Source organism: uncultured Veillonella sp., assembly GCF_963524655.1.
Classification (GTDB): Bacteria; Bacillota; Negativicutes; order Veillonellales; family Veillonellaceae; genus Veillonella.
Map to the genome: position 1 here is coordinate 1 of NZ_CAURHA010000003.1, position 57,671 is coordinate 57,671.

General features: G+C 39.3%; 50 protein-coding genes and 1 riboswitch (1 of these 51 running past the window's edge). Of the genes, 49 read left to right on the forward strand and 1 reads right to left on the reverse strand.

The features are described from left to right. Positions 1–172: 172 nt before the first annotated feature. Positions 173–1,516 (reverse strand): threonine/serine exporter family protein, encoded by a 1,344-nt coding sequence (locus RYM16_RS01195; RefSeq protein ID WP_314981847.1) that lies wholly within the window; start codon positions 1,514–1,516, stop codon positions 173–175. A 171-nt stretch (positions 1,517–1,687) separates the two neighbouring features. On the opposite strand from RYM16_RS01195, the gene RYM16_RS01200 reads away from it, so the two are divergent. The 49 genes from RYM16_RS01200 to lepB form a co-directional block, all read left to right on the forward strand. Continuing rightward, complete coding sequence (locus tag RYM16_RS01200) at positions 1,688–2,662, forward strand: biotin--[acetyl-CoA-carboxylase] ligase (protein ID WP_288991699.1); 975 nt, start codon at positions 1,688–1,690, stop codon at positions 2,660–2,662. Positions 2,663–2,671: 9 nt separating this feature from the next. Then, a complete protein-coding gene (locus RYM16_RS01205) occupies positions 2,672–3,439 on the forward strand; it encodes a type III pantothenate kinase (protein WP_009352711.1) in 768 nt (255 codons plus the stop codon). A gap of 94 nt (positions 3,440–3,533) precedes the next feature. Next, complete coding sequence (gene dusB, locus RYM16_RS01210) at positions 3,534–4,520, forward strand: tRNA dihydrouridine synthase DusB (protein ID WP_314981849.1); 987 nt, start codon at positions 3,534–3,536, stop codon at positions 4,518–4,520. Positions 4,521–4,643: 123 nt separating this feature from the next. Further along, on the forward strand, positions 4,644–5,117 hold the full coding sequence (gene greA, locus RYM16_RS01215) for a transcription elongation factor GreA (protein ID WP_054747760.1): 474 nt from the start codon (positions 4,644–4,646) through the stop codon (positions 5,115–5,117). Between the two features lie 29 nt (positions 5,118–5,146). Then, positions 5,147–6,670 carry a lysine--tRNA ligase gene (gene lysS / locus RYM16_RS01220; protein ID WP_314981851.1) on the forward strand — a complete coding sequence of 508 codons (1,524 nt, stop codon included), beginning with the start codon at positions 5,147–5,149 and terminating at the stop codon, positions 6,668–6,670. Between the two features lie 115 nt (positions 6,671–6,785). Beyond that, positions 6,786–8,960, forward strand: a complete 2,175-nt coding sequence (gene speC, locus RYM16_RS01225) for an ornithine decarboxylase (protein WP_314981901.1) — start codon at positions 6,786–6,788, stop codon at positions 8,958–8,960. Between the two features lie 148 nt (positions 8,961–9,108). Beyond that, a riboswitch (purine riboswitch) is annotated at positions 9,109–9,207 on the forward strand. A gap of 61 nt (positions 9,208–9,268) precedes the next feature. Continuing rightward, positions 9,269–10,612 (forward strand): NCS2 family permease, encoded by a 1,344-nt coding sequence (locus RYM16_RS01230; protein ID WP_314981853.1) that lies wholly within the window; start codon positions 9,269–9,271, stop codon positions 10,610–10,612. 105 nt (positions 10,613–10,717) lie between these two features. Beyond that, on the forward strand, positions 10,718–11,998 hold the full coding sequence (gene guaD / locus RYM16_RS01235) for a guanine deaminase (RefSeq protein WP_314981855.1): 1,281 nt from the start codon (positions 10,718–10,720) through the stop codon (positions 11,996–11,998). Between the two features lie 167 nt (positions 11,999–12,165). Next, positions 12,166–13,119 carry a cation diffusion facilitator family transporter gene (locus tag RYM16_RS01240; protein ID WP_009352649.1) on the forward strand — a complete coding sequence of 318 codons (954 nt, stop codon included), beginning with the start codon at positions 12,166–12,168 and terminating at the stop codon, positions 13,117–13,119. A gap of 125 nt (positions 13,120–13,244) precedes the next feature. Further along, positions 13,245–14,525: a serine--tRNA ligase gene (serS, locus tag RYM16_RS01245; protein WP_314981856.1), complete on the forward strand. Its 1,281-nt coding sequence runs from the start codon at positions 13,245–13,247 to the stop codon at positions 14,523–14,525. A gap of 13 nt (positions 14,526–14,538) precedes the next feature. Beyond that, positions 14,539–15,183: a fructose-6-phosphate aldolase gene (gene fsa / locus RYM16_RS01250; RefSeq protein WP_273298783.1), complete on the forward strand. Its 645-nt coding sequence runs from the start codon at positions 14,539–14,541 to the stop codon at positions 15,181–15,183. Positions 15,184–15,246: 63 nt separating this feature from the next. Beyond that, complete coding sequence (glpX, locus tag RYM16_RS01255; RefSeq protein ID WP_314981858.1) at positions 15,247–16,209, forward strand: class II fructose-bisphosphatase; 963 nt, start codon at positions 15,247–15,249, stop codon at positions 16,207–16,209. Between the two features lie 216 nt (positions 16,210–16,425). Continuing rightward, entirely contained in the window at positions 16,426–17,691 is a 1,266-nt protein-coding gene (murA, locus tag RYM16_RS01260) for a UDP-N-acetylglucosamine 1-carboxyvinyltransferase (RefSeq protein ID WP_105081415.1), read from the forward strand. Next, entirely contained in the window at positions 17,672–19,057 is a 1,386-nt protein-coding gene (locus RYM16_RS01265) for a rod shape-determining protein (protein WP_314981860.1), read from the forward strand. Before murA ends, RYM16_RS01265 begins: the two co-directional genes overlap by 20 nt. 213 nt (positions 19,058–19,270) lie before the next feature. Next, on the forward strand, positions 19,271–20,614 hold the full coding sequence (locus RYM16_RS01270) for a phosphodiester glycosidase family protein (RefSeq protein ID WP_314981862.1): 1,344 nt from the start codon (positions 19,271–19,273) through the stop codon (positions 20,612–20,614). An 88-nt stretch (positions 20,615–20,702) separates the two neighbouring features. Further along, positions 20,703–20,987, forward strand: coding sequence for a biotin/lipoyl-containing protein (locus RYM16_RS01275; protein WP_009352733.1), 285 nt, complete (start codon positions 20,703–20,705; stop codon positions 20,985–20,987). 12 nt (positions 20,988–20,999) lie between these two features. Beyond that, complete coding sequence (locus RYM16_RS01280) at positions 21,000–23,006, forward strand: SpoIVB peptidase S55 domain-containing protein (protein ID WP_314981864.1); 2,007 nt, start codon at positions 21,000–21,002, stop codon at positions 23,004–23,006. A gap of 31 nt (positions 23,007–23,037) precedes the next feature. Continuing rightward, a complete protein-coding gene (locus RYM16_RS01285) occupies positions 23,038–23,799 on the forward strand; it encodes an ABC transporter permease (protein ID WP_314981903.1) in 762 nt (253 codons plus the stop codon). Positions 23,800–23,819: 20 nt separating this feature from the next. Further along, positions 23,820–24,578 (forward strand): ABC transporter ATP-binding protein, encoded by a 759-nt coding sequence (locus RYM16_RS01290; protein ID WP_105081419.1) that lies wholly within the window; start codon positions 23,820–23,822, stop codon positions 24,576–24,578. Continuing rightward, positions 24,578–25,837, forward strand: coding sequence for an MlaD family protein (locus RYM16_RS01295; protein WP_314981865.1), 1,260 nt, complete (start codon positions 24,578–24,580; stop codon positions 25,835–25,837). Before RYM16_RS01290 ends, RYM16_RS01295 begins: the two co-directional genes overlap by 1 nt. 42 nt (positions 25,838–25,879) lie before the next feature. Then, positions 25,880–27,340 carry a TolC family protein gene (locus tag RYM16_RS01300; protein ID WP_314981866.1) on the forward strand — a complete coding sequence of 487 codons (1,461 nt, stop codon included), beginning with the start codon at positions 25,880–25,882 and terminating at the stop codon, positions 27,338–27,340. A 330-nt stretch (positions 27,341–27,670) separates the two neighbouring features. Next, positions 27,671–31,957 carry a translocation/assembly module TamB domain-containing protein gene (locus RYM16_RS01305; RefSeq protein WP_314981868.1) on the forward strand — a complete coding sequence of 1,429 codons (4,287 nt, stop codon included), beginning with the start codon at positions 27,671–27,673 and terminating at the stop codon, positions 31,955–31,957. 177 nt (positions 31,958–32,134) lie between these two features. Next, positions 32,135–34,336, forward strand: coding sequence for a BamA/TamA family outer membrane protein (locus RYM16_RS01310; protein ID WP_314981870.1), 2,202 nt, complete (start codon positions 32,135–32,137; stop codon positions 34,334–34,336). 118 nt (positions 34,337–34,454) lie between these two features. Next, positions 34,455–34,943: an OmpH family outer membrane protein gene (locus RYM16_RS01315; protein ID WP_265137606.1), complete on the forward strand. Its 489-nt coding sequence runs from the start codon at positions 34,455–34,457 to the stop codon at positions 34,941–34,943. Positions 34,944–34,972: 29 nt separating this feature from the next. After that, a complete protein-coding gene (locus RYM16_RS01320; protein ID WP_314981872.1) occupies positions 34,973–35,944 on the forward strand; it encodes a hypothetical protein in 972 nt (323 codons plus the stop codon). Positions 35,945–35,955: 11 nt separating this feature from the next. Then, complete coding sequence (locus RYM16_RS01325; protein WP_105097498.1) at positions 35,956–36,483, forward strand: OmpH family outer membrane protein; 528 nt, start codon at positions 35,956–35,958, stop codon at positions 36,481–36,483. A gap of 31 nt (positions 36,484–36,514) precedes the next feature. After that, on the forward strand, positions 36,515–37,546 hold the full coding sequence (gene lpxD / locus RYM16_RS01330; protein WP_314981874.1) for a UDP-3-O-(3-hydroxymyristoyl)glucosamine N-acyltransferase: 1,032 nt from the start codon (positions 36,515–36,517) through the stop codon (positions 37,544–37,546). Between the two features lie 6 nt (positions 37,547–37,552). Beyond that, a complete protein-coding gene (locus RYM16_RS01335; protein WP_009352643.1) occupies positions 37,553–38,455 on the forward strand; it encodes a lysophospholipid acyltransferase family protein in 903 nt (300 codons plus the stop codon). A gap of 263 nt (positions 38,456–38,718) precedes the next feature. After that, complete coding sequence (gene lpxC / locus RYM16_RS01340; RefSeq protein WP_105081424.1) at positions 38,719–39,558, forward strand: UDP-3-O-acyl-N-acetylglucosamine deacetylase; 840 nt, start codon at positions 38,719–38,721, stop codon at positions 39,556–39,558. Next, positions 39,555–39,980 (forward strand): 3-hydroxyacyl-ACP dehydratase FabZ, encoded by a 426-nt coding sequence (gene fabZ, locus RYM16_RS01345; protein WP_009352668.1) that lies wholly within the window; start codon positions 39,555–39,557, stop codon positions 39,978–39,980. The genes lpxC and fabZ overlap by 4 nt, the downstream gene beginning before the upstream one ends. A gap of 20 nt (positions 39,981–40,000) precedes the next feature. Further along, positions 40,001–40,813 carry an acyl-ACP--UDP-N-acetylglucosamine O-acyltransferase gene (lpxA, locus tag RYM16_RS01350; protein WP_105081425.1) on the forward strand — a complete coding sequence of 271 codons (813 nt, stop codon included), beginning with the start codon at positions 40,001–40,003 and terminating at the stop codon, positions 40,811–40,813. A 221-nt stretch (positions 40,814–41,034) separates the two neighbouring features. Then, entirely contained in the window at positions 41,035–41,871 is an 837-nt protein-coding gene (locus RYM16_RS01355) for a UDP-2,3-diacylglucosamine diphosphatase LpxI domain-containing protein (RefSeq protein WP_314981876.1), read from the forward strand. Next, the gene (gene lpxB / locus RYM16_RS01360) at positions 41,871–43,013 is read left to right on the forward strand and encodes a lipid-A-disaccharide synthase (RefSeq protein ID WP_314981877.1); all 1,143 of its coding nucleotides are present in this window, start codon (positions 41,871–41,873) and stop codon (positions 43,011–43,013) included. The genes RYM16_RS01355 and lpxB overlap by 1 nt, the downstream gene beginning before the upstream one ends. Further along, complete coding sequence (gene msbA, locus RYM16_RS01365) at positions 43,006–44,736, forward strand: lipid A export permease/ATP-binding protein MsbA (RefSeq protein WP_288187800.1); 1,731 nt, start codon at positions 43,006–43,008, stop codon at positions 44,734–44,736. Before lpxB ends, msbA begins: the two co-directional genes overlap by 8 nt. A 2-nt stretch (positions 44,737–44,738) precedes the next feature. After that, positions 44,739–46,043, forward strand: a complete 1,305-nt coding sequence (locus tag RYM16_RS01370; RefSeq protein ID WP_265137600.1) for a 3-deoxy-D-manno-octulosonic acid transferase — start codon at positions 44,739–44,741, stop codon at positions 46,041–46,043. 55 nt (positions 46,044–46,098) lie between these two features. After that, entirely contained in the window at positions 46,099–47,211 is a 1,113-nt protein-coding gene (gene lpxK, locus RYM16_RS01375; RefSeq protein ID WP_265137599.1) for a tetraacyldisaccharide 4'-kinase, read from the forward strand. Positions 47,212–47,255: 44 nt separating this feature from the next. Continuing rightward, complete coding sequence (gene kdsB / locus RYM16_RS01380) at positions 47,256–47,987, forward strand: 3-deoxy-manno-octulosonate cytidylyltransferase (protein WP_288187796.1); 732 nt, start codon at positions 47,256–47,258, stop codon at positions 47,985–47,987. After that, positions 47,988–48,806, forward strand: a complete 819-nt coding sequence (kdsA, locus tag RYM16_RS01385) for a 3-deoxy-8-phosphooctulonate synthase (protein ID WP_105081432.1) — start codon at positions 47,988–47,990, stop codon at positions 48,804–48,806. 11 nt (positions 48,807–48,817) lie between these two features. After that, positions 48,818–49,789, forward strand: a complete 972-nt coding sequence (locus RYM16_RS01390; RefSeq protein WP_105097508.1) for an SIS domain-containing protein — start codon at positions 48,818–48,820, stop codon at positions 49,787–49,789. Continuing rightward, on the forward strand, positions 49,789–50,310 hold the full coding sequence (locus RYM16_RS01395; RefSeq protein ID WP_314358143.1) for an HAD-IIIA family hydrolase: 522 nt from the start codon (positions 49,789–49,791) through the stop codon (positions 50,308–50,310). Before RYM16_RS01390 ends, RYM16_RS01395 begins: the two co-directional genes overlap by 1 nt. Positions 50,311–50,324: 14 nt before the next feature. Next, positions 50,325–51,257 carry a lysophospholipid acyltransferase family protein gene (locus RYM16_RS01400; protein ID WP_314981879.1) on the forward strand — a complete coding sequence of 311 codons (933 nt, stop codon included), beginning with the start codon at positions 50,325–50,327 and terminating at the stop codon, positions 51,255–51,257. Then, positions 51,244–51,780 (forward strand): LPS export ABC transporter periplasmic protein LptC, encoded by a 537-nt coding sequence (gene lptC / locus RYM16_RS01405; protein ID WP_287292647.1) that lies wholly within the window; start codon positions 51,244–51,246, stop codon positions 51,778–51,780. Before RYM16_RS01400 ends, lptC begins: the two co-directional genes overlap by 14 nt. A 12-nt stretch (positions 51,781–51,792) precedes the next feature. Then, positions 51,793–52,515 (forward strand): LptA/OstA family protein, encoded by a 723-nt coding sequence (locus tag RYM16_RS01410; RefSeq protein ID WP_287292646.1) that lies wholly within the window; start codon positions 51,793–51,795, stop codon positions 52,513–52,515. A 9-nt stretch (positions 52,516–52,524) separates the two neighbouring features. Next, complete coding sequence (gene lptB / locus RYM16_RS01415) at positions 52,525–53,244, forward strand: LPS export ABC transporter ATP-binding protein (protein ID WP_009352674.1); 720 nt, start codon at positions 52,525–52,527, stop codon at positions 53,242–53,244. An 8-nt stretch (positions 53,245–53,252) separates the two neighbouring features. Next, positions 53,253–54,344 carry an LptF/LptG family permease gene (locus RYM16_RS01420; RefSeq protein WP_105081436.1) on the forward strand — a complete coding sequence of 364 codons (1,092 nt, stop codon included), beginning with the start codon at positions 53,253–53,255 and terminating at the stop codon, positions 54,342–54,344. Between the two features lie 85 nt (positions 54,345–54,429). Further along, positions 54,430–55,644, forward strand: a complete 1,215-nt coding sequence (locus tag RYM16_RS01425; protein ID WP_314981881.1) for a DUF3084 domain-containing protein — start codon at positions 54,430–54,432, stop codon at positions 55,642–55,644. Positions 55,645–55,758: 114 nt separating this feature from the next. Further along, entirely contained in the window at positions 55,759–56,286 is a 528-nt protein-coding gene (locus RYM16_RS01430) for a hypothetical protein (protein ID WP_314981883.1), read from the forward strand. Further along, on the forward strand, positions 56,276–57,145 hold the full coding sequence (locus RYM16_RS01435) for a YitT family protein (protein ID WP_009352688.1): 870 nt from the start codon (positions 56,276–56,278) through the stop codon (positions 57,143–57,145). The genes RYM16_RS01430 and RYM16_RS01435 overlap by 11 nt, the downstream gene beginning before the upstream one ends. Before the next feature lie 9 nt (positions 57,146–57,154). Next, positions 57,155–57,671, forward strand: the 5' portion of a protein-coding gene (gene lepB, locus RYM16_RS01440; RefSeq protein ID WP_314981885.1) for a signal peptidase I. It continues 68 nt past the right edge of the window; 517 of the gene's 585 nt are visible here — the first part of the coding sequence; it begins with the start codon at positions 57,155–57,157; its stop codon lies off the right edge, out of view.

Consider the following 57,671-nt stretch of genomic DNA (forward strand, 5'->3'; position numbering starts at 1 on the left):
AGCAACCAGTTTAGGTTACTCGGAAATAAAAGTCTAACTTTTTGGGGTCACTACAGTTGAGGACCAGCTCTTTTTATATATGCTCTTTTGATTATAATTACCTATTACTAGCTATAGGTAATTAGTACGCTATCTATATTGCGAAGCTAGTAATGTAGTTGGTGAGGCATATCTATTGGCCATCGTTAATATGACGTGTTGCCAAGTGCTGTTGAATTCTACGCTCTTTTCGGGCTTTCAAATATTTTTGAGCCAGTACATTTGGAATTGCTACACCAACCGCAATACTTACAATAGTGAAGATGCCTGTTACACCGCTTTGAACCATATGAAGTAAGCCAGATTCTGATAGTGAATTGATATGAAGCATATCAAAGAGGAATCTGTAATATAAAATACCAGGCATTAAGGCTATGGCAGATGAGACGATGATGATTGTGCTAGATGTTTTAAGCCACGTAGAAACTTTTACATAAATTACGCTCATTACAGCAGCGCCTACAAAGGTAGCACCTGGAATGGAGAAGCCAAATTCAACAGCTAATAAATTGCGGGTAAATACGCATAATACACCGCCAATACCAATGGATACTAGTAATCGGACAGGAGCGTTAAAGAGTACCGCAAAGGAAGCAGCAGCTATAAAAGACCCTATAATTTGCTCAATCGATAATACATGAGGTTTAATATCTACAAAGCTAAAGGCCGGCATAGGGTTAAAGTATAGAGCCATTGCCATGCCTAAGGTCATGCTACCAACGATAAGGATCGTTCTAATAGCTCTTGTAATTCCCGATAAAATATGGTTGTTGATGGTATCGATAACGGAGTTTATAAGCGGTACACCAGGTATCATAAATAAGGTACAACAAACAAGAACGTAAACTAACGAATCTTGTTCAATATGTGAATAGAAACCATAGGCAGAAACCATGGCGGCAAAGCCGCCAATTGCAATGCCTACATATTCATTGCAACCAAAGCGTACCGATAAGGTACGACCAAAATAACCGATTAGAGAACAAATAACAGTTACAATAAAAGCTATCATATCGCCACTATACAAAAAGGCAAGGCCTGCTGAACCGAGGGCGCAAGCAATACCCTTTATCCAATCAGGATATACTGGAATAGTGGAATCTAATTTTGAAATTAACTGTTCATAAGTTGTAAGTGAATAATGTCGTTCAAAGGCTCGCCAAGTTAGTTTAGATACTGCATTAATCATGGCCATATTGGGTACATGGACAGGTGTTTTTCTAAATACGGTAATAGATCGTTCTTTATGCAGTAAATTGAGCATAATCGTAGTATAGGAAATATGTATATTTAAATAATCATGAGGAATACCCATAAATGTGGCGGCTTTAAGCATTTCTTCAATGATTCGATTTGTATCGGCACCACATTCCATGAGTAGTTTGCCTATGTTTAATAGGACATCGAGCTTTCTATGAATATGAATAAACGGGTTCTCAAGAACTTCATTTTTTTCTTCTAATGTAAATTGTTTCATATATCTCCCCAGATAATGATAGATTATACTATTGTTATCTTTTACATACGGTATAACTTAATACTATATGTATTATATCATTAATTACTATAAATAATCCTTGCTTTTTATAGGGGACACTTGTACAATCGAATTGTAAACCTAGGTTGACAAAGAAAGGGGCTCTAAACTATGCGTGATGAAGTGCTAGAATTCTTGAGACAAAACCAAGGTAGTTTCGTATCGGGACAAGATATGTCCGAAGCATGCCATGTTTCGCGCACAGCTATTTGGAAACATATCAAGGCGTTACGTCAAAAAGGCTACAAAATAGAATCTTATACCAAGAGGGGGTATCGATTATTGGAGGAACCTGATTTGTTAAGTCCATTGGCCATGAAGCAAATCTTAAAGACCGATGTGTTTGGCAAACGATATGTTTATATGGATGTTACAGAGTCTACAAACCTAGAGGCTCGTCGATTAGCTCAACAAGGTGCTGAAGAAGGTACCGTTGTCGTTACAGAAGAGCAAGCAGCTGGTCGTGGTCGCTTATCTCGTGGCTGGTATTCTCCATTTGGTAAAGGTCTATGGTTTAGTCTTATCTTGCGCCCTGATTTTGCGCCTGTAGAAGCGCCAAAGTGTACGTTGATGGCCGCAGTGGCATTAACAAAGGCATTCCATAAAATGGGGCTCACTGATGCGGGTATTAAGTGGCCTAATGATATTTTAGTGAATGGCCGTAAATTGGTAGGTATCTTAACAGAAATGTCCGGCTCTATGGAGGAAATCTCTCATATTGTGATGGGCATTGGTGTCAATGTAAAGACTAAACAAGAAGAGCTCCCGGAAGAATTGAAGTTGATCGCTACATCCTTAACTATGGAAGGTATTGATATTGAACGGACGGAAGCATTTAGAATTATATTAGAAGCCTTAGAGCATCAATATTATGATGTGCTTGATAGCGGCTTTGAGGAAACTCTCAATGAATGGCGTCAATTATCGGTGACTCTCGGTGAAGAAATCGAGGTTCGCGCTCCTGGTAATACCTATGAAGGGGTAGCAACCGATATTGATGAAGATGGTAATTTATTAGTAAGAATCCCGGATGGGACTGTTAAACGTGTTATGGCAGGGGACGTATCAATTCGTCCGCGTAAATAGGAGGCATTCATGTTATTAGTAATTGATGTGGGGAACACCAACATTGTTCTCGGTGTATACGACAAGGCAGAGCTTGTAGGTCACTGGCGTATTTCCACGGATCGGGTGCGGACCACTGATGAATATGGCATGTTGATGATGAACTTGTTCTTCCACGATCGCAAGGTTAATGTGAAAGATATTAAAGATATTATCATTTCTTCTGTTGTACCTCCAATGATGCCTACATTAGAACGTGTATGTTTACGTTATTTCAATGTGAATCCTCTTATCGTAGGTCCTGGTACTAAAACAGGTATTGCTATTAAGTATGATAATCCGCGTGAAGTCGGTGCGGACCGCATCGTTAATGCTGTAGCGGCTCATGAAAAATACAAGGGTGACTTGATTATTATCGACTTTGGTACAGCAACTACTTATTGTGCAGTACAAGGTAATGGCGATTATATGGGCGGTGTTATTACCCCAGGTGTAACAATTTCTGCGGAGGCTCTATTCCAACGGGCTGCTAAATTGCCACGTATTGAAGTAAGAGATCCAGGGCAAGTCATTTGCCGGAATACCGTATCTTCTATGCAATCCGGTATGTTCTACGGCTACGTAGGCCAAGTAGAGGGTCTCGTAACGCGTATGAAAGCAGAAATGGGCGACCACGTAACTGTAGTGGCTACAGGTGGTTTGGCACAGCTCATCAGCAGTGCTACAGACTGTATTGACCATGTAGAGCCTATGCTTACACTAGAAGGTTTACGCCTTATTTACGAAAGAAATAAATAATGCTACTATAATATAGTTACGTATATGTAACGAAGTAGTGTACATTCGGGTACAGCTTATGCTGTACCCTTTTTGTTAGGGGATATAGAATTATATGAATCATAAACAGTGGCAAATAGGGTCCGTCAAAATTGATGGTCAAGCCATATTAGCGCCTATGGCAGGGGTAAGCGATATTGCCTATCGCTTACTTGCTAAAGAGCATGGCGCCGCCATGGTTTGCACCGAAATGGTCAGCGCCATGGGCATTAAATATAAAAATGAGCGCACTCATGAATTGTTGCGTCTTGAAGAGGTAGAACGCCCTGTATCTATGCAAATCTTTGGTTCCAATCCAGAAGCAATTGCGTTAGGTGCAAAGGTAGTAGCTGATGCAGGTGCTGATATTGTAGATATTAATATGGGTTGTCCTGTGAAAAAGGTAGTAACCTCTGGTGATGGTTCTGCGCTTATGAAAAATCCAGATTTAGCAGCTCGTGTAGCAGAGGCTGCGGTTAAGGCCGTCGATGTGCCTGTAACCGTAAAAATGCGAATCGGTTGGGATAGTGATTCCATCAATGTTGTGGACTTTGCTAAGCGCATCGAATCTACAGGTGTGGCGGCTATTGCAGTACATGGCCGTACTAAGGAGCAAATGTACAGTGGGCATGCTGATTGGTCTTATATTAAGGCTGTAAAAGAGGCTGTATCTGTACCGGTTATTGGTAATGGCGATATAGTAGAGCCTGAAGATGCAAAGCAAATGCTTGATGAAACGGGTTGTGATGCGGTAATGGTAGGCCGTGGTGCTCAGGGGAATCCTTGGATCTTTGGTCGTATTCACCATTATTTGGCGACTGGTGAAATATTACCGGCACCTACCGATATTGAGCGTCTCGATATGCTATTAAAACATTTTGATTTGTTATGCCAATATAAGGGTGAAAGTATGGCCGTTAAGGAAATACGAACTCATGCAGGGTGGTATATGAAGGGACTTCCTGAATCTGCCTATTGGCGCAATCGTGTGAATACAATTCATACTGTAACAAGCTTTCACGATGAGCTAGAATCATACCGTAAAATACTGGCTGCAATGTAGTGAGATTGACAAATGAATAGTATTTTTATATAATGGTTGAGATAATTTAGAAACAAAAGACAAGGTGTCATCTTACTATGGCACTTTTTCTTATTATTTATATGTAGAAAGAGTGGGGTACCCATGGCAGACGTAAAAGAAACATTACTTACCGCCGACGGTTTAAAGAAATTAGAAGAAGAATTAGCGTACTATAAATCTGTACGTCGTATTGAAGTATCTGAACGTATTAAGACAGCTATTGAATATGGCGATATCAGTGAAAACTCTGAATATGATGATGCAAAAAATGAACAAGCTTTCATCGAAGGTCATATTGTAGAGTTAGAAAATAAAATTAACACGGCGAAAATCATTGACGAGTCCGTAAAGGGCGATGTTGTATCTGTAGGTAGTAAAGTTGTTGTACTTGATACGATGTACAATGATGAATTGGAATATGTTATCGTTGGTTCCTCTGAAGCGGATCCATTTAACAATCGCATCTCTAACGAATCTCCTGTAGGTAAAGCTATTTTGGGCAAACGCAAAGGTGATGAAGTAGAGGTTTCCACACCAGATGGTCCTGTAACATTCAAAGTGTTAGCAATCCAATAATTTACATTTACTGACGAAGAGGCGATAACATGAGTGAAGAAATTAAAAATGTACAAGAAGAGCTGAATGAGCAAATGCAAATTCGCCGCGACAAATTGGCTGAATACGAAGCAGATGGCATCTATCCATTTGGTCAACGTTTTGTTGTAAAAGATAATGCAAAAGAAATTAAAGATGAGTTCTTCTTGAAATATGATGGTCAACCTGTAGTTATTGCAGGGCGCTTGATGACAATCCGTTCCCATGGTAAAACAGCATTTGCCAATGTTCGTGATAAATCTGGGGATATTCAAGTATATTTCCGTAAAGATGTATTGGGCGAAGAGGCTTATAAATACGTAAAAATGCTTGATATCGGTGATATCATCGGTGTAGAAGGTCATGTATTTAAAACTCATACAGGTGAAGTTACAATTAAAGTTAACAAATTAACTTTGTTATCTAAATCTTTACGTCCATTGCCAGAAAAATGGCATGGTTTAAAGGATACAGAACTTCGTTACCGTCAACGTTATGTTGATTTGATCGTAAATCCTGAAGTTCGTGATACATTTGTAAAACGTTCCCAAATCGTTGCTAAAATTCGCGAATACATGATGCGTGATGGTTTCATGGAAGTAGAAACACCAATGATGCATGCTATCCCTGGTGGTGCTGCAGCTCGTCCATTCATCACTCACCACAATGCGCTTGATATCGATATTTACATGCGTATTGCACCAGAATTGTACCTCAAACGCTTGATCGTTGGTGGTATGGACCGCGTATTCGAAATGAACCGTTGTTTCCGTAACGAAGGTATCGATAATCGTCATAATCCAGAATTCACTACTATCGAATCTTACCAAGCTTATGGCGATGTTGAGGATGCTATTCGCTTAACAGAAAACCTTGTGTCCTACTGTGCACAAGAGGTTCTAGGTACACAAGAAATCACATACCAAGGTACTGAAATCAATTTGACTCCACCTTGGAACCGTATCACAATGGCAGAAGGTGTAAAAAAATACACTGGTGAAGACTTTGATGCAGTAACTACTGTTGAAGAAGCTCGAGCTATTGCAGATCGTTTGAATGTAGAATATACAGATAACGATGGTATTGGTAAAATCTTAAATGCTTGCTTCGAAGATTATGTAGAAGAAAACTTGATTCAACCAACTATCGTATATGGTCATCCAAAAGAAATTTCTCCACTTGCAAAAGCAAGTCGTGAAAACCCATTGGCTACAGAACGTTTTGAAGCATTCATTTATGGTCGTGAATTGGCAAACGGCTTCTCCGAGTTAAATGACCCAATCGATCAAAAACAACGTTTCTTGGATCAATTAAAAGAACGTGAAGCTGGCGACGATGAAGCTCACCGTATGGATGAGGACTTTGTTACAGCTCTTGAGTATGGTTTACCTCCAACAGCAGGTTTAGGTGTTGGTATCGACCGTCTTGTTATGTTCTTAACAGACTCTGCATCTATCCGTGATGTATTGTTGTTCCCATTGATGAAACCAGAAGTGCATAAGCACGTTGAAGCTGAAGAAGAAGCAGCTGAATAAGCTAACATATAAAGGCTCCCTATTCTTTGAGTAGGGAGCTTTTTTACATGACCATAATGTACTACGTTAAATACTATAAGCATATAAAGTATTGACATGAAGAGAGGAGGCTATGGTGAAACATTTAAAAATTGCTTTTACCGATAGTGTAAAACCTTGGATTAGTTCTATCGAGGACCGTACATGCATACCTATTAATGAAACGGATTTTACCAACATAGGTGCCGTTGTGGTGAGCGCCTCTGAAATGGATGTACTCGATAATGAGCAAATTCGTTCTTTTGGAATACCTGCTATTGTAATGGTAGTAGATCCATCCCATACTATATCTTATGATATGGAGCAAATTGGGGCGGTAATAGATGTTACATCTACTAGCATAAATGACTATAAAGGGACGATAGAGCAGATTGTAGCAAGCTATGAAGCTTTGATTTTGCCCCCTTTCTTTAAGGCTTTATCTGATTATGTAGGAGATAACAATGCTCAATTTGACTGCCCAGGACATCAAGGGGGACAGTTTTTCGGTAAGCATCCTACGGGACGTGCCTTTTTTGATTTCTTTGGAGATCATATTTTCCGTGCAGACCTTTGTAATGCCGATGTAAAGCTTGGTGATCTTTTAATCCACGAAGGTTATGCTCATGATGCGCAGGCTCATGCAGCTGCAGTGTATAATGCGGATAAAACATATTTTGTATTAAACGGCACATCTTCTGCCAACAAAGTAGTACTCAATGCTCTTTTAACGCCAGGCGATATTATTTTATATGATCGCAATAATCATAAATCTATTTGCCATGGCGGTCTCGTTATGTCCGGTGCCACACCGATATATTTAGAGACCGCACGGAATCCGTTTGGTTCTATTGGCGGTATTCTAGAGCATTGTTTTGATGAAAGCTATATTCGGAATTTAATTCATGAGAAGGACCCTAATAAAGCTAAAGCAGACCGTCCAATTCGGCTAGCCGTTATTCAATTAGGTACCTATGATGGTACGATCTATAATGCGCGCCAAGTAGTGGACAAAATAGGTCACTTGTGCGACTATATTTTCTTTGACTCTGCCTGGGTTGGGTATGAACAGTTTATTCCTATGATGAAAGATTGTAGCCCCCTATTATTGGAATTAGGCCCTAATGATCCTGGAATTTTAGTGACTCAATCTGTGCATAAGCAACAAGCGGGCTTCTCTCAAACGTCTCAAATCCATAAGAAAGATAAACACATCAAAGGGCAAGACCGTTATGTAGATCATAAGCGTTTTAATAACTCCTTTATGATGCATGCTTCCACATCCCCTTTTTATCCACTCTTTGCATCTCTCGATGTAAATGCCAAAATACATGAGGGTGAATTGGGAAAACAATTGTGGCGTGAATGTATTGAACTAGGAATTGATGCCCGTAAGTCGGTATTAAGACGCTGCAAATATCTGAGACCTTTGGTACCACCTATAGTACATGGTAAGAAGTGGGAAGAAGGCAATACACAAGAGATGGCTAATGATGTGAGCTATTTTGCCTTTGAACCAAATGCAAAATGGCACTCCTTTAAAGGCTATGGTGAAGGGCAGTACTTTATCGATCCTTGTAAATTCCAGTTGATTACGCCTGGTATTAATGTTGAAACAGGGGCGTATGAAGACTTTGGTATTCATGCCAATATATTGGCCAATTACTTGCGGGAAAATAGAATTATTCCAGAAAAGTGTGACCTCAATACGATTCTATTCCTTATGACTCCTTCAGAATCTAAAGCGAAAATGGATGCATTAGTCGATCAGCTTGTGCGTTTTGAAGAGCTTATAGACCGCAATGCCCCTATGGAAGAGGTGTTGCCGTCGATTTACTATAGCCATATAGATAAATATAAAGGTTATCATATTCGCCAACTGTGTCAAGAAATGCATGATTTTTATAAAGCTAGAAACGTGAGTACTCTACAACAACGCTTATTCTCCAAGGAATACTTCCCAGAATATGTAATGAATCCACAAGAGGCAAACTTTGAGTTTCAACGCAATAAGGGAGAGCTTGTACCTTTAGATGAGGCGGAAGGTCGCATTGCACTTGAAGGGGCTTTGCCGTACCCACCAGGTGTATTATGCGTACAGCCTGGAGAACGATGGTCTCGGACTGCTTGTGATTACTTCCTTGCTTTAGAAGAAGGAATTAATCAATTGCCTGGATTTGATCCAGAAATACAAGGCGTATACCTTATTGAACAACCTGATGGCTCTAAAAAAGCATATGGTTATGTCTTGAAAAAAGAATATGAAATGTAAATCATAAATAGTTATTGACAATGCATAAAAATAACTTTATACTAGGTGCATAGATTGTGTTATTGGCATAACAGATATGAGAAAAATTCATAAAATAAAAATTTCTTATTTAGCCTTATCAATAGTAAATAGCAGATAAGGATTAACTGTATAGACATATTACTAATCTTGTATAACCTTGACGGGATGGGTCAAGGGTCTCTAGCGTAAACCGAGATTTACGACTACAAGAGCATCTTTATGATGCTCTTGTAGTCGTTTTTTATTTATCCATTTTATTTTTTTCTAAAAGTTTGGAGGAATATGAGATGAGTTCAATGGAGTACGAAAGAACAAATGAAGCAAATGGTTTTCTTGATCGCTTTTTCAAGTTAACCCAACATGGAACATCAGTGAAAACTGAGTTTTTTGCAGGTATTACGATGTTTATTGCGTCAGTATATATTCTGGCAGTAGTACCAAACTTATTATCTGTATCAGGCATGCCGCATGCTAGTGCAGTGGCAGCGGTTGTATTAACAACAGCTTTTGCGACCATGCTTATCGGTTTAGTGGCTAATGTTCCTGTTATCGTAGCACCAGGCCTTGGTCTCAGTGCGTTCTTCTCGTACACTATTTGTGGTGCCATGGGTCTTAGTTGGCAAACTGCATTAGGTGCCGTTTTTATTTCCGGTACAGTATTTGTTATTTTAACGGTTACTAAAGTTCTTAACAAGATTGTAGATGGTATTCCACAAGTACTGAAAACATCGATAGGTGTAGGTATTGGTTTATTCGTTGCTTTCATCGGTTTTAAAAATGCTCATATTATCGTACCTAATAATGCAACCTTTGTAACCCTAGGTAACATGCAAGATCCAGCGGTATTATTGACTTTACTAGGCTTATTTATTACTAGTATTTTGCTGGCAAAACAAGTTAAAGGCGGTTTGCTAATCGGCATGGCGTTCACTACAATTGCAGCAATGGCTTTAGGTTTAACTAAGATACCTGCTACAAGTGCGGATATCTTTAACTTGGTGCCACCAGTTCCAGTTGATACATTCGGTCAACTAGATATAATGGGCGCTATTAAATATGGTATTTTCTCTATTATTTTCTCTATCACTATTGTAGATATGTTTGATAATATCGGCACATTGATTGGTGTTACGAGAAAAGCAAATTTGGTAAATGAAGATGGTAAGTTCGAAGGGTTAGATAAAGCCTTGCTATGTACTTCTATTGGCGCTGCAGCAGGTGCCGTTGTAGGTACTTCTACAGTTACTTCTTACATTGAAAGTGCGGCAGCCGTTGCCGACGGTGGTCGTACAGGTCTTACAGCCGTTGTAACAGGTCTTTTATACTTGGTAGCCTTGTTCTTTGCTCCATTGTTCTTATTGGTACCACCACAAGCGACTGCACCGGTACTTATCACAATTGGCGTATTTATGATGAGTGAGGTAACACATATTGACTTCACTGACTTTACAGAAGCATTGCCAGCATTCTTAACAATTCTTCTTATGCCTTTAACATTCAGTATTGCTCAAGGTTTATCTTTTGGTTTTATCTCTTATACATTGATTAAATTGACTACAGGTCGTCGTCATGAAATTCATCCTATTATGTATGTCATGACATTGGCATTTATTATTCACTTTGCCATCTAAAATGCCTATAATATGAATCATATAGCATTGTATATTGATTGAAAATTAATCTAGCATGTGGTATAGAGCGACTCATCTATAATCATGAACATGCGAGGAGGTTATATGAATTCAACAACCATTTTAAAAGGAAATATTTTATATACACCACGTCCATCAGAATTTGTAGCTATTCAACAAGGTTATGTTATTGCCGTCGATGGTGTAGTTGTTCATTGTGGTGAAAGTATACCACCAGCGTATGGAGAACATCCGATTACGGATTATGGTGATCATCTCATCATCCCCGGTTTTGTGGATACTCATGCTCATGCACCGCAATATTGCAATCGCGGTTTAGGTATGGATAAGGAACTCTTACCTTGGCTTGAAACGTATACCTTCCCAGAGGAAGCAAAGTTTAGTGATCAAGAATATGCTCGTTTAGTATATGGCGCCTTTGTACACGACTTATGGCGAAATGGTACGACGCGAAGCATCTTGTTTGGTACGATTCATAAAGATAGTACATTAGTATTGATGGAGCTTTTACAAAAAGCAGGTTTATCTGCCTATGTGGGAAAGGTCAATATGGACCGCAATAGTCCAGAGTTTTTAATTGAAGACACACATCAATCCTTAGCTGATACTAAAGAGTGGTTAGAAGCATCAGCTCAATTTGGTCCTTTAGTAAAACCAATTATTACGCCTCGTTTTGTTCCATCTTGTACAAGCGAGTTAATGGGTGGTTTAGGTAACTTGGCAGAAGCGTATAATGTGCCGGTTCAATCTCACTTATCAGAAAATCATGGTGAAATTGACTGGGTAGCAGCCCTACATCCTGAGGCAGCTAATTATACAGATGTATACTATGAACATCATCTCATGGGGAAGGTGCCCACAGTGATGGCTCATTGCATTCATTTAAGTGACGTAGAAATGGACCGCATGGCAGAAACACAAAGTATGGTATCTCATTGTCCGTATTCAAATGTAAATTTATCTAGTGGCATTGCACCGATTCGTAAATTGTTTGAACGGAAAATACCTATTGGCTTAGGTTCCGATATTTCTGGTGGACATATTGTATCCATGGCGAAGGTTCTTACCGAAGCCATTGGACTATCCAAGATGAAATGGGTGGAAGTGGATCAAACGTATGCGCCACTTACATTGAGTGAAGCCTTCTATATGGCTACAAAGGGCGGCGGTAAGTTCTTTGGCAAGGTGGGCAGCTTTGAAAAAGGTTGTGAATTTGATGCTCTTGTTATCGACGATACGACGTTGTTTGACCCTAATGAACGCTCCTTAGAAGAGCGATTGGAACGTTGGTTGTACGTAGGCGATGATCGACACATAATAGAGCGCTATGTAGCTGGTAAAGTAGCTCCAGAGCCTACGAACTAAATAAGGATTAAAAATATTCAAAAATTGAAAATTTACTCCTTATAGAAAAGAATATTGATACATTACAAGCAGCTGATTTGAAATGCATTCAAATCAGCTGCTTTTTGCGTATCAATGTACTTGGTGTATAATAAAAGGATGTAAAAATTAAGAAAGTGGGGGACTTAATGGATATATTAGGCGCAAGGCGCTCTATTGAACAAAAGTTATTAATGCAGTCTGTTGCCTTGATGGCACTTGTGGCCGTTAGTGGTACTATAATGGGGATTGTTACAGGGTCTAGTGCCGTCTTATTAGATGGTGTATTTTCCTTCGTGGACGTAGTTATTAAGATTATGATGCTTATGACTGCTAAGCTTGTAGCGAGAGAAACAAGTAAGCGATTCCAGTTTGGCTTCTGGCAATTTGAACCGCTTGTGTTAGCTGTAGAGGGTTTCTTTATTTTACTTATTGTCATTTATGCTTTATCGAGTGGTATTACAGACCTTTTATCTGGTGGTCGTCATGTAGACTTTGGACCAGCTATTTATTATGCTATATTCTTTACTATTGCAGATACTGCGTATTATTTATATGTACGTCGTATTAATAAAAGTTTACAGTCTAACTTGATTAAGTTTGATAATGTAAGTTGGTATGTAGATGCCTTGCTAGAGGCAGCTATTTTGATTAGCTTTGTGGTAGCTACCATGCTAGAAGGAACGGCGTACGCTGAATGGGCAGCCTATATTGACCCTATCGTATTAATTGTATTAGCCGTACAGATGTTACCGTCTGCGATTCATATTATTGTACCATCTATGAAGCAAATCTTGGGGTGGGCACCATCTTCATTACATAATGAAGTACAAGAAATTATGGATCGTTTTATGGAGAAGTATAATTTCAAAGATTATGTAACGAGTGTGCAAGTATATGGCAGTACCCGTATCATCGAGATTGATATTTTAGTTCGTAAGAATTTCCCATATCAGACAATTGCTGAGATTGATGCAATTCGCAACGAAATTGACCAAGAAATCGGCGGTAATCCTACAGAGAAGTGGGTAACCATATCTTTCACAGGCACTCGCAAATGGATGGCGAAAGATTATTTGCTAGACGAAGAAGATGATGAGTAGTATAAAATGTTGATGAAAAGACTAGTATATAACGTATAATTTAATGATAAATACACCAATATATGGTATACTTAAACGTATTGAATATATTGTACGTAGCATAGTTGGAAAATGAGGTTTATAGCATGTTAGATTTAAAATTTGTCCGAGAAAATATTGATTTAGTGCAACAAAACTTAGATAACCGTCACACAACAGGCGATTTGGAAACCTTTGTATCCGCTTATGATGAACGTCGTCAGTTGATTGGTAAGGTAGAAGAGTTAAAAGCGCTTCGCAATTCCGTAACTGAAGAAATTAGCCAATTAAAACGCAATAAAGAAAATGCGGATGATAAAATCGCAGAAATGAAAAAAGTAGGCGACGAAATTGCTGAGCTTGATAACCGTATTCGCGATGTAGAAGCAAAATTACGTGATGCGGCATTGATGTTGCCAAACATGTGTGATCCATCTGTTCCTGTTGGTGCTGATGAAGAGGAGAACGTAGAGCAACGCAAATGGGGCGAACCACGTCAATTTGATTTTGAAGCGCAAGCTCATTGGGATTTAGGTGAAAGTCTTGATATTCTAGATTTTAACCGCGCTGGCAAAATGAGTGGTGCCCGTTTCACTGTATATAAAGGTTTAGGTGCTCGTTTAGAACGTGCCTTGATCAATTTCATGGTTGATCTTCATGTAGACAAACACGGCTATACTGAAATGATGACTCCATACATGGTAACTCGTGAAACCTTGACTGGTACTGGTCAATTACCTAAATTTGCTGAAGATATGTACCATGTAGCGGATACAGAATATTTCTTGATTCCTACTGCTGAGGTTACATTGACTAACTACCATGGTGGTGAAATCTTGAGCGAAGAGGAATTACCTAAATACTACACTGCATTCACTGCATGTTTCCGTGCTGAAGCAGGTTCTGCAGGTCGCGATACTCGTGGTCTTATTCGTCAACATCAATTCAATAAAGTTGAAATGGTAAAATTAGCTAAACCTGAAGACTCTTTCAAAGAATTAGAAACTTTGACAGATAATGCAGAAGAAGTATTACGATTATTAGAATTACCATTCCGTGTTATCACTCTTTGTACAGGTGATATGGGCTTTGGTTCTGCTAAAACATATGACGTAGAGGTATGGATGCCAGCACAAGGCAAGTACAGAGAAATTTCTTCTTGCTCCAATATGACAGACTTCCAAGCTCGTCGTGCTAATATTAAATTCCGTCGTGGTCCTAAAGGCAAACCTGAATTTGTTCATACATTAAATGGTTCTGGTCTTGCGGTGGGCCGTACAGTGGCAGCAATCTTAGAAAATTGCCAACAAGCTGATGGTTCCGTAGTGATTCCAAAGGTTTTGGTACCTTATATGGGTGGCGTTGAAGTCATTACACCTGCGAAATAAGAGGGGGAATTCTATGAAATTCTTTATTGATACAGCAGAATTTGATGAGATTAAAGAGGCCTATGCCTTTGGTTTTATTGATGGTGTTACGACAAATCCATCTCTTATCGTGAAAGCCAAACGGGACTTAAAGCAAGTTATTTCTGAAATTGCAAGTCTTGTAGAAGGTCCTGTTAGTGCAGAGGTTATTTCCACTGATGCTGAAGGAATGGTAAGAGAAGCGCATGATCTTGTAAAATTAGGCTCTAATGTAGTTATTAAAGTACCTATGACTCCTGAAGGTCTTAAAGCCGTTGCAGTTTTAAGCAAAGAAGGCATTAAAACAAATGTAACTTTAATCTTTTCTGCTAACCAAGCGTTGTTGGCGGCTCGCGCAGGTGCTACTTATGTTAGTCCATTTGTTGGTCGCATTGATGACATCAGCATGGATGGCCTTACATTGATTCAAGATATTGCAGACATCTTTGCTATTCATGAAATTGAAACTGAAATCATTGCTGCTAGTGTGAGAACGCCGTTACACATCATTCAATGTGCTAAAGCGGGTGCTCATATTGCAACCGTTCCATTTAAAGTGCTTATGCAAGCTATGAAACATCCGTTGACTGATGCAGGCCTTGCGAAGTTCATGGAAGATTGGAAACAAGCTAATCAATAAGTTAAGTAAAGACTCTGGGTAGGAGTTATATCAAAACATAGAGGACTTATAAGGAGGCCCATTATGGATCGTACATTATCTTTGGAATTTGCTCGTGTCGTTGAAGCAGCCGCTTTGCGCAGTGGTCGTTTGCTTGGTCGCGGTCAAAAAGATGCAGCTGATGGTCTAGCTGTAGATGCTATGCGTCAAGCTTTTGACTCTGTTCGCATTTCTGGTACTGTAGTTATCGGTGAAGGTGAAATTGACGAAGCTCCTATGCTTTACATTGGTGAACATGTAGGTGCAGGTGGTCCAGAAGTAGATATCGCAGTTGACCCTATTGAAGGTACAAACTTAATTGCGAAAGGTCAAAACGGTGCTATTGCAGTTATGGCAATTGCTGAAAAAGGTGGTTTATTACATGCACCAGATATGTACATGGAGAAACTTTGTGTTGGTCCTCGCGGTGCAGGTGCTATCGATATTACAAAATCTTTGACTGAAAACATTAAAAACGTAGCTGCTAAAATGGAACGTAGTGTAGAGGAAATTACGTTGGTTATGCTCGATCGTGAACGTCATCAAGGTTTGATGAAAGAAGCGCGCGAAATAGGTGCTCGTATTATGCTCATCTCCGACGGTGATGTTAACCCAGCTATGGAATGTTGTATCGAAGGTTCTGGGGTACACATGGTTGTTGGTACTGGTGGTGCACCAGAAGGTGTATTGGCTGCTGCTGCATTAAAATGTGTAGGCGGTGATATGCAAGCTCGCTTAAAACCAGAAACTGATGAAGAAATTCGTCGTTGCCATGAAATGGGTATTACCGATGTAAACCAAGTTCTTACTTTGGATGATCTAGTTCGCACTGATGATGTTATCTTTGCGGCTACAGCTATTACACGTGGTAATCTATTGAACCCAATTCAATACTTCCCAGGTGGTGCGCGTACACATACTATCGTAATGCGCTCTAAAACTGGTACTGTACGCTTCCTTGATACAGTACACATGGATGATAAATTGAAATCCTTAAAAGCAAAATAATAAGAAGCCCCTCTACATGAATGGGACCTAAAAATTTAACAATATTTTTGGGTGAAACGATTCAAAAAAAGAGGGGCTTTTTTCTCAGTATTTTCTCACATTCTCTTGATGAGATATATCGAAAAATAGTATAATAACATTTAGTATATGACGTTATAAATACAACGTCTTGTAGTTTATACAAGATGATCGATATAAAGTGTAGGAGGAATTCTGTTGGAAAAGCTAATCATTCAAGGTGGCAATCGCTTGGAAGGCCGTGTACGTGTTAGTAGTGCTAAAAATGCGGTACTCCCTATTATTGCCGGTACTTTGCTAGCATCAACACCTAGTAAATTACTTGAAATTCCAAATTTGGAAGATGTAGGTACGATTTGCCAAGTTATCGAGTCTTTGGGGGTTAAAATTACTCGTAATGAAGCAGATGATGAAATCATTTTTGATGCATCTACATTGACTGCTACTGAAGCTCCTTATGAACTTGTACGTAAAATGCGTGCATCCTTCCTTGTAATGGGGCCTCTTTTGGCGCGTAAAGGGGAGGCTAAAATCTCCATGCCTGGTGGCTGTGCTATCGGCGCGCGTCCTATCGACCTTCACTTAAAAGCTTTTGAAGCTTTAGGTGCTAAAATTGAAATTACTGAAGATTATGTATATGCTCATGCTCCTGAAGGCCTTAAAGGTACTCAAATTTACTTGGACTTCCCAAGTGTAGGGGCTACAGAAAACGTAATTATGGCCGCTTCTATGGCAGAAGGTAAAACTGTTATTGAAAATGCTGCAGAAGAGCCTGAAATCGTTGATTTAGCAACATTCTTGAACGCTATGGGCGCCAATATCCGCGGTGCTGGTACAAACGTAATCCGTATTGAAGGTGTACCTCAATTGCATGGTGCTACTCATACGGTTATTCCTGACCGTATTGAAGCTGGTACATACTTGATTGCAGCGGCTATGGCTGGCGGTGATGTATTCGTAGAAAATGCGTTACCAGAACATTTGAAGCCTGTAGTAGCTAAATTAAAAGAAGCTGGCGTTACTGTAGAGGAAGAAATCGACGGTATTCGCGTTATCAGCACTGGTAAAGGCATTAAAGCTGTTGATATTAAAACATTACCATATCCTGGCTTCCCAACAGATATGCAAGCTCAATTTATGGCGCTTACTACGATTGCAGAAGGTACAAGTACAGTAACAGAAACGGTATTTGAGAACCGCTTCATGCACGTAGCTGAACTTCGTAAGATGGGTGCTCATATCGATATCGATAATCGCCAAGCGATTGTAGAAGGTATGCCTCGCTTGCACGGTGCCGTAGTAAATGCTACTGACTTGCGCGCTGGTGCAGCTCTTGTTTGTGCTGCGTTGACTGCAGAAGGTAGAACTGAGGTAGGTCGTCTACATCATATCGACCGTGGCTATGATGATTTTGTAGGTAAATTGCAAAGGTTAGGTGCTGATATTGTTCGGGTTGACGAATAAGAGTACAGAGCCAAAACAGAATAATAAGAAAAGAAGCCGGCGCTCTAAAGGGCCGGCTTTATACAACGAGCAACAAAACCTCGGTGCTGCAAAGGTTGAAAACGCTAAAGCGAGCACGACTCGTAAGCCCTTACGTAGAACAAAGCGCAAGTCTACGAAGCTTTCAGAAGGTGTAGCAAAACAAGCGAATCACTTAGCCTCTAATATGCGTGAGGCTATGGTTAGAGTCACTAAAATGCGCCGTGCTGAGCGTCGCAGCCGTGAAACGGTAGCCATTGCTAAAACTACGCCTGCTATGACGTTAAAGCGTTTAGTTCGCCCTGAGCAAGTTGGGGATTTAATGGGCCGTTTGAATCGATCCTTAAATTTTGATTTGGGAATCGATTTAGGAACTGCCAGCATTCTCATTTTTGCTAAGGGAAAAGGCTTGGTGCTTGATGAACCAGCTTATATAGCAAGAGATGATAAAACCGGTGATATTCTTGCCTTAGGTGAGGCGGCCCGTTCCATGGTAGGTCGTACGCCAAAGGGAATATCTGTCATTAGACCTGTTCAAGCCGGTGTTATTGCAGACTATGATATGACAGAATTCATGTTAAAGTACTTCATTCGCTCTGTTGTACCTGCTTCTCGATTGATGAAAACACGGATTATCGTATGTGTTCCATCAGGTATTACACCTGTGGAAAAGCGCGCTATTTTAGAGGCTTTGCTTAGAACAGGGGCCAAAAAGACGGTTCTGATTGAAGAACCGTTGGCTGCTGCTATGGGGACCGGTCTCAACGATGCTAAGCAGGTAGGTGCAATGGTTGTAGATGTTGGTGGTGGCACCACAGATATTGCCGTCCTCTGCGATACAGGTGTCGTTGTAAGTGAATCTCTTCGTATAGGTGGAGATTCTTTTAACGAATCTATTATTCGTTACATCCGCCGGAAGAAGCGTCTTGTCATTGGTCCATTAACAGCAGAAAAGATTAAAATTTCTGTAGGTACTGTGGATCGCCGTGCCAAGGAACGTACTATAGAGGTACGTGGACGGGATGCGAGCTCCGGCTTACCTAAGATGGTAGCGGTAAATTCTTTAGAGATTCAGCGTGCTTTAGAGGCACAAGTCATGAATATTTTAGAGGGTATTAAATCTATTTTAGAAAAAACGCCACCTGAACTTGTGGCTGCCATTAATGATCACGGTATCATCCTAACGGGTGGGGGTGCTCTTATCGATGGTTTGGATCGCGTTATTACCCGTTCTGTTGGTATTGCGGCATATTTAGTGGAATCTCCGCGATATGCAGTTATTAAGGGCGTTGCAAAGGCTCTTGATGAAATGTCACAACTTCGTGATACATTAGATGAGTTACAATGATATACGATTTTGATTTAAGATAAACGTAACGAAGTTACTAACTATAGATTGATTATTATTTAATGATTTTTCTATAGCTGGTAACTTCGTTTTTTAGTTTATATTTTTGAAATTTTCATCTTTATGATGTATACTATAGTAAAAGTATATTGTATAAAATTGATATAAAATATATGACCATTGATATGGTTTATCGTTGTAGAGGAATTATATATGAAACGATATCTATACATAACTTTTGCTGTTTTAGGTTTCTTAGGCAGCACTGTTCCTTATGCTGAAGCAGGTAATTTAACAGGGGTACGCGTATCTAATCATGAAGGTACTAGCCGCATAGTTCTGGATGTATCTGAAATGCCCGTGTCTTGGACTCGCTCCTATAATGAAGCTACCCATGCTCTCACTCTTAATTTAGGGGGGACTACAAATGGTCTGACAGGGCCTATTAGTCAAAATGATACAAAGACAGGTGTTCTAAAAGGTATTGGTTTGCAGCCAGTAAATGGAAGTTTACAAGTAACTTTAACGGCCAATAAGGATGTACAACATCATGAGTTTACTTTGGAAAAACCAACACGTATCGTTGTAGATCTATTTTCTAGCTATGCCCAACAGACTACAAAAGATATAAATAAATCTGTGGCGTACAGCAAGATTAATAACACAGTGCCTGAAGGTAAAATTCAAGCTTATGCTTTAACTGTAGATAATGATTCGCCTATGGTGGTAGCTCATGTTCCAGAAGGTAAAACCTTGGCAGCTGTCAGTCAGGCCCATACTGCTTTGATTGGAGCGAAGGTAAAAGGTGGTAGTTTTGAACGTCCTTATTCTGTAGCTAGCGATGGCACTATTGATTTAGAGCGTATCTCTAATCGTGGTACGTTGCGGTATACTCCGAATCGCGGTTATTTCATAGAAGAGAAAAAGCCCTTATTACAAGCTAAAACACAAAAAGAAAGCTTTATGATTACTGCTGTAAATGCACCGCGCAAAGAGAATGCTTTAACATTGTATACGAATGCTTATGGTCCTTCTACGAAGACCAATGACTATGGCTATGAAGTGACTGTAGCCAATGGTAAGGTTATTAGCGGACAAAATGGTAACTCTAAGTTAGGGGAAAACCAATATGTATTATCAGGTCACGGTGAGGCTCGTGAGGCTTTACGTAAGTTAAAGGTAGGTACACCTATTTCGATACAAAATAGACCGGAGCTTGCTCAAGTGAGCACAACAGGTGGTGCTAGTCTACAAGCGGGGACGATGGTGATGAAAAATGGTCGCTATGTAGGGGCCGATTCATCTAATAATAAAGCGCGTAGCTTTATAGGTACTACAAAGGACAATAATTTGGTAGTATTAGCTGTTGATAAAGTAGGACTTCGATCTGTGGGGGTCACTCAAAAAGAAGGGGCAAAGTTATTATCTAAGCTTGGCGTAGTAGATGGCGCTGAGTTATCTAACCAAGGTAGTGTTGACTTAGTTGTGAAAGATGAGTATGTGCATAAGTCAACTTCTTCACCTACAAGCTATGAGGATATAGTAATCATAAAATGAATTCGTTGCATACAATTTTGTTTGAAAAATTGCTAATAATTTAGTATACTATAGGTACATAACTAATTTTGTAAAAGGAGGGATCGTTATGAAAAGAGTAGTGTTGGCCTTAGCTGCGCTAGGCATTTTAAGTGTTAGCTCTGTAATGGCGGCCCCTGTATCATACCAAAGTGTATTAACAGGTAAAGTTGCCTCTACAGTTTCTGTTGGCGCTTCTGTAACAGAAGGTCAAACATTGGTGACTGTCGAAACATTAGCTGGCCCTATGGCTGCTGCTAAATCTACTGTAACTGGTACTGTATCGGCGGTTAATGTTACAGTGGGTTCAGACGTTTCTCGTGATCAAATCGTTGTCACCGTAGAAAGTAAATAAAGGAGAGAAGGAATGAAGTTTTCTCATTCTTGGCGTCGGTATAGAAAAGCGATACTGGCGCTTTTCTTCTGTACTTCACTTACAGCTGCACAGGCTGTCGATTTCATGCCTGTCAATGATGTAACTACAGGTATGGAAGGTATTGCAAAAACTGTAATCGTAGGGGATACTATCTCCACCTTTGATGTAAAGGTACTTGGTGTCATGAAGGATAAGGGACCATCTGGTCATCTTATTTTGGCAAAATTCTCCGGTCCTATTATGGAACAAACCGGTGGTATTGCTCATGGTATGAGTGGTAGCCCTGTATATATAAATGGCAAGCTCGTTGGCGCTGTTGCCTATGGCTGGGGGTTTGCAGATGGCACAATTGGGATGATCACTCCTATCGAGGATATGGTAAAACTATGGAATATTCCATATGAGAAGAATTTATCTAAACCTTGGGATGACACGCAGTTGATTCCTCTTGGAACTCCACTTATGGCTTATGGCTTTGACGCGGCATCCATGGATTACTTTAAATCCAAGTTGCCACAATATAAATATGAAACTTATGATACTGCTAGTGCTAGTGGTGATGAAATTGCAAAACCATTAGAGGCTGGTGGATCCGTAGCAGCATTATTAGTTGATGGAGACCTTAAATTAGGGGCTATCGGTACTGTTACTTATGTAGATGGTGAAAAAATTGTAGCCTTTGGACATCCGTTCTTGAAGCATGGATCTTCAAACTACTTCATGCATAATGCAAGTATTTTTACAGTAGTTAAAAGTTATAATGCAGCATTTAAACTTGGCTCTATGGGCCAAGAGGTGGGTTCTGTTACGGAGGATAGAGGGGCCGGCATCGCTGGTGTATCTGGCGTAATTGCTCATGGCATTCCGTTACGATTCCATTTAAAAGATCGCGATATGGGCCGTGATAAAACTAGCTCTGTTAAGGTCGTAGAAGATAGTGAAATGACACCAACCTTAGCAGCTACATCTTTGTATAATATGTTGAATAAAACATTGGATCGTAGTGGCTCTGGTACAGCGACAATTTCATATACTATTACGCCTAAAGGAAAAGAGCACAAGCCGTTAACGCGGACAAATATGTTCTATAGCGCTGATTCTATTTCTGAGAAAGCCGTTGATGAGTTCTATAATGTCATCGATGTTCTAATGAATAATCGATTCATAAACTATGAAATTGCGGACATTACAGTTGAGACGGAAGTAACTCAAGATAAGAAAACAGCGAAGCTCATTGATGCGTCTGCATCATCTACTGTTGTTTCTCCTGGGGATACAATTGTTGTAGATGTTACTTTAGAACCGTTCCGCGGCGAAAAGGTTGTTAAACAAATTTTCTTTAAGGTTCCTGAAGATCAAGCAATTGGCAAATATACCTTAGAAGTACGTGGTGGTGGGGAAATTCCATTGCCATATGTTTTAGAAAAACAAAAATATAATTTAACAGATGAAATTTTGCGTCGTTTGAAAATTCATAAAGACTTTAATGAGCTTTACGATGAAATTCAAAAAACAGATACAAATAATCAAATCGTCGTAGAATTTTTGGAAGATGGCATTAGTCTAGTTGATGAAGATGGTTCTAAATCTGTTAAAAAAGCTAAAATCAAAGATGTTGAATCAAAACCTATGCCAGGGGATGTACAAAAGAAAACAGGTCAAGAAGACTTGAGCTCTGGCAAAGATGATGATAAAAAAATCGAAAAGACTGCAGTTGATACTGAGTACATCGTACAAGGCGATGGTCAATTTACGATTCATGTTATGAAGCCAGCTGATCGTGATAAAGAATTAGCTAAACGCGTAAAAGAAGTTAAAAATCAGATCAAGATGGAACATAAATTAGAGTTGGAAGACCAAGCAAAGAAAGATAAAGCTGATAAAAAAGAAGCTAAAAAATCCGATAAAAAGGATGTAAAAGATTCCGCTAAAAAGGAGTCCAAAGAGGCTGATAAAAAAGGTGAGTCTAAGGTTGATGGTACTAATTCAGCTGAGTAAGTTAAGACTGTAAGGGGAATGGGTGAATCTGTTGAATTGGCTTGAATCGATAGGTAGAACCGTAATAAACGGCCTATCGCAGATGGGTAGTGCTACATTATTAATGTGGCACACTATAAAACAACTAAAAATGATTAATCTGTGGCATGTATTTCAGCAGATGGCTCACCTAGGGGTGGACTCATTGCCGATTATAAGTTTGACGTTGCTCTTCGCAGGCGCGGTTATGACTTTGCAGATCACAGATGTATTAATTACATATGGCGCACAAAGCACAGTTGGTGGTCTTATGGCGGTAGCTATGGGACGTGAATTAGGTCCTATTTTAGTAGGTGTCGTGCTAGCTGGCCGCGTAGGTGCTGCCATTACTGCAGAAATTGGTACTATGAAGGTAACAGAGCAAATTGATGCTCTTCGAGTTATGGCTGTTGATCCAGTAGGTTACCTCGTAGTTCCTCGTGTTGTGGCCTGTATGGTAATGGTTCCAATCTTGGCCTTTTACGGTGTGGTAATTGGTATTGCCGGTGGTTACTTTGTAGCTACTGCTATTAAAGGGTTGGCTCCAAGTACATATTTAGATTCCATTCAAATGTTCTCTACTATTTCTGATTTTACATTAGGTTTAATTAAATCTAGTGTATTCGGCGCGGTCATTGCGTTGGTAGGTGCATATAAGGGGATGGAAACTAAAATGGGCGCAGAAGCAGTAGGCTTCTCCACAACTAGTTCTGTAGTAACTAGTATCATTTTAGTATTTGTATTAAATTACTTTTTATCTACTTTGTTATATTAGTAGAAGTTTTAGAGGGATTTATGATAGAACTACGCAATGTTGTAGTTGCCTATGAGTCGCGTGTGATTTTAGACTCCGTTAATCTCACTATTAATGATGGGGAAACATTAGTTATATTAGGTGGTAGTGGTAGTGGTAAAAGTACATTACTTCGCTTGCTGATTGGCTTACAACGTCCTACATCGGGGCAGATTATCGTAGATGGCACAGATATTACAACATTATCTGAAGATGAATTTAATACAGTACGAAGAAAAATGGGCATGGTGTTCCAATACTCTGCTCTTTTTGACTCTATGTCGGTGGGGGAAAACGTAGCCTTTGGTCTACGTCAACATACGAAGTTAGGGGAAGACGAGATTAAACGCATTGTGGCAGAGCGACTCGACTGGGTTGGTCTTAAAGGATATGAATCCTATATGCCAAATGAATTATCTGGTGGTATGAAGAAGCGTGTTAGCTTAGCTCGTGCTATTGCACTAGATCCGAGTTTAATTCTTTATGATGAGCCATCGTCTGGTTTGGATCCGATTACATCAGGTACAATTAGTATGCTGATAAAAGGGATGCAAAATCGGCTTGGTTGTACCTCTATCGTAGTAACACATGATATGCAATCTGCATTTTATGTAGCCGATCGCATAGCTTTACTTGATAAGGGGCGTTTTGTAGAGATTTCTGATACAATAGACTTTAAGAATTCTACAAATAAAAAGGTACAACAGTTTATTAATGGCGAAGCAGAACCGATTAACGTATCTGCGATGGGAGATATATAATGAAGTGGACGACGGAGGCCAAGGTAGGGGCTTTCACAATAATAGGTATAGCTTTATTTATTGCGGGCATACTATTTGTAGGACGCATTGATATATGGGCTAAACCACAAATGACAATTACTGGTGATTTTGCTCAAGTAAATGGTTTGAAAAATGGCAACCAAGTTAAATTCTCTGGCGTAGCCATCGGGTCAGTTTCTGATATTGAAATTACACCGCGTGGCGTTGTAGTTAAGATGAAGCTTGATGAAAAAACTCAGATTCCAAGTGATTCTATTTTCACATTAGGCTCTGATGGTTTCTTAGGGGATAAATATATTCAAATTTCACCGGGCCAATCTAAAGTATATTTACAAGATGGTGACTCTGTTAAAGGGGAAGGCGTTGATGCTATGGAAAAAGCCATGCAAAGTGCTCAGAAATTAATGGATGGCACCGAAAAAATGTTGCAGTCTATCAATAATATCATTGGTGATCCAGCAACTCAAAATGCTCTCAAGTATTCCTTGCAATCTACAGCGGTGATGGCTGATAATGCAGTAGCCATTACTGAAAATATGGCAAATGTAACTGCCCAGTTAAATCAAGCTGCTCAGCAATTTAACGCTGATGGTAATGCAGGCAATGATATGCGTGCTATTTTAACTAATTTAAAACAAACTACGGATCGTGTAGATAATATGGCTCGTTCCATGGAATCTACTGTAACAGATCCTAAAGCGCAAGCAAATATTCAGGAGACGTTACATAATACGGCGCAAATCTCTGCTCGTATCAATAAATTGATGGGTGGTAAAGCATATCGAACTGATGCAAATGGAAATGTTGTAGAGGTTGGTACAACTGAAAAAAAGTCCTCCTCTAAGGTTGAACCATCTGTAGATATGTTGTATAACACAACAGATAATGAATTCCGCATCAATGGTCGACTTCGTGCATTTAACGATAAAGGAATGGCTGAAATTGGCTTATCCAATATTGGGGATGATTCAAAATTTGATTTAAATGCAGGTAAATTTATCAGTTCTAAATGGTTAGTGCGTGGTGGTATTTTTGAAAGTGAATTGGGCGTGGGCGTAGATTATAATTTACGTGGCCCTGTATCCTTGTCTGCTGCTATGTATGATCTTAACCATCGTAAATATCGTATTCGCAGTGATATACGTTTACATAAAGATACCTATGGCGTTATTCAAATGACCAGACCATTCAGCTCTACGAATGGAGGTACCTATTTCGGTATTAAACAAGTATTCTAATGACTAATACATTTACTCTTTATGAGTATGGAGGTACATATTATGAATAAAAAGGTATTATCCTTAGGCGTAATGCTCTCCTTAGCTACTACTGGTGTAATGGCTGCCGATAGCGTAACTACATCTGTTAATAATGGTGATCAACTCACTAAATATCAGAAAGAGGCTATACAGTTAACACAAAAGCAATTGGCTAATAAAGCAGTTCAAGATAGCAAGACTTATGAGCATGCACTTGCTCTTAATGAGACTCGTACTATTGATTTAGCTTTGGCGAATAACCGTACTGCAAAACAAACTAAGTGGGGTTATGAGGCCGCAAAATCTGCTGTAAGTCAAGTAGCTGCTGGGAAAAATCCAAGTGTAAGTTATGCTTGGAATGCACAGAGAACCGGAGGCGATACTGGTAGTGGTAAGTCCGGTAGCCATAATTTCTCTATTAGTGCGCCTGTATTCAATCCTCAACTTGATGCAAGCATTGATTCTGCTCGTTATACTCGTGAAGGTACTGGTGCTAGTTATGAAGAAGCACTTCAGCAAGCAAAGTACGATGCTATTAGCGGCTACTATACACTGATTATGAACCGTAATCTTGTTGATGTAGCTCAACAAGCTGTTAAAGACTATCAAGGTCATGTAACAAATGTAGAAGCACAATATAATGTAGGCTTAGTAGCAAGCTCTGATGTATTGGCAGCTAAAACAAATCTTGCTGAATCTGAAACATCTCTTGTAAAAGCACAAAACACTGCGAATTTGGCAGAAGCAAGTTTGAATCAAGTCATTGCATATCCTGTACAAACATCTATTACTACGGCAGAACATGATTTGCAATACAAGCCATACAATGTAACATTAGAGCAAGCTAAAGCGTATGCTATGCTTCATCGTTCCGCTCTTGTAAAATCTGCCCTTGATGTGAAATCTGCTGAAGAAGCTGTAAGATCTGCTAAAGCTGGCTACTTACCGACTGTAGCGGTAAAAGCGGGTCGTGGTTATATTGATCCAGATGGTTACTTTGGGACAAGCACAAAATCCTGGAGCGTTGGTGCTAGTGCATCTTGGAGTTTATGGGATGGTGGTGCTACACAAAATGCGATTAAAAAAGCAAATGCACAACTTGAACAAGCTAAAGAAGCTAACTTAGCAACTGTAGATGCTGTTTTATTAGCAGTACAAAAAGCATATTTGAATTTGCGTTCTGCGGAACAAACGATTCAAAGTACACAAACTGCAGTAGCTCAAGGTCAAGAAAGCTTCCGTATCGCTACACTTCGTTATCGTGCAGGCGTTGGTACTAACCTTGACGTTCTTGATGCAGAAACTAAATTGACAACAGCTCGTAACAATTATGTACAAGCTCTTTATAACTACAACATTAGCATTGCAGCGCTTGAGCAATTAACAGGTGTTCCATTGAATACTCCAATTGGCCAAGGTGCTGAGATTATTACAAATAGTGGTGCCCTTGAACAATTAGCAAAACTTGGTAGCAATCAATAATATAATATGTAACCTAAAAAGACGACTTCGGTCGTCTTTTTTGCTACTTCAGTATTTACTTTCATATTTTATATGTATATTTCATATTGGTTTAGATTAAGTGTGTTATCGTAAAAAAGCAATTAATTTCCCATATATGTATAGTCGTATAACTCAATGTACTTACATTAGCGCGATTCTATTAGCAGTGTACTTATAGCAGAAATTGATTAGTGTGAAATTATATTAGTTTTATAAAATTTACCCCTAAAACACTATAGTTATTACTGTGTCTGTGGTAAGATTAGTATATATATTTATATTATTCATAATGTGTATGGGAGTATCATTATGACCCGTAAAAAGTGGTGCCTTATAGGTGCAGCGGTTTTAGGTTTATCTGGTATTGGTGCCAGTATCAATCCTATCGCTCAAACGTATGTAGCACCAATGGTTAAAGAACAAGTAAATAATGCCATAAACGGATCTGTAAACTATGATTCTCTACGTATTAACTGGAATGGTGATGTAGTTCTAACGGACGTTACTATTAAAGATAGAGATGATCATTTAGTAGGGACTGCACGAGAGGTAGCAGTAGGGGTTAAGCTATCTGCTTTGCCTAGTATTATTACAAGTAATACATCAGGGGCAACGGCTATTTCAAGTGTGATTGTAGAGGCGCCGGATCTTCATATCTGGCAGCTAGCTGATGAATCGTGGAGTGTAGAAAAGTTAGTAAAACCATCTGACCCTAATAAGTCGGGTAGCTTTGATGGTTCTATTACAATACATGATGGTCGCGTAGCTGTACGAACCAAAGATGGTCTAAAGAGAAATGTAGAAAGTCTCGATGGTACTATGGCACTTAATATGGGTGGCATGTCTAAAGGGGCATTTACTGCTGATATTGATGGTTCTTCTGTTGTATTAAATGGCACCATTGATATGGACCATGTATCTAATTTCGATCTCTTTGTACAAGCAGATGAAATTGATACGGCAGGTTTCATGAGTTTTGTACCACTTCGTAAAGATTTATCTGTTACGGGTGGGAAATTACAAGACTTACATCTCAATGTTAAAAGTGAAGATGGCAATTACATTATGAGTGGCAATGCCAGTTTTAAGGGCTTAACAGGCACTTATAAGCGTGGTAATACTATTTATAATATTACCGATGGTACAGGTCGCATTATGCTAAATCATGACCAGATCGTTATTAGTCGCAGCTCTTGGCGTGTTAATGATCAAGTAGCCAAGGTTAATGGTCTTGTTACGTTAGGTAAAGAGGAAGAGTATCTAAACCTCAATGTTGTGGCCGATAAGGTTGCTTTAGAAGCGCTTACCGATGTAGGCATAACTGGTGTTGTAGGTGGCCGTGCACATATCGGTGGTACAACGGTAGCTCCTCGTGTAGATGCTACGATTAGCAGTGATGGTATTTCTTATAAAGGGTATTATGTTGATCGTGTACAAGGTGATATTATCTATGATGATGAATTAGTTCGCCTTGAAAATACTCGCCTATCAGTTGGGGAAGGTAATGCAAAGGTTAATGGTCAATATGTAGTTGATACAGGCGACTTTGATGCTACAGTAAAGGCCCAGAATTTACCTTTGAATACTTTTACAAAAGACATGGCTACCCCTATTACAGGGAATGTAGATGGTGAGGTTCGTATCTTAGGTAAAAATAATCAAGTTACAGATGTAGTGGGCGCAGTTGAAGGGCGTCAAATCGGCATTCGTGGTGTAGTAGTTGATGCGGCGAAAGCTAATTTTACTCATAGTGATAATCGAACTAATCTAACCCTAGTAGGCAATATGGGGGATGGTGCATTTAGCGGATATGGCTATATCCAAAATGGTAATGTAGATGCTACTATTTCTGGTAATGCCTTACCATTGACGTCATTAAGCCCTATTATCGGACAAGATGTAGATGGTACGTTGAATACGTCTATTACAATAAAAGGTGTTTTGGATAATCCAAATGTGACCGGCACTGTATGGGGACAAGAGGTTCACTATAAAGGGGCTCGATTTGATAATATCCATGGGGATATTCAGTTGGATAATCATGTTCTTACCATCACAAATGGACATGTTGGAGATGCAAGTGGTGGCTATGATGTAACGGGTTGGTATAACATTAATACTGATGCATTAGACTTAAATGCTCGAGCTCGTGCAGTACGTATTGAAAATCTCATTCGTACAGTTACAGATATTCCAATTACAGGCTGGTTTGAAACAGATAATCATATTACAGGCACTGCAGCGAATCCTATTATAGAAGGTCGTGCTCATTTATGGGATGGTTCTGCGTATGGCAAGCTCGTAACTAATGCCTTTGCAAAATACAACTATAAAAATGATATTTTAGAGCTGTATCGCTTTGATATCGAAGGTTATGGTGCAACCATCACTGGTGGAGGTACAATCTCGAAAGACGCCATTAATGTTGATTTTGAAGGTAAGAACATTGATATGGGCAGATTGCTCATCAATACAGACTACAAAGTTGACGGTTTAGTATCGGGGCGCGGGATTATCACGGGTTCTATGGATAACCCTCAATTTAATGGATACATATTATCTGATGCACTATCGATTAATGGGGAATTATTAAATGATATTCATGGTCATGTGTATGCAGATAAAACAGTAGTAAATGTACAAGACTTTACTTTTGCTGAAAAAGATGGAGGCCGATATGTTGCTAAAGGCGGCATGAAGCTTGACGATAGTAAACAATTATTTGGCGTATTAGATGTTACTAATGGTAGCGTAAAGAATTTATTAACCTTACTAGATCGCGCCAATGAACATCTTGATGGCAAGTTAAATGGCTCTGTAGAAATTGGAGGCACAAAGGATAATCCGAGTGTCAATGTAGTAGGTAAGATTAGCGATGTAAGTATTGATGACAAGGTTGTAGGTGACGCAACTCTCAATGCTAGTCTTGCGAATCGTAAGTTCAAAATTACAACCTTAAAATTGCCTGTTGATGAAGGGCTCATTGCGATGGGTGGGACATTAGATCTTGATGGACAAGCAGATTTACAGGTTGCATTAAAGGATGTTGATATTGTACCGTTCTTGCCGTTAGTAGGTAAGGATATTCAAGCTACAGGTTGGATAACTGGTGTTATAAATGTTACAGGCGAAACTAAAAATCCTAAGGTTGAGTTATCTAGTTCTGTAGAGTCAGGTTCGTTTAATGGTATTGGCATTGACGAAGGCTTTGTATTAGCTACCATGCAAGATCATGTCATCCAAATTCAACGAATTCAAGGTGCTAAAAGTGGTTACAAGCTAAGCATCTACGGTAAGGTTCCGTTAGCAGCTATTTATACGTCTGGCTATATTCCAGCAAATGACAGTAAGTCCATGGATGTAACAATTGACTTTAATGAAGCTGATATGGCGGTTATTCCTCTTGTAACGACGAGTGTTAAAAATGCGACTGGTCCGTTAAAAGGTGTTATTAGACTTACTGGTACTATCGATCAACCTGAAGCATATGGTACCGTTTCAGTTCGAAATGGTACGATGAAGCTAACTAGTGTGGAAAATGAAATCACAGGTATTGATGGAGATTTGATTTTCTCTGGTCAACAAGGTGATTTCCAATCTCGTATTAATATGGGTAAAGGTTCTGCAGGTTTAGCTGCTAAAGTAAATTGGTCTGGTCATAGCCTTACTAATTACAAAGCTGCGGTTCAGCTTGATGGCTTAGAGGTGCGTAGTGAATATGTACGAGGACCATTAAATGGTGAGCTTTATATCGTGGATAGAGATGGTTTGCCTACATTGATAGGTAATTTGAATCTTGAAAAGGTTCAATTCAAAATCCCTCTTTCCATGGAGTCTAGTGAAAGTACTAGAAATATGGGCGTCGATGTCACTGTTCATGCAGGTAAAGGTGTACGCTTGTATGATCGTACGTTGTATAACATGTTTATCAGCGGTGATGTTCATTTTGGTGGCACCTTGCAAAATCCAACAGCTAGTGGTCAATTCGATGTAAGAAATGGTACGTTTAAATACTTGAGCCATGTATTTAATATTACAAAAGGGAAAGCTCATTTTGTAGGTGGTTCTTATTTGCCTAACTTACAATTAGAGGCTGAAACTAATGTAAGCAATTATAATATCATGCTCAGTGTAAAAGGGACTGTTGATCATATGGACTTAACATTGTCATCAAACCCTAATTTGTCTCAAAAGCAAATTATCTCTATGTTAACCTTTGGTCGAGGAACAGATTCAAATAGTAGTACTTTAACAAATGATGATGTAAATGCTGTTGCTACAGCAGGGTTACAAATGTTTGCCTTTGGTTATGTACAAGATGCATTACAAAATACATTAGGCTTGGATCGTATTAATATTACTACAGGTTCCATTGATCCTGATGAGCCGACGAATAAGGAAACCGCGGGTAACTATAATATTGAAATTGGTAAGTATGTATTACCGAAAGTTATGTTGACCTATTCTCAAGGTATAAATAACAAGCAAAAAAAATATGGTATAGAGTATTCTGTTAAACGAAACCTCAAGTTTACTGCATGGCGCACATCGCAAGGAAACAATTATATAGGTGGTCGTTGGACACGGAGCTTCTAAGTGTGTGGCTAGAATGTGTAAACCCTATAGGTATGCACATTCTAGTCATATTAATTTCATAAAATTTGTTTATAGTAGTACTCATTCCACGTAATTTATGCTATAATAATAAAGATTTATTAGTCTTTATAAAACAAGATGTAAACTCTTTATGGGGATGAGTTCTAGGAGGAATTTATGTTTAAACCAAAAGCCTATAAAAGTATGCTTGCAGCGTCCGTGTTGACGGCTGTCATGGGGACAGGCAGTGTATTTGCTGCTGAGGTACAAGCTGGCTATACTCCAGATTTAAATAGCACAACAACAACTAGTGCTGCCACTGCTAATGATGCAGCTACTACTCAAGCTGTTTACAATGCTGATGCAACTACTACAACTACGCAAGATGAAACTGATGCGGCGATTTTAGCTGCTCGTGGTGATACAACTGTATCTAGCGACGGTACTGTAGTAAAAGGTTCTGATGGCACTGTTACAGTCAATAATGCAGCTTTAAAAACTGATGACAAACAAGTAAAAATGGTATCAAAAACTACTGGTGGTACTGACCTTGATAAGGCTGCTGAAAATGGCCAAACTCAAGCTGTTACAACAGTAGAGGCGCAATATGTTTCCTCTGCTAGTGCAGAAACTGTGAATCCATATGTAGGTAAGTTGATTACTGGTTTATCTATCTCTGGTGTTACGGCTCAGCAACAAGCAGATTTATTGCCTATTTTGACTGAAAGAGTGGGCGATGCTGTATCCGTTGATGGTGTATTCAGAGACGTAACTAATCTTGGCAATACAGGTTATTTCTCCGAAGTTAACCCTGTATTCACTACAGTACCTGAAGGCGTTAAATTGGACTTTGCTGTAACAGTAAATCCAATTACTACAGGCGTATCCTTCGAAGGTAATACTGTTTACACATCCGAAGTATTGACTAAGTTCATGGATATCCAACCTGGTCAAGTTCTTAACTCTGTATACGTTGGTCAAAAGATTCAAGGTATCAACGCTGCATACGCTCGTGATGGCTACATGTTAGCTCACGTTGATGGCATCCGTGTAGATGACCAAGGCGTGCTTCATGTACATATCGTAGAAGGCGTTGTAGAGGATATCATTCCTGCTGGTAACAAGAAAACTCGCGATAAAGTTATCACTCGTGAATTTGTTCAAAAGAAAGGTAAACCTTTCAATAAATTCTTGGTACGTCGTTCTGTAGAGCGCGTATACAACTTAGGCTTCTTTGACGATGTAAACGTTCGTATGTTACCTGGCGAACAAGATCCTAACAATGTAATCATTGAAATTGACGTATTGGAACATAAAACTGGTACTATTACGCTAGGTGCTGGCTACTCCAAATCTGATGGCTTGATGGGTATCATTGAGTTTGGTGAAGAAAACTTCCGCGGTACTGGTGATAAATTTAAAGTTCACTGGGAAATCGGCGGTAAGAAAAAATATAAAAACTACCAAATTTCTTACTTAAAACCTTGGATCGATAGCAAAGGTACATCCCTTGGCTTCTCCTTCTTCAACCGTGAAGATGAATACACAGATTACAATGAAGATGGTAATGAAGTAGCAGAATACAATAAGAAATCTCGTGGTTTCAATATTTCCTTCGGTCGTCAAACTGGGGAATATACTCGTGATTACTTGACATTAGAATCCCGTAAAGATTCCTATAGATGGGATAGTGATGATAGCTCTGGTTATCGTTATGATACTGATGCTATTTCCAATACAACTGGTAGTGGCAATGATTGGGATAATAGAAAACCTGGTACGAACGATAATTGGTTCTTTAAATCTAAAAACTATGAGAAAAATAACTTTGGCCGCATTAACTCCATTACATGGCAAAAAGTATACGATTCCCGTGACAATATCTATGATCCAACACGTGGTCGTCGTATTTCCTATACAGCACAATGGGCTGGTCATGGCTTAGGCGGTGACTTCGACTTCTACAAATTCACAGCTGAAGCACGTATGTATAAAAAACTAGGTGCTAAGAATGTGTTGGCATTCCGCGCACGTGGTGGCTTTATCCAAGGTGATGCACCTTATAGCCAATTATTCACATTGGGTGGTGCTGACTCCTTACGTGGTTATGAAGATGATCAATTCCGTGGTAAGTATATGTATAATGCTACATTGGAATTCCGCTTCCCAATCGTTAAAAAGGTTAGTGGCGTATTGTTCACTGATATCGGCGATGCATGGGATGCTCCAAATGTTACATGGTACAATAGCAAGAAAACCTTTAACTATGGCGTTGGTGCTGGTGTTCGTGTTACAACACCTATCGGTCCTGTTAAACTTGACTATGGCGTGGGTAAACACAAAAATAAATTCCACTTCAGCTTCGGTACACAATTCTAATATAGTAAAAGTATATGGTGGAGGCCTCTTTTCGAAGAGGCTTTCACCAATATCTCTATATGGCATCCTTTGATGCAATAATTTACAGAAAGATTTATAGAAATGAGGGCACTCTATTATGATGCGAATGATGAATAATAAGGCGAATGTGAAGATTTTTTCCATCGTCATTGCTACCGTATTTATTATCGGTATTGGTGCGTTAGCATACACTCAAATGGCTACGCCTAGTGGTAATGGTGGGGCTAGTACAATTGGTGTTATCGATACATCTCGTATGATGTCTCAAGATAATCCATTATTTGTGTCTGCCGCACAAGAGTTCATGAGTTATCAAAGTCAATTGCAACAAGAAACTCAAGCTAAAATTGATGCAGCACAAGATGATGCGACGAAACAAAAGTTGGTAGAAGAAATGCGTCAAAACTTGGCTAAAAAAGACCAAGAAATTGCTAAATCTATTCAAGATAAAGCTATGGAAGCAGCAAAAGCTGTTGGTGATGGTAAAGGTTTAAGCGTTGTTATGTCTAAAGATACTGTATTATACGGTGGCGTAGATATTACAGATCAAGTGTTGAAAAAATTAGCTAGCGATGCAAAAAAATAAGCTGTAGTTCTATGTAAGGGAGAACGACAATGGACGGGAAAAAACGATATATAGGATTAGTCATATTTCTCGTTGCTGCAATAAGTGCTATGGTTTGGGCCTATGGGTTTGTAACAAATCGCCAACAGGGGCCAAATGGGGTATCCATAGGTGTTGTGCGTATTGATGATGTATTAGAGTTTAATCCATCTTATGAGGATTATAAGCAAGCTAAAAATGAGCTAGATCTTTTACAACGTCAATATGAACTTGAGCAACAAGCCTTAAATGCCAAGTCGGAGACACAAGATGAACAGTTGAAAACACTTGCACTGGATTCAACCTTGTCAGATGCTCTTACGGTGGAATTGCAAACTCGTATTGCAACAAAAGAAAATGAACTAAATCAGCAATTAAATGCTAAGCGTAACGAATTGACTCAAAAATATTTAGCTGAGTTAAAAGTAAGTACTAATGAATATGATCTAGAAATCGTAAACCTTCAATTAGATTTATATGCCTATGATGCTCGTGTATATATTGACGATGCACAAAAGGCAGCCGCTATGGATGAAAAAGCCAAGAAAGAAGAGCGATTAAAAGAATTATTAGCTAAACGAAAACCATCGAATCTCGATGTGGATTCTATAAAAGCAAAGGTACAGGCTGAGCTTGCCCCAATGCAACAAAAAGGACAAGAGGAACTCAACCAATATGCAGCATCTCTACAGAAGGAGTTAGCAGAAAAACGAGATTCTATGGTGCAACAACAAGCACAAGCTATCATTGCTAATAACAACCTTCCTGTAGCGCAAGAGTGGAATGATACATGGGCGAAAAAGCTTTCTGATAAAGAGGCAGAAGTGAGCGCTATTCATGAAGCTATTTTGGAAGATGTACGCATGCGCGTAGCTGTAATTGCAAAAGAACAACATTTAGATTTAGTCATCATTGATGACGGTGGTAATATTAAAGGGCTTGATATTACAGATGCAGTAAAGGCATCTTATCGAGTTCGATAAGGAGTTATATAATGAATAAACGTATTAAATCTTTAGTATTGAGTGCAACTTTAGTGGCTTCTATGGCGATTTTAGGTGGCTGTGGTTCCAATAATATCGGTTATGTTGATACAATGAAAGTAGCTAACAGCACTGAAAAAGGTATCGAGATTACTAAAGAAATTAACGCTAAAAAAGCTGAGTTGAATAAGAAAATTGAAGCTGCTGATGATGCTTCCAAACAAAACGTATATAACCAAGCATCTCAAGAGTTAACTGCTTTTACAAATGCAAAAGCACAAGAATACCGTCAATACCAAGAGCAAAAAATCAATGAGCTTGTAAAAGAGAAAAAACTTGATGTTATTATTGAAAAAGGTGCTGTTGTAGGCGGTGGCGCTGATGTGACTGAAGACTTGATCACCAAAATGGGTAAAGCATCTGAAGCTCAAATTAAAGAAGCTGAAGAAGCTGCGAAAGCTGAAGAGCAACAAGAAGCTCAACAAAATGCTCAACAAGCAGGTCAAGCTGCAGCAGCTACTACTGAAAGCGCACAATAATTAAGGATTATCACAGGGGGAGGAGTTTACCTTGGAAAAAACTTTACAGGAACTCGCAACATTGGTAGGCGGTCGCGTTGTAGGCGATGAGTCTATTGTCATTACTGAGACACGTGGCTTTGAACAAGCTGTTAAACAATCCATCACTTTTGCTATTGGTGAATATGTTGAACATATCGCATTATGCCAAGCGGGTGCTGTTATCGTTGAATCTGAAGTTAAAGATGCACCGATGGCACAAATCGTAGTTGATAATGCAAAAGCAGCATTTGCACAAGTGTTAGAGCTCTTCCATCCACCTGTTGTAGTGCCACGTGAAGTACATAGTACGGCAATTATTGGCGATAATGTAACTCTTGGTAACAATGTAGCTATTGGTGCCTATTGTGTTATTAATGATAATGCTGTTATCGGTGATAATGTAACGATTCGCCCTTATGTATATATTGGTCATAATGTGCGTATCGGTGAAGATACCGATATTTATGCAGGTGCTATTGTTCATGAAAACTGTATTTTAGGTAAACGTGTTGTATTGCGCGCTAAAGCAGTTATTGGTGGTGAAGGTTTTGGTTTTGCTACGGAAAATGGTGTTCATACTCACATTCCTCAAGTAGGCAATGTTATTCTTGAGGATGACGTAGAAATTGGCTCCTGTACTACTATTGATAATGCTACAATGGGATCTACATTAGTTCGTCGTGGTACAAAAATTGACAATCTTGTTCACCTTGGACATAATGTTGAAATCGGTGAAGATTGCTTCTTGATTGCTCAAGTTGGTATTGCTGGTAGTACAAAATGTGGTAATCATGTAATCTTTGCAGGTCAAACAGGTTGTACCGGTCATATTACAATTGGTGATAATGTACAATTTGCTGGTAAAACTGGTATCACTGGTAATGTACCATCTAATTCCATCATGGCTGGTTATCCAATGAGACCGCATAAAGAGTGGTTAAAATTGGCGGCCTATGAAAATCGTTTGCCAGATATGGTGAAAACTGTAAAACAATTACAAAAAGAAATTGATGCTTTGAAAGCGCAGCTTAAGGAGAGCTAATAATCCATGTATAGGTTTATGAAAATCTTTAGTGCCTTTATTTGCTTATTACCTAAAGGTTTGCAATATGCTATTGGCACATTGCTTGGTGAAATTGCGTGGCTAGCGGTACCGCCAAAACGCAAGCGTCTGGCAATAGGCCAAATTCTATTCTGTAATATTACGGATGATCCTAAAGAAGCTCGTCGTATTGCTAAAGCTAGTACAACTCGCTTTGGCCGTATGATTATTGATGTATTGCGATATCCTGAAATTAAGGATGGCGCATACAAAGATATGGTAGAGTTTATTAATCGTGAGTACTTAGATGATGCTTTGGAAAACGGACGAGGAGCTATCTTAGCAGCTGTTCATAGTGGTAACTGGGAATTGCTAGGCGGTGTACTCGCGTCTGAAGGCTATCCATTGATTTCTGTAGCCATGAAACAAAATGGTGATGCAGACAAGTTTATCAATGAATATCGTCGTATTATGAACCAACATGTAACGTATAAAACTGGTGTACGTGAAATGATTAATGAACTTAAAAAGGGTGCTTTTTTAGGGCTTATCATGGATCAAGATCCAGGTGATGATGGTGTTCTTGTGCCATTCTTTGGTTATGAAACATTAACAGCTGCTGGTCCCGCTGTGTTGGCTCGTATGCAAGATGTACCTATTATCTTTGTGACCATACATTATAGTCCATACTCTGGAAAACATGAGCTTGAAGCTCATCCACCGATTTATGTGGAACGTACAGATGATAAAAAACGCGATATAGCTGTTACTACAACTCTACTTAATGAGTTTATAGAAGACTATATTAGACGTTATCCTGAAGATTGGTTCTGGCTACACAACCGTTGGAAGTGGACTCGTCGTTTCTACGGTGAACAAATAGAAACGCCACCAGATGTATACCAATAATAAATAATTATAAAGAGATTTTATTTATGTAAAAGTAGGAATATTCTAGATAGAACTGATTCCTACTACATAGATGAAATCTCTTTTTATTTTGGGAATTATTACGCAGTATTTAAAAATAAGCTATTATAATTTTAAAGAATAAGAATAGGCTTTCAAAATAGTGTAATATGTGGTAAATTTCTTGTAACACCTATGCAAATAGGGTATAATACATAGTGGTGTATAGTAAACGTGAATTCAGATTATGAAAGGACATTCTTATGAGTAAGCCCCAACAAACAATAGAAAAGGCTGTTTCATATCAAGGGATTGGCCTTCATAGCGGTGAACCAGTACATATGGTTTTCAGACCTGCACCTGAAGATACAGGAATTGTGTTTGTCCGCACGGACATTGAAGGTCAGCCTTCTGTGCGAGCACACATTGATAATGTGACGAACACTATGCGCGCTACCACATTGGAAAATGGTGAGGCAAAGGTATTCACTGTAGAGCATTTGATGGCAGCGTTCAGTGCTATGAATATTGATAATTGTTATATAGAAATGGACTCTCCAGAGCCTGCGGTAGGTGATGGCAGTAGTGCTGTTTTTATCAAGCTTATTGAAGAGGCGGGCATTGTAGAACAAGCAGCACCGCGTCATATATATAAAGTGACTCGATCCCATGCTATTTATGATGGAGACCGTTTTGTTTTGATTTTGCCGTATGATGGCTATCGTATGACATTCACATCTATTAACAGTCATCCGTTGCTTGGCATACAACAATGTGACTTTGAAGTATCCCCTGAATATTTTAAAGAGCATATTGGATCTGCTAGGACTATCGGATTTATGAAAGAGTTAGAACAATTACAGGCCATGGGCCTTGCTAAAGGCGGCAGCCTAGATAATGCATTAGTTTATGATGATGAGAAATGTTTATCTGTACCACGCTTTGATGATGAATTAGTTCGTCATAAGGCGCTAGACGTTATAGGTGACTTATTCTTATTAGGACCAATAGAAGGTCATGTAATTGCTTTGAAATCGAGCCATGAATTAAATTCTAGATTGGCTCGCAGTATAATGGAAGAAATAAGGGAGACACAGCCATGATTCTTAATCACGAAGATATTTTAGAAATTTTACCTCATCGTTACCCAATGCTTTTGGTAGATCGAATTGTTGAGTTAGAACCTATGAAACGTGCTGTGGGCATTAAGAATGCTACATTCAATGAATTGTTCTTCCAAGGTCACTTCCCAGGTAACCCAGTAATGCCAGGTGTATTGCTTACAGAAGCAATTGCTCAAGTTGGCGGTATTGCTTTATTGTACCCAGAAGAAAACCGTGGTCTTACTCCGATGTTTACAGGTATTGATAAAGTACGTTTCCGTCATCCAGTAAAACCTGGTGACCAAGTGCGCATGGAAGTTGAAATCGTAAAAATTAAAGGTAAGATGGGCAAGGTTGAAGGCCGTGCCTATGTAGGCGATAAATTATGCGCTAGTGGTGAATACATGTTTGCCCTTGTATAATAGAATGAGGAGTGATTGTAGTGATAGTTGTAGGCATGGAAAATGCAGAATCCAACATCCATAGTACAGCCATAGTCCATCCAAATGCTAAATTGGGCAAAGATGTAATCGTAGGCCCCGGAGCTGTAATCGGCGAGAATGTCGAAATTGGCGACGGCACAAAAATTGGTGCAAATGTTGTAATTGGTGGTTGGACAACCATTGGCAAGCGTTGTGAAATTTATCCAAACGCATCTATTGGGTTGGAACCTCAAGATTTAAAATTTAAAGGCGAAAAAAGCTATTGTAATATTGGTGATGAAACTGTTATTCGTGAATTTGTAACTATTAGCCGCGCTACTGGAGAAGGTGAAGAGACGCGAGTAGGCAATAACTGCTTGCTTCAAGCATGTACACATGTGGCTCATAACTGTATCGTTGGCAATAATGTCATTATGAGTAACTGTGCAGGTCTTGCTGGCCACGCTATCGTTGAAGATCGCGTGGTAATTGGAGGTCTTGCTGGTATTCATCAATTTGTTAAAATCGGTCGCAATGCAATGGTTGGCGGGATGGCTAAGGTAGTACAAGATATTCCACCTTATGTTATCGCTGATGGTCAACCTGCACGTGTTATCGGTCTTAATTCTGTTGGTTTGTCTCGTGCAGGTATTTCTGAAGACGTACGCCGAGATTTGAAACAAGCATTCCGTATTATTTATCGCTCTGGATTTAGTTTGTCCAAAGCTATTGAAGAAATGGAAATGCAACTTGATTCTTCTGTAGAAATTGAAAACTTATTACGCTTCTTGCGCAATGCCGATCGTGGTATTATGCGTACACGTCGCGACTAAATTTAAGGACCTCGTATTATGTACGAGGTCTTTTTTGTGGGCTAAAAATATCTGATAAAATGATGAAGAAAAGGGCATAAACCGTGGTGTTTTAATGGTAAAAAGTGGCTATTTATAGTACAATATATTGTATATGATTATGTCTTTTTCTAGTCAAATCATTATAAATTTGAGATTACTAATTGATATATAGGCCATAGAGCCATCTAGGAGGTAAAGTCTTGGCAAAGGTAGGATTAATTGCGGGCATTGGTGCTTTGCCTGTAGAATTCATGCGCGCCGCTCATGTATTAGGCCACGAAGTGGTTGTTATCGGTGTGGTACCTGATATTGACCCAGCTTTGAAAGCTGAGGCCGATGCTTTCTATGATATTAGTGTTGCTAAACTAGGTAAAATCTTCAAGACCTTAAAAAATGAAGGTGTTGTTGAGTTAACTATGTTAGGCAAAGTAACTAAGGAAATACTCTTTAAGGGACTTAGCTTCCCCGATTTGAAAACACTAGGTGTTCTTAAACGGTTAAAAAATCGCAAGGATGATACAATCATGCTTGCCATCGTTGATGAAATTGAAAGAGAAGGCTTTAAAGTATTAGATCAGACAGTATACTTAAAACCATTTATGCCTAAGGTCGGTGTATTTACAAAAGCACAGCCAACAGAAGAACAATGGGCAGATATATGCTTTGGCTTTGAATTAGCGAAACAAATGGGCGGCCTTGATATTGGGCAAACTGTTGTTGTTAAACACAAAGCGGCGATGGCCATTGAAGCCATTGAGGGTACTGATAAGTGTATTTTGCGCGGTGGTGAGCTTGGCCGTGGTGAGGCTGTTGTAGTAAAAACAGAAAAACCAAATCAAGATGTGCGCTTTGATGTACCTGCAGTCGGTATAAAGACATTGATGTCCATGATTGACAGTGGCTGTAAAGTGCTCGCTGTTGAAGCGGAAAAGACTATTTTTGTACAACAACAAGATGTTCTTGATATGGCCAATCGTCACGGTATTGTTATTTGTGCTGTAGACCAAGAATTTGTAAATTCCAGAAAGGGTGCATAATGAAAGTCATGTTTTCTGCCGGTGAAGCATCCGGCGATACTCATGCGGCAAGTGTTGCCAATGCATTGAGAGAAATTGATCCTTCTGTAGAGATGTTTGGCATGGGTGGCACCTTGATGGAGCGCGCTGGTGTTCGCATTGTATATGACATTAAAAACCTTGGCGTCATTGGTATTGTTGAAATTGTAAAATCATTACCAAAATTCTTTAAGTTACGGACGTACTTAAAACGCGTCATGATGAAGGAAAAACCGGATGTCCTCGTTTGTGTAGATTATCCTGGGTTTAATATGAAACTTGCTGCTGTAGCACATGAATTGGGTATTCCCGTTCTTTATTATATTGCGCCTACGATTTGGGCCTGGCACAGCAGTCGTGGTAATACGATTCGCAAGTATGTAACAAAGGTTGCATCTATATTCCCCTTTGAAGCTGAAGCATATCGCAAATATAAATGCGATGTAGAGTTCGTGGGCCATCCCTTATTAGATATCGTACATCCTACGATGACTAAAGAGGAGGCTGAAGAATACTTTGGAGCTCGTAAAGACGCTAAAAAGGTATTGCTCATGCCTGGTAGTCGCAAGCAAGAGGTTTTATCTTTGCTTGACACGATGTTAAAAAGTGGTGAGCAATTGATGGCAAGCCATGAAGACATTCAATTCTTTTTGCCTCGTGCACACACCATCGATCGCAGTGAGTTAGAAACTTTCATTGATGCTCATAAGGTACCTGTTACGATTACAGAAGACCATACATATGATTTGATGCAAATTTGCGATGTGTGCCTTGCCGCATCAGGAACAGCTACATTAGAAACGGCTATGATGGAATTGCCAACTGTATTATTGTATCGCGTATCTCCCATAACATATGGTATTGGTAAGATGGTGGTCAATGTAACACATGTAGGATTACCTAATATCGTGGCTGGTAAAGAAGTAATTCCTGAATTATTGCAAGATGCTGTTACACCAGAGGCGATTGTATCCTTAGTAGAACCACTCATTAGTGATGTAGAAAAGAATGAAGCTATGCGTAGCGAATTACGTGAGGTACATCATAAATTAGGCGAGCCTGGTGCTGTAAAACGAGTAGCACATCTTGTATATGATCTCGGTAAGGAGAAATGTAATGAATAGTTATTCTAGGCTCTTATATTTTGTAAAGCCTTATTATAAGCGCATGATTTTTGCAGTGTTCTGCATGATTGTCGCTGCTGCTGCCTACTTGGTAGTACCTTGGCTAATTAAGAACGTAGTTGACCAAGTATTAGACGAAAAGAATATGTTTATGTTGAACCTTATTGTAGGGGCAATCATTCTAATTTTCTTAATTCGTGGTTTCGCTACTTATGGCCAAACTTACAATATGTCTTATATTGGACAACGGGTAATTATCGATGTACGAGAGTCCATCTTTAATCATTTACAAAAATTAAGTTTATCTTACTTTGATCGACGCAAGACAGGCGTTATCATGAGTAATCTTACGAATGACGTTGCTGCCTTGCAAACCGCCGTTGTAGATAATTTGATTTCCTTTATTACTGAATCCGTAACACTTATTGGTTCCTTGGTGTCTATGCTTCTCATCGACTGGAAATTGACCCTCGTTACCTTTATTACAGTACCAGTAGTATTGGTGATTATTAATGTGTTTGGTAAAAAGCTTCGCGTAGCAGGTCATGACGTACAAGGGCGTGTAGCAGATATTACAGCGCTTTTACAAGAGGTTATTAGTGCAATTCGAGTTGTGAAATCCTTCGCTCGTGAAGATTTTGAGCGCAAGCGTTTCGAAGATGAAAACGATCGTAACTTTAGAGCTGTTATTAAGGCTACCAAATTGACAAGCTTACTAAGCCCAATGGTTGAGTTCTCTGCGGCTATTGCTGTAGCAGTCATTCTTTGGTACGGTGGTTATTCCGTAGTAACTGGCACAATTACGGCTGGTTCTTTAATTGCATTCTTGATTTATGCTATTAACTTGTCCAACCCAGTAAAACGATTGAGTCAAGTATATGGTAATATTCAAAAGGCCTTGGCTGCTGCGGACCGTGTTTTTGAAATTTTAGATACTAAGACTGATGTAGTGGAAAAAGCTGATGCCATTACAATGCCTCATATTAAAGGTGATGTGGAGTTCAAAGATGTGTCCTTCTCCTATGATGGAGAAAAGATGGCACTAGAAAACTTTACCTTGTCTGTTAAGGCTGGTGAAAGCGTAGCCCTTGTAGGTCCTTCTGGTGCAGGCAAGACTACTTTGGCAAACTTATTACCTCGTTTCTATGATGTTACAGGTGGATCCATTACTATTGATGGTTACGATATTAAGGATGTTACTTTTAAGTCCTTGCGCGAGCAAATCGGCCTTGTGCCACAAGAAACTGTATTGTTCAACGCTACTATTAAAGAGAATATCTTGTATGGTCGTTTGGACGCTACTGATGAAGAGGTATATGAGGCGGCTAAGGCTGCTAATGTGCTTGAATTCGTTGAAAAGATGCCTGATGGCCTCGATACTATCGTAGGCGAACGAGGCAGCTCCTTATCTGGTGGTCAGCGTCAACGCGTTGCTATTGCACGGGCTATTTTAAAAGATCCTCGTATTCTAATTTTAGATGAAGCTACATCTGCATTAGATACAGAGAGTGAAAAACTTGTACAAGAGGCGCTCGATCGCCTCATGAAAGGGCGTACAGCATTTGTTATTGCCCATCGATTGAGCACTGTTCAAAATGCTAATCAAATTGTTGTACTTAATCAAGGTCGCTTGGTAGAGCAGGGGACTCACCAAGAGCTATTAGCTGTTGACGGCGGATTGTACAACCATCTCTATTCCGTTCAATTCTCCCACAAAGGATAACCATGTACTGGATATATAATGTATTGCTCATAATCTATTGGATTGGCTTGATACCGGTTATTTTATACCGACTCGCCTTTGAAGAAGGTTTCTATGAGCGTATTAAACAGAGTGCAGGCTATATGCCAGCCTCACTATTAAAGAAAATTGAAGGACGCCGTGCCATTTGGATTCATGCTGCTTCTGTAGGGGAAATTGTGGCTACTAGTCCATTGGTAAAAGAGGTTAAAAAGGAATTTCCTGAAGCTGTCGTAGTTGTGTCTGTTGTTACTGCAACTGGACATGCTATGGCACATCGAATCATTCCTGAGGCAGAAGGGATTATTTTCTTCCCTTTAGATTTGCCATATTTAACTCGTAAAATTTTGCATATTATCAAGCCAATTACTATTTTGCTTGTAGAAACTGAGATCTGGCCTAACTTCTTGCGTATTGCTCAATCGGAAAATATTCCGGTTATGATGGTTAACGGTCGTATTTCTGACCGCAGTATGAAACGCTACAAGTATATTAGCGCTTTCACCCGCGAAATGTTGCGTTCCATCGAGCGTTTTTGCATGCAATCTAAATTTGATGCGGCTCATATTGAATGTTTAGGTGCTCATACACCAGATATTACAGTAACAGGCAATATGAAGTATGATCAAACTTATGCCACTGTATCAGACGAAGAAAAACAAGCACTTCTTGATGAATTTGGCTTTGGTAACAATCATCCAATCATCATAGCAGGCAGTACACATAAGGGCGAAGAAGAGACTATTTTTGAAACTTTCATACAGGTTTTAAAAGAATATCCACAAGCTCGATTATTAATTGCACCTCGTGAAATCTATCGTGGCCATGATATACAAAATCTTGCAAAACGTTATGAACTGAGTGCAATTTGCCGTAGTGATATGAAAGAACCCGTGCATGAAGGTATTCCTGTTGTTATCTTGGATACCATCGGTGAGCTCGGTCGTCTTTATAGCCTAGGGGATATCATCTTTGTAGGTGGTTCTCTCGTGAAGACTGGGGGCCATAATATTTTGGAACCTGCTGCACATGGTAAGCCAATTTTAGTTGGCCCACATATGTTTAACTTTAAAGAAATCTTCGCACTGTTAAATTCTCGTGGAGCTTGTGAACAAGTTAAAAATGGCAAGGCCTTAACAACTATGGTCTTACGCCTATGTAAAGATAAGGCACTAGCGGAAGAAATGGGCCGACATTGTCTTGAGATCATTCAAGAAAACCGTGGTGCTACACAACGTAATACACAAGAATTACGTTTGTTATTTGAAAAACATCAAATTATTCCGTAAGACTATATAATTCGTTTCATTACTCTATCATATTACATAATCGGAGGGGTCACCTATGAGTGGGGAAGCATTATTCAAATCCATAGTTAGTGGTGAAAATCAATCCATATTAGGTGATATAGCTCGTTCTAGCTTAGGCTTTTTAAGTAAAGGTTATGAGAAGGCTGTATCCATGCGCAATGCTAAATTTGATGAAGGCAAAGGCGTTACAAAAGTTACAGTACCTGTTATCAGTGTTGGTAATATTACGGCTGGTGGTACTGGTAAAACACCGATGGTACGATTTATCTGTGATGTACTCACCCAAAAGGGCCTTCATCCTACGGTGCTTAGTCGTGGTTATCGAGCAGAAGATAACAAGAAGAATATTATTATTTCTAAAGATGGCACAATGCTTGTAGAACCAACTATTAGTGGTGATGAAGCTTGGCTACTTGCAAAGGTTTTGCAAAAATCTAATGTTATCATCGGTCGTGAACGATCAAAATCAGCAGAGATTGCTATTAATGAACTTGGAGCTGATTGCCTTGTAATGGATGATGGATTTCAACATCGCGCATTAGCTAGAGATATTGATATCGTGCTTATCGATGCGTCTAATCCGTTCGGCTATGACCATGTATTACCACGTGGTTTATTGCGTGAACCACTCAGTGGTTTACAACGGGCTCATATCATTGTCCTTACGAAGGTAGATCAAGTGGCACCAGGTATAGTGTCGGGTATTCGTAAGCGCCTATCTCAGCTGGTTCCCAATATACCTGTCTATGAAACTACACATAAGCCTCAATTTATGTATACCTTGGATGAGTGGACTAATGGTACTGCTGGTGCTCCTGTAGACTCCTATAAGGACCAACGTATTATGGCAGTTAGTGGTATAGGTAATCCACACTCCTTTACGCAAACTTTGACTGATGTAGGATATAATGTGGTTCATACTTTACCGTTTGGTGATCACCACGACTTCACTAATGATGATGTAGTAGACATTTGGAAAGAAGCGTTTGCTCATCAAGCTGATGCAATTTGCATTACAGAAAAGGATGCGGTGAAGTTGAGTCAATTGCATGCAATCGAAGACTTAAAAATACCGATTCTAGTGCTATCTATAGGGATTGAGTTTATTTCTGGAAAACAAGAATTCATAGAAAATTTAGAGATTTAGTGTATAATAATAAGATACACGAATAACAGAAATGGGGTTTTATTGTGAAGTTTGGATGTGTCATTCCTGCCCGTTATGGTTCTACTAGATTACCTGGTAAACCATTAGCTGATATTGCAGGAAAGCCGATGATTGAACGTGTTTACGATAGGGTGTCTCAAGCAACAAAAACGGCATGTACTATTGTTGCTACTGATGATGACCGCGTTTATTCTGCAGTTCAACAATTTGGGGGAACTGTTATGATGACAGACCCTAATCATCCGACAGGGACTGATCGATTAGCAGAGGTTGCTAGTCATTATACTGACTTAGATGTAGTTATCAATGTCCAAGGTGATGAGCCTATGATTGAGCCAAACCTTATTGATGACTTGGCCCATCTATTTGAAGAGGATCCAAACTTACAAATGGCTACCGTAGCCACTCCTTTATTAGAGGAGGAATACGATGAACCGTCAGCGGTAAAGGTCATTTTAAATAATCGCAATGATGCGATGTATTTTTCAAGATCTTTAATTCCCTATCCTCGCCATGATTTTGTGCGAACTCCATTAAAACATATTGGTATCTATGCGTATCGTAGAGACTTCTTATTAAATTACGCTAAGATGGAGCCAACTGCTGCGGAGCAAACAGAATCGTTAGAGCAATTACGCGCTCTTGAAAATGGCTATACTATTCGTGTTATTCTTACAGATAAACGATTTATCGGTGTAGACACACCGGAAGACTTAGCTCGTGTAAATGCAATTTACGAGCAAGAGGAGAAATAAATGAAAACAGTTCAAATTAAAGATATTACAGTAGGCGGTGGCAAAGGCTTATTCGTTCTTGCTGGACCATGTGTTATCGAGGACTATGATCGTACATTAGCCATTGGTAAACGTGCAAAAGAGATCTGTCAGCGTTTAGGTGTTCCATACATCTTTAAAGCATCTTTCGATAAAGCTAATCGTTCTAGCTTTGGTTCCTTCCGTGGCCCAGGTCTAGAAGAAGGTTTAAAAATGCTCGCTTCTATTAAGAAGGAACTCAACGTACCAGTTGTAAGTGATATTCACTCTATTGAGCAAATAGAGCCTGCTGCTGAAGTATTAGATATTCTTCAAATTCCAGCTTTCTTATGCCGCCAAACAGACCTTGTCTACGGTGCCGCTAAAACTGGTAAATGCGTAAATGTAAAAAAAGGCCAATTTATGGCGCCTAAGGACATGGAAAATGTTCTTAATAAAATGAAAGAAACAGGTAATGAAAATCTTATGCTTACAGAACGTGGTTTTAGCTTTGGCTATAACAACCTCGTAGTAGATATGAGATCGTTCCCAATCATGCGCTCTTTCGACTATCCTGTAATCTTTGATGCTACTCACAGTGTTCAATTACCAGGCGGTGCAGGTACTAAATCTAGCGGTAATCGAGAATTTGTACCTAACTTGGCTCGCGCAGCTGTAGCTAGTGGCGTAGATGGCTTGTTCTTTGAAGTGCATGACAATCCAGAGGAAGCATTATCCGATGGTCCAAACATGTTGTATTTAGATCAATTCGAAGCTGTGCTTCGCGATTTAGTAGCTATTGATAAAATCGTAAAAGGTTAGGGGCGGTATTTGTGACTATTTTAGAACAAGCTGCACAAGTGCTTCATGAGGAAGCTCGTGCTATAGAAGAATTAAGTTCTCGTTTGGATCACAACTTTGTAAATGCTGTAAATATGATTTTGGCTTGTAAGGGTCGTGTAGTATGTACGGGAATGGGTAAATCTGGTCATATAGGCCGTAAAATTGCGGCTACCTTGGCAAGTACAGGGACTCCAGCATTATTCATGCATCCTGGTGAAGGCGTACATGGTGATCTCGGTATGATTACAGAAGATGACGTAGTATTAGCCTTTTCTAATAGCGGTGAAACTGGGGAAATCATTAGTATTTTGCCCTCCTTGCGTCGCATAGGTGCAAAATTAATCTGCGTTGTAGGGAAACCGGAGTCTACATTAGCTAAGAATTCCGACATCGTATTGTTGGCTGAAGTAGAACGTGAAGCCTGTCCACTAGGATTAGCGCCTACTACAAGTACTACAGTTGCGTTGGCGCTAGGAGATGCATTAGCTGTATGCTTATTAGAGCGTCATCATTTTACACCGGAAAACTTTGCAGTATTCCATCCAGGTGGTTCTTTAGGTCGTAAGCTGTTGCTGACTGTGGAAAATATCATGCACGGTGGTGAAGATAATCCTACTGTATTTAAAGGTGCTACTGTTCGAGATGCACTCTTTGTAATGACAGAAAAAGGATTGGGCGCTACTAATGTAATCGATGAAGAAGGTCACTTATTAGGTCTTGTTACTGATGGTGATGTCCGCCGCGGTCTTGATTCTGGCAGTAATTTCTTAGAATGGCCTGTAGAGGATATGATGACTGCTATGCCTCGCACAATTACTAAGGACAAACTGGCTGCTGAAGCTCTTCACTTGATGGAGAAAAATCAACCACGTCCAATTACTGTTTTACCTGTTGTAGATGGTAATAATGTATGTCTTGGCATTGTTCATATTACGGATTTATTGCGTAGAGGCATTGTATAATGAATATTCAATGGATTGTTCTCGATGTGGATGGCGTTTTATCTGATGGATCTCTCGTTTATACATCGAGTGGAGAAGAGCTGAAATCTTTTTCTGTAAAAGATGGCTTAGGCTTAACAGCGGCTCGTAAATCAGGGATTAAACTTGCCATTATTACAGCTCGTATTTCTCCTATGGTTGAGCGTCGTGCTAAGGAGCTTCACTTTGATGCACTTCTTATGGGCCATGCTAATAAAACAGAAGCATTAAGAACTCTCTGTACAGAACATCAAATCGACTTAGAGACGATTGCATACATGGGAGATGACCTCAATGATTTGGGGGCTCTTCAAATAGTTGGTTTACCAATGGCGCCAAATAATGCGGTACCAGAGGTAAAACAATTAGCAAAATTTATTTCTACTGTTAATGGCGGTCAAGGTGCCGTAAGAGAAGCTGTAGAGTATATCTTGAAGAATCAAGGATTATGGGAAACTGTCGTAGCAGACTATGCACGAGAGGCCCATGCTCATGGACAATAAAGGAGGTGGGCAGAATGAATAACGAATGGCAATACCATTTAGTTAAAGGCATTAGCTGGCTTGTTTGCCGACTGCCGTACAAGCTCATTTTGCTCATAGGCGCTAGTTTAGGTCCTGTATATGGGCTACTAGCGAAGAAGCAAAAACTTAGAGGTATTAAAAATATCAAAATTGGCATGAACATGAATGATCAAGAGGCAGAACAACTCATTGATAAGTTGTTCAAAAACCTTGGCCGTAGTGTTATGGAAGTATTGTATATGCCAAACCTTACAAAATCCTTTATCGATGAACATATTGAAATGCGTGGTGTCGAATATTTAGAAGAAGCCATCGCAGAAGATAAGGGTGTTATTGTTCTTACTGGACATGTAGGGAATTGGGAATGGATGGGCGCTGCTATGGCGGCTCATGGATACCCATCTACTACAATTGTTAAGAAACAACCAAATGCTCAATTTACACGTCTTATGAATGAGTATCGTGAGATGGTAGGACTTGATGTATTTGCAAGTGGTGGCAACGAAATCGTTTCCGCTGCAAAGGCCTTAAAGAAGAAAAAACTGCTTGGCTTCTTAGCTGACCAAGATGGATATATACATGGTTTACCGGTTCCGTTTTTAGGTCAAGACTCCTCAGCGGTTATTGGGCCAGCTACATTTGCGAAGAAATTTGGTTCACCTGTAGTTCCGATTTTTGCATCTCGCAAGCCTGAAGGTGGGCATATTGTTCACATTTTACCTGCATTGCATTATATTGAAACTGGTGATGAAGATGCAGATATGTATCGTTTAACTGAGGAATGTGTACGCGTTACTGAAGACTTCATCCGCCAGCATCCAGATGAATGGCTTTGGTTCCAACATCGCTGGATGACTAAGATGGATCAAATTATTGATTATGATAAGAAGATAGCTGCACGGGAGAGGGCACATGAAAAACAATAAAAAATTAATTGCCATTGTGGCCGCTATAGTGTTGGCTTTAATTGGTCTTATCGTATACATTATGAAAGACTCTAATGAGGTTACTACTACTCAAAATCCGAGTGGTCAACTCGTTAATTTCCAAGGTGCTGACCTACAAGAGGAGAAAGATGGCAAATTAGTGTGGGCTTTATCAGCTGAAAAGATTGAATATGACCCACGGACAAAGGCCATTGTTTTGACAAACTTGAAGGGGCTTTTCTATCAAGATGATGTGACTACTACTATTACAGCTCCTCATGCTGTATTGACGGGTGACCGCAATTCTCTTGATATCGACCAAGGTGTTACAGCTACCAATACGGAAGGTGCAGAATTTAAAACAGAAGCCCTTCACTTTGATAACAAAACGAAAATGTTGACATCTAAGTCGGCTTTTACTTATAACAGTAAGGATGTAACTCTTACAGGCGATAAGCTTGAAGGTAATATGTCTTTGAAAATTATTAAAGCCATTGGCAACGCAAAATTAACGAAGAAGTAATTGAGGGGAAATATGATGAATAAGAAAAAACAGATTGGTATGGCTATTTTGGCTGTACTCATGACAGCATCTGTTACAGCTTGGGCTGCAAATGATCCATTGACTATTAGCGCTGATACATTGTCTTATGATGGCAATACAGGTCGTGCTGATGCAACCGGTAATGTTGTTATTACTCAAGCGGATAAAACTATGACTGGTGCCAATGGTTGGTACAACACAAAAACTCAAGAAGCAAGTCTTGAAGGTGGTGTATCTTTGATTGGTTCTGATATGGCTATGTCTGCTCAATCAGTTCATAGTTACAACAATAATAAATTTACTGCTAGTGGTGGTGTTCATTTACAACGTGGTGATCGCCAAATTTTTGGTGACAGTGTGGAATATAGTACTGATTCCGAATATGGTCTCGTTAGTGGTAATGCTCGATTGATTGCTGAAGGTACAACATTGACAGGTGATCAAGTAGAAGGTTGGCTGAAGGAGATTCGTGCAGTAGCACAAGGTAATGTAACTTTCAATAATCCTGAAAGAAATGTATCTGGTTCTGCAGACCGAGCTACATACACACAAACACCAAACCAAAATGATGGTGTTGTACTCTTATCTGGTTCTGCTCATGCCGTTCAAAATGGCAATGTGCTAAACGCGCCAGAGCTTAGAATTCGTCTAGCTGATGATTCTGCTGAAACATTAGGTGGCCGTAGTACGCTCATCATTGTTCCGAATAAATAAGGATAGTATATGTATATAGAAACCAAAAACTTAGTTAAAACCTTTAGCGGGAGAAACGTTGTAGATGGGGTAAGTCTACGCGTTGATAAAGGGCAAGTTGTAGGTCTATTAGGTCCTAATGGGGCCGGTAAAACTACGTCATTCTATATGATTGTAGGTATTGAAAGACCAAGCTCGGGCATCATTACCGTTGATGGCAAGGATATTACCAATATCCCTATGTATAAACGGGCTGCTGAAGGTATTGGATACCTACCACAAGAGGCATCAATCTTTAGATCTATGTCTGTAGAGGATAATATTCGTGCTATGCTACAGACTACGACGAAAACATCTGATGAGATTGAGGCTATTGTGGAGTCGTTAATTGAAGAATTCCATATCGGTCATGTTCGTGATCGCATGGGGATGCAATTATCTGGTGGTGAACGACGTCGTGTAGAAATTGCTCGTTGTCTTGCACTAGAACCTAACTTCATCCTTTTGGACGAACCCTTTGCTGGTGTCGATCCAATTGCAGTAGCGGATATTCAACAAATTATTTTACATGTTAAAAATCGAGGTATAGGTATCTTGATTACAGACCACAATGTGCGTGAAACATTGGGGATTGTAGATAAAGCCTATATTTTGAGTAGTGGCAAAATCCTCCTAGAGGGTACCCCTGATGAAATCGCAAACGACCCAATCGCTCGCGAACATTATTTAGGGGATAACTTTAGATTATAGGAGGGACGATGAGATTATTAGATAAATATATTTTAAAAGCCTTCGTAGGCCCATTCCTATTTGGGGTATTTGCTTTTACCAGTATTTTTATTGGTACAGGCACATTATTTAGAATTGCTCAATACATTACTGAATATGGGGCACCATTATTGCTTGTTATGAAAGCCTTTGTCTTGGCCTTACCAAGTATTGTTATCTTAACATTCCCTATGTCAGTACTCCTGGCGTCTCTTATGACCTTTAGTCGTTTGAGTAGTACTAGTGAGATTGTAGTTATGCGTGCCGGTGGCCTTAGCTTCTTGCGTCTTGCGATGCCAGTATATATCATTGCTCTTATGATTTCTATTGGAGCGGTAGCATTTAATGAATTTGTCGTACCTCGTACAAACCATATGTATCAAACTATTGTACGAGAAGAAATCATGAAAAATGCGACTCCTCAAACACAAAATCACATTGTGTTGAAAGCGATGAATGGCGATGAGTTAGGTACATTAATGTATGCAAAGAGCTACAATGCTGAGACTAAACAGTTGTCTATGATTACGGTGCAACAGTTTGGAGAAGGTGGCAAACTACAGCAAGTTGAAAATGCTGACACTGCTATCTGGAATGGTCAGTATTGGGTAATGCAAAATGGTATTATCTATGACGTATCTGCTGGAGATGGTGTAGAACGAACTATGAAGTTTAAGGAACAATCCTTACCGATTAAATCTGCTCCAAAAGATATTCAGCAAGATCAACGCAAACCTGAAGAATTAACAATTAAGGAGTTGCGTCATCAAATTAAAGCATATAAGGCAGCATATACTAATGCTAATAAGTTGGAAATGGAAATGTACCAACGTTTTACAATTCCTCTTGCTAGCTTTGTCTTTGCTTTAGTAGGTGCACCACTAGGACTTCAAAAACAACGTTCTAGCTCATCAATCGGTTTTGGTATTAGTATTCTAATCATCTTTATCTACTATGGTGTAATGACATTTGCTGGTGCTTTAGGTAAAGGTGGAGCGATGCCAACTGTATTAGCTGCATTAATACCTGATACATTAGGTATCATCGCAGGCTTATATTTAAATTGGCGCGTATCGAAGTAACCTGGGATAAAGAGATAAACTAGAATTAGGAAATCTAGTTTTATAATTGATTTGACTATTGTAATCTTATGAAAGGAGGGACTCGATGGTAGTAGGTGTTAAAATCTTAATAATTATTGCCCTTATGGGTGGTCTAATAGCCTACATGGGAGATAAGTTAGGCACCAAAGTTGGTAAGCGTCGCATGTCCCTCTTTGGATTGCGACCTAAGCATACATCGATTATTGTTACTATTGTAACAGGTCTACTAGTTGCCGCTGCTACAGTAGGTGTTTTATCCTTTACCTCTCAAAGTGTGCGAACTGCATTGTTTGGTATGGACCAATTGAGAGCGGATATGAAACATCTTAATGAAGAGGTTGCTGCAAAGACACAAGAGCTTATTCGTGGTAAAGCCTTGCTTGAACAAAATAAGCAAGAGCTTGAGGAGCGAATGGCCGAAATAGAACAAATTCGTCGCGAAGTAGAAGCTACAAAAGCTGAATTAGCTAGTGCTCAAGCAGCTAAGGATGCTACTGAAGCAGAACTTGCATCGCTACAATCATCTTATGCAGAGGTATCTAAAAAGTTAGCTAATCTTGAGGCTACTCGAGCTAAGATGGAAGCCCATATAAAAGAGCTACAAAATACACAAGAACAATTGCAAAATGGCATTATTCATCTGCGGGAAGGGACAATACTATTCCAAGTAGATCAATTATTAGCCCAAGCTGTTGTTCGTCCTGGATTGAGTGCTGAAGATAGTAATGCGACTATCAAGCATATTATTGATGATACTAATCAGTTAGTCTTGCGCCGTCTTGGTATAGAAGATCAAGGTCAAGCTGTAGTTTATGTTGATCGTCAAAATATTGAGGTGGCTACTCAAAAGTTAATCGACTCTAAGACACCAATGGTTGTTCAAGTTGTAGCGGCAGGAAATATTATTTCTGGTGAACCTGCAGTAGCGCTTATCCAAGTGTATCCACAACAGTTTATCTATAAGAACAATGAAGTTATTCACTCTACTGTTATGGATGGTGGTAGCAATGCTCAATCCTCTATGCTTCAATTCTTGAAACAAGTAAATGAAAAAGCAAAAGCCAAAGGTATTATACCTGACTCTTTATCTGGGGATATTGGGACCATACCAGGCGATGATTTATTTACTGCCATTAGGCGTGTCAGCACAATGCATGGCAAGGTTCATGTAGAGGCTTATGTAGATGGCGATACGTATTCTTCTGGTCCTGTACATCTTAAATTGCGTATTACTCAAATGCCTGCTCTAAATGATAGGGTAAAAATGCAAACAAATTAATATAAGTATGTTGGTTTCATACATTATAGTAGAGAGGGTCTTATGTAAATTTTTACATAAGACCTTCTTTTTATGTTAAAATATAACTACTGTATTTACAAAGAGGATAGTTAAATGACTGAAAATACATATATTTTGGCAGTAGACCCAGGTAATGAAAAAACAGGTGTTGCTATTGTAACACCTGATGGATCTATGGTATGTCGCAACATTATTTCTACGAAGACCTTCAAGGAGGATATTGAACGTCTACTACCAGAATATTTTGGACACGTTCATATTGTCTGTGGAAATGGTACGAATCATAAACATTTATATCCATCTCTTCAACAAATTGGACGTAATCATAAAATCACTACAAGCTTAATCGATGAATCTCATAGTACAGAAGAGGCGCGTAAATTATATTGGAAATACAATCCACCTACAGGATGGCGCAAGTTTCTTCCTACATCTATGCAGTTTCCACCTGAACCTGTAGATGATTTAACGGCGCTTGTAATTGGCTTACGCTATACAAAGCAATTGGCTCAAAGTAAAATCGAAGTAAAAGAAGCGACGATAAGCTCTAGTGAGTTAGAAGAAAAACGATTACATGCTATGGAGCAGTTATACGGAAAAGGAGAAGTACATGACAAGTGAGACTTCAACGCGTAACTGGTCAAACCTTATTATGCGTTGTGTAATGATGATTTTAGGGGCCTTTATCTATACGGTGGGCTTAGATTTATTTTTAGTACCCAATAGCATCATCGACGGTGGTGTAGTTGGTATTTCGTTGATGGCTGCGGAATTATCTGGTATATCCTTTAGTATTTTCGTAGTACTTATCAATTTACCATTCTTGTATTTAGGATATAAAGCAATTGGTAAAGGGTTTACTTTATCTACATTGTTTTCCATTGTCTGGATGGCTATATTCTCTAACTTTGCTCATGATTTTACACCTATTACGACAGATCCATTTTTAGGTTCTATCTTTGGTGGTATAATCTTAGGTATTGGTGTGGGCCTTATTATTCGTAATGGTGGCTCTTTAGATGGCTCTGAAATCGTAGCTATTATTTGGGATAAGAAGTCTACTTTCTCGGTAGGTGAAATCGTAATGGCTATGAATTTAATCATTCTTGGGGCAGCCGGCTTTGTTTATAGCTGGAATAGTGCAATGTATTCTTTAATTGCTTATTTCATTGCCTATAAGATGATTGATGTAACCATTACAGGTCTTGAAGAATCTAAAGGTGTTATGATTATTACTGATGCGGATAACTCTAAAGATATTGCAGATGCATTAAATGCTAATCTTAACCGCGGTGTTACAATTATGTATGGTGAAGGTGGTTATTTAAAACAACCGAAGCATATATTATACTCTGTAGTAACACGTCTTGAGATTACAAGATTAAAGGATACCGTTTATGAAGTCGATCCAGCTGCGTTTATTACCATTCAAGACGTACATGATGTCTTTGGTGGAAGATTTACAAAAGGTGGTCATTAAGGGGATAATATGAGTAATAAATTAAGTAATACAATAATAAAAGAAATTCTAGATTGGATTTATGCCATCGTGTTAGCGTTGATTATTGCTATGGTAATTCACATCTTTTTGATTCAACCAACACGTGTATCTGGTGAATCTATGGATGATACATTGCACAATGGCCAATATTTAATCGTTACAAAATGGCACCATATCATGAATGAAATGCCAGATTACGGTCAAATTGTTATCATCGATAGCCGTGTCAATCGTGCTCGTACTTGGGTAGATGATGTGAAAGAGCCATTGATGAATTACGCATCTGTTTTTAATAAAGCTGCTCAAACTAATGATGTATGGGTAAAACGCGTTATCGGTCGCCCTGGTGATGTATTAGAGTTTAAAGATGGTCACGTATGGCGTAATGGGGAACAATTACAAGAGCCATATACTAAAGATCCTAAAATGAACTTTACTCGTTCTACGCCTGTAATCGTTCCAGATGGTCATGTATTTGTAATGGGGGATAATCGAAATCACTCTA

Excerpts from the sequence above, each read along its gene's own strand:
- RYM16_RS01335 (WP_009352643.1), top strand. The coding sequence starts at position 37,553 with ATGTATAGGTTTATGAAAATCTTTAGTGCCTTTATTTGCTTATTACCT.
- RYM16_RS01295 (WP_314981865.1), top strand. The coding sequence starts at position 24,578 with ATGAAGTGGACGACGGAGGCCAAGGTAGGGGCTTTCACAATAATAGGT.
- RYM16_RS01270 (WP_314981862.1), top strand. The coding sequence starts at position 19,271 with ATGAAACGATATCTATACATAACTTTTGCTGTTTTAGGTTTCTTAGGC.
- RYM16_RS01395 (WP_314358143.1), top strand. The coding sequence starts at position 49,789 with ATGAATATTCAATGGATTGTTCTCGATGTGGATGGCGTTTTATCTGAT.
- lptB (WP_009352674.1), top strand. The coding sequence starts at position 52,525 with ATGTATATAGAAACCAAAAACTTAGTTAAAACCTTTAGCGGGAGAAAC.
- serS (WP_314981856.1), top strand. The coding sequence starts at position 13,245 with ATGTTAGATTTAAAATTTGTCCGAGAAAATATTGATTTAGTGCAACAA.
- RYM16_RS01425 (WP_314981881.1), top strand. The coding sequence starts at position 54,430 with ATGGTAGTAGGTGTTAAAATCTTAATAATTATTGCCCTTATGGGTGGT.
- lpxC (WP_105081424.1), top strand. The coding sequence starts at position 38,719 with ATGAGTAAGCCCCAACAAACAATAGAAAAGGCTGTTTCATATCAAGGG.
- RYM16_RS01315 (WP_265137606.1), top strand. The coding sequence starts at position 34,455 with ATGATGCGAATGATGAATAATAAGGCGAATGTGAAGATTTTTTCCATC.
- RYM16_RS01310 (WP_314981870.1), top strand. The coding sequence starts at position 32,135 with ATGTTTAAACCAAAAGCCTATAAAAGTATGCTTGCAGCGTCCGTGTTG.
- RYM16_RS01430 (WP_314981883.1), top strand. The coding sequence starts at position 55,759 with ATGACTGAAAATACATATATTTTGGCAGTAGACCCAGGTAATGAAAAA.
- RYM16_RS01300 (WP_314981866.1), top strand. The coding sequence starts at position 25,880 with ATGAATAAAAAGGTATTATCCTTAGGCGTAATGCTCTCCTTAGCTACT.
- RYM16_RS01325 (WP_105097498.1), top strand. The coding sequence starts at position 35,956 with ATGAATAAACGTATTAAATCTTTAGTATTGAGTGCAACTTTAGTGGCT.
- lpxB (WP_314981877.1), top strand. The coding sequence starts at position 41,871 with ATGAAAGTCATGTTTTCTGCCGGTGAAGCATCCGGCGATACTCATGCG.
- RYM16_RS01420 (WP_105081436.1), top strand. The coding sequence starts at position 53,253 with ATGAGATTATTAGATAAATATATTTTAAAAGCCTTCGTAGGCCCATTC.
- RYM16_RS01410 (WP_287292646.1), top strand. The coding sequence starts at position 51,793 with ATGATGAATAAGAAAAAACAGATTGGTATGGCTATTTTGGCTGTACTC.
- RYM16_RS01305 (WP_314981868.1), top strand. The coding sequence starts at position 27,671 with ATGACCCGTAAAAAGTGGTGCCTTATAGGTGCAGCGGTTTTAGGTTTA.
- RYM16_RS01290 (WP_105081419.1), top strand. The coding sequence starts at position 23,820 with ATGATAGAACTACGCAATGTTGTAGTTGCCTATGAGTCGCGTGTGATT.
- fabZ (WP_009352668.1), top strand. The coding sequence starts at position 39,555 with ATGATTCTTAATCACGAAGATATTTTAGAAATTTTACCTCATCGTTAC.
- msbA (WP_288187800.1), top strand. The coding sequence starts at position 43,006 with ATGAATAGTTATTCTAGGCTCTTATATTTTGTAAAGCCTTATTATAAG.
- RYM16_RS01400 (WP_314981879.1), top strand. The coding sequence starts at position 50,325 with ATGAATAACGAATGGCAATACCATTTAGTTAAAGGCATTAGCTGGCTT.
- RYM16_RS01200 (WP_288991699.1), top strand. The coding sequence starts at position 1,688 with ATGCGTGATGAAGTGCTAGAATTCTTGAGACAAAACCAAGGTAGTTTC.
- dusB (WP_314981849.1), top strand. The coding sequence starts at position 3,534 with ATGAATCATAAACAGTGGCAAATAGGGTCCGTCAAAATTGATGGTCAA.
- kdsA (WP_105081432.1), top strand. The coding sequence starts at position 47,988 with ATGAAAACAGTTCAAATTAAAGATATTACAGTAGGCGGTGGCAAAGGC.
- RYM16_RS01195 (WP_314981847.1), bottom strand. The coding sequence starts at position 1,516 with ATGAAACAATTTACATTAGAAGAAAAAAATGAAGTTCTTGAGAACCCG.
- lysS (WP_314981851.1), top strand. The coding sequence starts at position 5,147 with ATGAGTGAAGAAATTAAAAATGTACAAGAAGAGCTGAATGAGCAAATG.
- lpxK (WP_265137599.1), top strand. The coding sequence starts at position 46,099 with ATGAGTGGGGAAGCATTATTCAAATCCATAGTTAGTGGTGAAAATCAA.
- greA (WP_054747760.1), top strand. The coding sequence starts at position 4,644 with ATGGCAGACGTAAAAGAAACATTACTTACCGCCGACGGTTTAAAGAAA.
- RYM16_RS01370 (WP_265137600.1), top strand. The coding sequence starts at position 44,739 with ATGTACTGGATATATAATGTATTGCTCATAATCTATTGGATTGGCTTG.
- RYM16_RS01435 (WP_009352688.1), top strand. The coding sequence starts at position 56,276 with ATGACAAGTGAGACTTCAACGCGTAACTGGTCAAACCTTATTATGCGT.
- fsa (WP_273298783.1), top strand. The coding sequence starts at position 14,539 with ATGAAATTCTTTATTGATACAGCAGAATTTGATGAGATTAAAGAGGCC.
- RYM16_RS01280 (WP_314981864.1), top strand. The coding sequence starts at position 21,000 with ATGAAGTTTTCTCATTCTTGGCGTCGGTATAGAAAAGCGATACTGGCG.
- RYM16_RS01205 (WP_009352711.1), top strand. The coding sequence starts at position 2,672 with ATGTTATTAGTAATTGATGTGGGGAACACCAACATTGTTCTCGGTGTA.
- RYM16_RS01230 (WP_314981853.1), top strand. The coding sequence starts at position 9,269 with ATGAGTTCAATGGAGTACGAAAGAACAAATGAAGCAAATGGTTTTCTT.
- RYM16_RS01240 (WP_009352649.1), top strand. The coding sequence starts at position 12,166 with ATGGATATATTAGGCGCAAGGCGCTCTATTGAACAAAAGTTATTAATG.
- RYM16_RS01275 (WP_009352733.1), top strand. The coding sequence starts at position 20,703 with ATGAAAAGAGTAGTGTTGGCCTTAGCTGCGCTAGGCATTTTAAGTGTT.
- guaD (WP_314981855.1), top strand. The coding sequence starts at position 10,718 with ATGAATTCAACAACCATTTTAAAAGGAAATATTTTATATACACCACGT.
- lptC (WP_287292647.1), top strand. The coding sequence starts at position 51,244 with ATGAAAAACAATAAAAAATTAATTGCCATTGTGGCCGCTATAGTGTTG.
- RYM16_RS01320 (WP_314981872.1), top strand. The coding sequence starts at position 34,973 with ATGGACGGGAAAAAACGATATATAGGATTAGTCATATTTCTCGTTGCT.
- glpX (WP_314981858.1), top strand. The coding sequence starts at position 15,247 with ATGGATCGTACATTATCTTTGGAATTTGCTCGTGTCGTTGAAGCAGCC.